This window comes from Actinomycetospora sp. TBRC 11914, from assembly GCF_012933465.1.
Lineage (GTDB): Bacteria > Actinomycetota > Actinomycetes > Mycobacteriales > Pseudonocardiaceae > Actinomycetospora.
In genome coordinates, this window is sequence record NZ_JABBND010000002.1 from 113543 (window position 1) to 168359 (window position 54817).

At 76.6% G+C, this 54817-nt stretch carries 60 protein-coding genes, 1 pseudogene and 1 riboswitch (2 of these 62 cut by a window edge); of the genes and pseudogenes, 35 read left to right on the forward strand and 26 right to left on the reverse strand.

What is annotated here, in order from left to right:
- From HH311_RS06450 to gcvP, 4 genes are all read left to right on the forward strand, one after another.
- Positions 1-757, forward strand: partial view of a MerR family transcriptional regulator gene (locus HH311_RS06450; protein WP_169182802.1) — the 3' portion only. Its footprint begins 143 nt before the window's first position; the window shows 757 of its 900 coding nt (coding positions 144-900); the start codon falls outside the window, past its left edge; its stop codon occupies positions 755-757.
- Between the two features lie 185 nt (positions 758-942).
- Positions 943-1410, forward strand: coding sequence for a bifunctional nuclease family protein (locus tag HH311_RS06455; RefSeq protein WP_026204493.1), 468 nt, complete (start codon positions 943-945; stop codon positions 1408-1410).
- Between the two features lie 273 nt (positions 1411-1683).
- Positions 1684-2226 carry a MerR family transcriptional regulator gene (locus HH311_RS06460; RefSeq protein WP_211189802.1) on the forward strand — a complete coding sequence of 181 codons (543 nt, stop codon included), beginning with the start codon at positions 1684-1686 and terminating at the stop codon, positions 2224-2226.
- 83 nt (positions 2227-2309) lie between these two features.
- A riboswitch (glycine riboswitch) is annotated at positions 2310-2414 on the forward strand.
- A 253-nt stretch (positions 2415-2667) separates the two neighbouring features.
- Positions 2668-5583, forward strand: coding sequence for an aminomethyl-transferring glycine dehydrogenase (gene gcvP, locus HH311_RS06465; protein WP_169182804.1), 2916 nt, complete (start codon positions 2668-2670; stop codon positions 5581-5583).
- A 143-nt stretch (positions 5584-5726) separates the two neighbouring features.
- Here the strand turns inward: gcvP and HH311_RS06470 are convergent, their stop codons facing one another.
- From HH311_RS06470 to HH311_RS06490, 5 genes are read right to left on the reverse strand one after another with little or no spacing between them, the layout of a single operon-like run.
- On the reverse strand, positions 5727-6509 hold the full coding sequence (locus HH311_RS06470; RefSeq protein ID WP_169182805.1) for a universal stress protein: 783 nt from the start codon (positions 6507-6509) through the stop codon (positions 5727-5729).
- A gap of 32 nt (positions 6510-6541) precedes the next feature.
- Positions 6542-7582, reverse strand: a complete 1041-nt coding sequence (locus HH311_RS06475; RefSeq protein WP_169182806.1) for an NAD(P)/FAD-dependent oxidoreductase — start codon at positions 7580-7582, stop codon at positions 6542-6544.
- Positions 7583-7627: 45 nt separating this feature from the next.
- Positions 7628-8773, reverse strand: coding sequence for a hemolysin family protein (locus HH311_RS06480; RefSeq protein WP_169182807.1), 1146 nt, complete (start codon positions 8771-8773; stop codon positions 7628-7630).
- Positions 8770-10113, reverse strand: coding sequence for a hemolysin family protein (locus HH311_RS06485; protein WP_169182808.1), 1344 nt, complete (start codon positions 10111-10113; stop codon positions 8770-8772). Before HH311_RS06485 ends, HH311_RS06480 begins: the two co-directional genes overlap by 4 nt.
- An 18-nt stretch (positions 10114-10131) precedes the next feature.
- Positions 10132-10596 (reverse strand): PPOX class F420-dependent oxidoreductase, encoded by a 465-nt coding sequence (locus tag HH311_RS06490; RefSeq protein WP_169182809.1) that lies wholly within the window; start codon positions 10594-10596, stop codon positions 10132-10134.
- Positions 10597-10766: 170 nt separating this feature from the next.
- Here HH311_RS06490 and coaA point away from each other — a divergent pair, with 170 nt between their 5' ends.
- The 3 genes from coaA to HH311_RS06505 all read left to right on the forward strand — a co-directional run bounded on the left by coaA (position 10767) and on the right by HH311_RS06505 (position 13005).
- Positions 10767-11702, forward strand: a complete 936-nt coding sequence (gene coaA / locus HH311_RS06495) for a type I pantothenate kinase (protein WP_169182810.1) — start codon at positions 10767-10769, stop codon at positions 11700-11702.
- A gap of 104 nt (positions 11703-11806) precedes the next feature.
- On the forward strand, positions 11807-12280 hold the full coding sequence (locus HH311_RS06500; RefSeq protein ID WP_169182811.1) for a MarR family winged helix-turn-helix transcriptional regulator: 474 nt from the start codon (positions 11807-11809) through the stop codon (positions 12278-12280).
- A gap of 137 nt (positions 12281-12417) precedes the next feature.
- A complete protein-coding gene (locus HH311_RS06505; protein ID WP_169182812.1) occupies positions 12418-13005 on the forward strand; it encodes a DUF664 domain-containing protein in 588 nt (195 codons plus the stop codon).
- A 50-nt stretch (positions 13006-13055) separates the two neighbouring features.
- Here the strand turns inward: HH311_RS06505 and HH311_RS06510 are convergent, their stop codons facing one another.
- Positions 13056-13856 carry a DUF427 domain-containing protein gene (locus tag HH311_RS06510; protein ID WP_169182813.1) on the reverse strand — a complete coding sequence of 267 codons (801 nt, stop codon included), beginning with the start codon at positions 13854-13856 and terminating at the stop codon, positions 13056-13058.
- 51 nt (positions 13857-13907) lie between these two features.
- Positions 13908-14537, reverse strand: a complete 630-nt coding sequence (locus HH311_RS33150) for a methyltransferase domain-containing protein (RefSeq protein WP_169182814.1) — start codon at positions 14535-14537, stop codon at positions 13908-13910.
- A 51-nt stretch (positions 14538-14588) separates the two neighbouring features.
- Here HH311_RS33150 and HH311_RS06520 point away from each other — a divergent pair, with 51 nt between their 5' ends.
- On the forward strand, positions 14589-15335 hold the full coding sequence (locus tag HH311_RS06520) for a YqjF family protein (RefSeq protein ID WP_169182815.1): 747 nt from the start codon (positions 14589-14591) through the stop codon (positions 15333-15335).
- 19 nt (positions 15336-15354) lie between these two features.
- On the opposite strand, the gene HH311_RS06525 is transcribed toward HH311_RS06520, so the two are convergent.
- Together HH311_RS06525 and HH311_RS06530 are read right to left on the reverse strand one after the other, a co-directional pair.
- Positions 15355-16152 (reverse strand): SRPBCC domain-containing protein, encoded by a 798-nt coding sequence (locus tag HH311_RS06525; RefSeq protein ID WP_169182816.1) that lies wholly within the window; start codon positions 16150-16152, stop codon positions 15355-15357.
- A gap of 2 nt (positions 16153-16154) precedes the next feature.
- Positions 16155-16883, reverse strand: coding sequence for a VIT family protein (locus tag HH311_RS06530; protein WP_169182817.1), 729 nt, complete (start codon positions 16881-16883; stop codon positions 16155-16157).
- Between the two features lie 374 nt (positions 16884-17257).
- Between HH311_RS06530 and HH311_RS06535 the strand changes: the two genes are divergently transcribed.
- From HH311_RS06535 to HH311_RS06575, 9 genes are all read left to right on the forward strand, one after another.
- Positions 17258-17467, forward strand: coding sequence for a hypothetical protein (locus tag HH311_RS06535; protein ID WP_169182818.1), 210 nt, complete (start codon positions 17258-17260; stop codon positions 17465-17467).
- Positions 17468-17497: 30 nt separating this feature from the next.
- Positions 17498-17698, forward strand: a complete 201-nt coding sequence (locus HH311_RS06540; RefSeq protein ID WP_169182819.1) for a hypothetical protein — start codon at positions 17498-17500, stop codon at positions 17696-17698.
- A gap of 111 nt (positions 17699-17809) precedes the next feature.
- Positions 17810-18280 (forward strand): hypothetical protein, encoded by a 471-nt coding sequence (locus HH311_RS06545; protein WP_169182820.1) that lies wholly within the window; start codon positions 17810-17812, stop codon positions 18278-18280.
- A 7-nt stretch (positions 18281-18287) separates the two neighbouring features.
- Positions 18288-18947: a hypothetical protein gene (locus HH311_RS06550; protein WP_169182821.1), complete on the forward strand. Its 660-nt coding sequence runs from the start codon at positions 18288-18290 to the stop codon at positions 18945-18947.
- A 136-nt stretch (positions 18948-19083) separates the two neighbouring features.
- The gene (locus HH311_RS06555; protein ID WP_169182822.1) at positions 19084-19320 is read left to right on the forward strand and encodes an FmdB family zinc ribbon protein; all 237 of its coding nucleotides are present in this window, start codon (positions 19084-19086) and stop codon (positions 19318-19320) included.
- A gap of 115 nt (positions 19321-19435) precedes the next feature.
- Positions 19436-20116, forward strand: coding sequence for an AmiS/UreI family transporter (locus HH311_RS06560; protein WP_169182823.1), 681 nt, complete (start codon positions 19436-19438; stop codon positions 20114-20116).
- 118 nt (positions 20117-20234) lie between these two features.
- Positions 20235-21488: a formamidase gene (gene fmdA / locus HH311_RS06565; protein WP_169182824.1), complete on the forward strand. Its 1254-nt coding sequence runs from the start codon at positions 20235-20237 to the stop codon at positions 21486-21488.
- Entirely contained in the window at positions 21488-21829 is a 342-nt protein-coding gene (locus HH311_RS06570; RefSeq protein ID WP_169182825.1) for a hypothetical protein, read from the forward strand. The genes fmdA and HH311_RS06570 overlap by 1 nt, the downstream gene beginning before the upstream one ends.
- 215 nt (positions 21830-22044) lie before the next feature.
- The gene (locus tag HH311_RS06575) at positions 22045-22623 is read left to right on the forward strand and encodes a MarR family winged helix-turn-helix transcriptional regulator (protein WP_211189762.1); all 579 of its coding nucleotides are present in this window, start codon (positions 22045-22047) and stop codon (positions 22621-22623) included.
- On the opposite strand, the gene HH311_RS32525 is transcribed toward HH311_RS06575, so the two are convergent.
- Positions 22605-23186 (reverse strand): MarR family winged helix-turn-helix transcriptional regulator, encoded by a 582-nt coding sequence (locus tag HH311_RS32525; protein ID WP_211189763.1) that lies wholly within the window; start codon positions 23184-23186, stop codon positions 22605-22607. The genes HH311_RS06575 and HH311_RS32525 overlap by 19 nt on opposite strands.
- A gap of 189 nt (positions 23187-23375) precedes the next feature.
- On the opposite strand from HH311_RS32525, the gene HH311_RS06585 reads away from it, so the two are divergent.
- The 4 genes from HH311_RS06585 to HH311_RS06600 all read left to right on the forward strand — a co-directional run bounded on the left by HH311_RS06585 (position 23376) and on the right by HH311_RS06600 (position 27261).
- Entirely contained in the window at positions 23376-23990 is a 615-nt protein-coding gene (locus HH311_RS06585; RefSeq protein ID WP_169182826.1) for a hypothetical protein, read from the forward strand.
- A gap of 117 nt (positions 23991-24107) precedes the next feature.
- Positions 24108-25835, forward strand: a complete 1728-nt coding sequence (locus HH311_RS06590) for a GAF domain-containing protein (protein ID WP_169182827.1) — start codon at positions 24108-24110, stop codon at positions 25833-25835.
- 32 nt (positions 25836-25867) lie between these two features.
- A complete protein-coding gene (locus HH311_RS06595) occupies positions 25868-26512 on the forward strand; it encodes a response regulator transcription factor (RefSeq protein WP_169182828.1) in 645 nt (214 codons plus the stop codon).
- A 530-nt stretch (positions 26513-27042) separates the two neighbouring features.
- Entirely contained in the window at positions 27043-27261 is a 219-nt protein-coding gene (locus HH311_RS06600) for a hypothetical protein (protein ID WP_169182829.1), read from the forward strand.
- Between the two features lie 29 nt (positions 27262-27290).
- Here HH311_RS06600 and HH311_RS06605 read toward each other — a convergent pair whose 3' ends face one another.
- The 4 genes from HH311_RS06605 to HH311_RS06620 all read right to left on the reverse strand — a co-directional run bounded on the left by HH311_RS06605 (position 27291) and on the right by HH311_RS06620 (position 32466).
- Positions 27291-30314: an FtsW/RodA/SpoVE family cell cycle protein gene (locus HH311_RS06605; RefSeq protein ID WP_169182830.1), complete on the reverse strand. Its 3024-nt coding sequence runs from the start codon at positions 30312-30314 to the stop codon at positions 27291-27293.
- The gene (locus HH311_RS06610) at positions 30308-30922 is read right to left on the reverse strand and encodes a hypothetical protein (protein WP_169182831.1); all 615 of its coding nucleotides are present in this window, start codon (positions 30920-30922) and stop codon (positions 30308-30310) included. Before HH311_RS06610 ends, HH311_RS06605 begins: the two co-directional genes overlap by 7 nt.
- Positions 30923-31012: 90 nt before the next feature.
- Positions 31013-31993 carry a rod shape-determining protein gene (locus tag HH311_RS06615; protein ID WP_169182832.1) on the reverse strand — a complete coding sequence of 327 codons (981 nt, stop codon included), beginning with the start codon at positions 31991-31993 and terminating at the stop codon, positions 31013-31015.
- A gap of 140 nt (positions 31994-32133) precedes the next feature.
- On the reverse strand, positions 32134-32466 hold the full coding sequence (locus HH311_RS06620) for a hypothetical protein (RefSeq protein WP_169182833.1): 333 nt from the start codon (positions 32464-32466) through the stop codon (positions 32134-32136).
- Between the two features lie 306 nt (positions 32467-32772).
- On the opposite strand from HH311_RS06620, the gene HH311_RS33155 reads away from it, so the two are divergent.
- The 4 genes from HH311_RS33155 (at position 32773) to HH311_RS06640 (ending at position 35801) form a co-directional block, all read left to right on the forward strand.
- Complete coding sequence (locus HH311_RS33155) at positions 32773-33555, forward strand: universal stress protein (protein WP_169182834.1); 783 nt, start codon at positions 32773-32775, stop codon at positions 33553-33555.
- 112 nt (positions 33556-33667) lie between these two features.
- Complete coding sequence (locus HH311_RS06630) at positions 33668-33868, forward strand: DUF1918 domain-containing protein (RefSeq protein WP_169182835.1); 201 nt, start codon at positions 33668-33670, stop codon at positions 33866-33868.
- A 22-nt stretch (positions 33869-33890) separates the two neighbouring features.
- On the forward strand, positions 33891-34745 hold the full coding sequence (locus HH311_RS06635; RefSeq protein WP_169182836.1) for a universal stress protein: 855 nt from the start codon (positions 33891-33893) through the stop codon (positions 34743-34745).
- A gap of 57 nt (positions 34746-34802) precedes the next feature.
- Entirely contained in the window at positions 34803-35801 is a 999-nt protein-coding gene (locus HH311_RS06640; RefSeq protein WP_169183099.1) for a zinc-binding alcohol dehydrogenase family protein, read from the forward strand.
- A 9-nt stretch (positions 35802-35810) separates the two neighbouring features.
- On the opposite strand, the gene HH311_RS06645 is transcribed toward HH311_RS06640, so the two are convergent.
- From HH311_RS06645 to HH311_RS06670, 6 genes are all read right to left on the reverse strand, one after another.
- On the reverse strand, positions 35811-36458 hold the full coding sequence (locus tag HH311_RS06645; RefSeq protein WP_169182837.1) for a PAS domain-containing protein: 648 nt from the start codon (positions 36456-36458) through the stop codon (positions 35811-35813).
- 168 nt (positions 36459-36626) lie between these two features.
- Positions 36627-37037: a hypothetical protein gene (locus HH311_RS06650; protein ID WP_169182838.1), complete on the reverse strand. Its 411-nt coding sequence runs from the start codon at positions 37035-37037 to the stop codon at positions 36627-36629.
- Between the two features lie 180 nt (positions 37038-37217).
- The gene (locus HH311_RS06655; protein WP_169182839.1) at positions 37218-38213 is read right to left on the reverse strand and encodes an Acg family FMN-binding oxidoreductase; all 996 of its coding nucleotides are present in this window, start codon (positions 38211-38213) and stop codon (positions 37218-37220) included.
- 34 nt (positions 38214-38247) lie between these two features.
- The gene (locus HH311_RS06660) at positions 38248-39906 is read right to left on the reverse strand and encodes a hypothetical protein (RefSeq protein ID WP_169182840.1); all 1659 of its coding nucleotides are present in this window, start codon (positions 39904-39906) and stop codon (positions 38248-38250) included.
- 208 nt (positions 39907-40114) lie between these two features.
- Positions 40115-41500: a GAF domain-containing protein gene (locus HH311_RS06665; RefSeq protein ID WP_169182841.1), complete on the reverse strand. Its 1386-nt coding sequence runs from the start codon at positions 41498-41500 to the stop codon at positions 40115-40117.
- Between the two features lie 60 nt (positions 41501-41560).
- Positions 41561-42550, reverse strand: a complete 990-nt coding sequence (locus tag HH311_RS06670) for an Acg family FMN-binding oxidoreductase (RefSeq protein ID WP_169182842.1) — start codon at positions 42548-42550, stop codon at positions 41561-41563.
- 231 nt (positions 42551-42781) lie between these two features.
- Between HH311_RS06670 and HH311_RS06675 the strand changes: the two genes are divergently transcribed.
- Together HH311_RS06675 and HH311_RS06680 are read left to right on the forward strand one after the other, a co-directional pair.
- Positions 42782-43552: a hypothetical protein gene (locus tag HH311_RS06675; RefSeq protein ID WP_169182843.1), complete on the forward strand. Its 771-nt coding sequence runs from the start codon at positions 42782-42784 to the stop codon at positions 43550-43552.
- 28 nt (positions 43553-43580) lie between these two features.
- Complete coding sequence (locus HH311_RS06680; RefSeq protein ID WP_169182844.1) at positions 43581-44300, forward strand: DUF6544 family protein; 720 nt, start codon at positions 43581-43583, stop codon at positions 44298-44300.
- On the opposite strand, the gene HH311_RS06685 is transcribed toward HH311_RS06680, so the two are convergent.
- Together HH311_RS06685 and HH311_RS06690 are read right to left on the reverse strand one after the other, a co-directional pair.
- Positions 44275-44685, reverse strand: coding sequence for a CBS domain-containing protein (locus tag HH311_RS06685; RefSeq protein WP_169182845.1), 411 nt, complete (start codon positions 44683-44685; stop codon positions 44275-44277). The two genes, HH311_RS06680 and HH311_RS06685, sit on opposite strands and share 26 nt — an antisense overlap.
- 101 nt (positions 44686-44786) lie before the next feature.
- Positions 44787-46010, reverse strand: a complete 1224-nt coding sequence (locus tag HH311_RS06690; protein ID WP_169182846.1) for an FAD-dependent oxidoreductase — start codon at positions 46008-46010, stop codon at positions 44787-44789.
- A gap of 81 nt (positions 46011-46091) precedes the next feature.
- Between HH311_RS06690 and HH311_RS06695 the strand changes: the two genes are divergently transcribed.
- Both HH311_RS06695 and HH311_RS06700 read left to right on the forward strand, forming a co-directional pair.
- Positions 46092-46541: a MarR family transcriptional regulator gene (locus tag HH311_RS06695; RefSeq protein WP_312029981.1), complete on the forward strand. Its 450-nt coding sequence runs from the start codon at positions 46092-46094 to the stop codon at positions 46539-46541.
- A 98-nt stretch (positions 46542-46639) separates the two neighbouring features.
- A pseudogene (locus HH311_RS06700) lies at positions 46640-47332 on the forward strand (DUF4389 domain-containing protein); the annotation flags it as partial.
- 134 nt (positions 47333-47466) lie between these two features.
- Here the strand turns inward: HH311_RS06700 and HH311_RS06705 are convergent.
- Both HH311_RS06705 and HH311_RS06710 read right to left on the reverse strand, forming a co-directional pair.
- Positions 47467-47652 (reverse strand): hypothetical protein, encoded by a 186-nt coding sequence (locus tag HH311_RS06705; protein ID WP_169182848.1) that lies wholly within the window; start codon positions 47650-47652, stop codon positions 47467-47469.
- Positions 47649-47843: a hypothetical protein gene (locus HH311_RS06710; RefSeq protein WP_169182849.1), complete on the reverse strand. Its 195-nt coding sequence runs from the start codon at positions 47841-47843 to the stop codon at positions 47649-47651. The genes HH311_RS06705 and HH311_RS06710 overlap by 4 nt, the downstream gene beginning before the upstream one ends.
- A gap of 277 nt (positions 47844-48120) precedes the next feature.
- On the opposite strand from HH311_RS06710, the gene HH311_RS06715 reads away from it, so the two are divergent.
- A complete protein-coding gene (locus HH311_RS06715) occupies positions 48121-48636 on the forward strand; it encodes a MarR family winged helix-turn-helix transcriptional regulator (protein WP_169182850.1) in 516 nt (171 codons plus the stop codon).
- A 1-nt stretch (position 48637) separates the two neighbouring features.
- Here the strand turns inward: HH311_RS06715 and HH311_RS06720 are convergent, their stop codons facing one another.
- Positions 48638-49204 carry a bifunctional nuclease family protein gene (locus tag HH311_RS06720; protein WP_169182851.1) on the reverse strand — a complete coding sequence of 189 codons (567 nt, stop codon included), beginning with the start codon at positions 49202-49204 and terminating at the stop codon, positions 48638-48640.
- Positions 49205-49328: 124 nt separating this feature from the next.
- Here HH311_RS06720 and HH311_RS06725 point away from each other — a divergent pair, with 124 nt between their 5' ends.
- Positions 49329-49934, forward strand: a complete 606-nt coding sequence (locus HH311_RS06725; RefSeq protein ID WP_169182852.1) for a hypothetical protein — start codon at positions 49329-49331, stop codon at positions 49932-49934.
- A gap of 15 nt (positions 49935-49949) precedes the next feature.
- Here HH311_RS06725 and HH311_RS06730 read toward each other — a convergent pair whose 3' ends face one another.
- Entirely contained in the window at positions 49950-51932 is a 1983-nt protein-coding gene (locus HH311_RS06730; RefSeq protein ID WP_169182853.1) for a potassium transporter Kup, read from the reverse strand.
- 282 nt (positions 51933-52214) lie between these two features.
- Between HH311_RS06730 and HH311_RS06735 the strand changes: the two genes are divergently transcribed.
- The 4 genes from HH311_RS06735 to HH311_RS33160 form a co-directional block, all read left to right on the forward strand.
- Positions 52215-52496: a hypothetical protein gene (locus HH311_RS06735; RefSeq protein ID WP_169182854.1), complete on the forward strand. Its 282-nt coding sequence runs from the start codon at positions 52215-52217 to the stop codon at positions 52494-52496.
- Between the two features lie 44 nt (positions 52497-52540).
- A complete protein-coding gene (locus HH311_RS06740; RefSeq protein WP_169182855.1) occupies positions 52541-53101 on the forward strand; it encodes a universal stress protein in 561 nt (186 codons plus the stop codon).
- Between the two features lie 213 nt (positions 53102-53314).
- Positions 53315-53962 carry a response regulator transcription factor gene (locus HH311_RS06745; RefSeq protein WP_169182856.1) on the forward strand — a complete coding sequence of 216 codons (648 nt, stop codon included), beginning with the start codon at positions 53315-53317 and terminating at the stop codon, positions 53960-53962.
- A 368-nt stretch (positions 53963-54330) separates the two neighbouring features.
- Positions 54331-54817, forward strand: the start of a protein-coding gene (locus tag HH311_RS33160) for a helix-turn-helix transcriptional regulator (protein WP_169182857.1). The gene runs 542 nt beyond the window's last position; 487 of the gene's 1029 nt are visible here — the first part of the coding sequence; its start codon is at positions 54331-54333; the stop codon falls past the right edge of the window.

The window sequence follows — 54817 nt, forward strand, 5'->3', positions numbered from 1 at the left end:
GCCGGCGCGGACGCCGTCGGGCTACCGGCAGTTCTCCCACGCCGACATCCGGCGGCTGCGCTTCGTGCTGTCGGCGCAGCGGGACCACTACCTGCCGCTCAAGGTCATCCGGGCGAAGCTCGACGAGTTCGACCGCGACCCGACCCCCGACGGCCCCGTCCTCACCGCCTCCGCGGACCCGGTCAGCCCGACCGACGCGCTGGTCGGCACCGGCGGCCCGGGCGGGGGCGGCGGCGACGGCGGGGACGGGTCGCGCGGGCAGGCCGACGCCCGGCCGACGCGGCCCCGCGGGCTCACCGCGGTGGGCCCGCCGGCGGACCCGGAGCTCGCCGACCAGGACCCGGAGCGGGCGGTGCCCGCGGACGCGGGCGCGGGTCCCGACGACGTCGAGGGCGTCGAGCGGGAGGCCGTGCTCGCCGAGGACGGCGTCGACGAGGCGCTGCTGACCTCGCTGGAGCACCACGGGATCCTGCGGCCCGACGTCACCGGGCGTTACGAGCCGGAGGCGCCGGTGATCGCGCGGACCGCGGCCGCGCTGGCCGCGCTCGGCGTCGAGCCCCGGCTGCTGCGGGGCCTGCGGGCGGGCGCCGACCGGGAGGTCGGGCTGCTCACCCAGCTCGTCACCCCGGTGGCGCGCAGCCGGGCCCCCGAGGCCTCGCGGCGTGCCCGGGAGCTGTCCGGGGAGCTGGCCGGTCTCTCGGGCCGGCTGCACGCCCTGCTCGTCGGCGCCGGGCTGCGCCACGGCCTCCGCCGCTGAGCGACCCGCCGTGCCGGGCCCCGAACCCGGCTCGCGTCACCGCCCCTGGACCCGCGTGAGCGTGTAGCGTTCCCGGGGTCGACGGGGTCGCCCCACCCACCTCGTGGGGGCGTCGGGAGCGACCGTCGTCCGACCGGGATCCGACGGTGCGGGGACGCGCCACGTGGGAAACAGGGAGGCGACGCATGAGCGAGATGCGTGTCGTGGGGGTGCGGGTCGAGCTGCCCGCGAACCAGCCGATCCTCCTGCTGCGGGAGTCCGACGGGGACCGCTACCTGCCGATCTGGATCGGGTCGGTCGAGGCCACCGCGATCGCCCTCGAGCAGCAGGGCGTCAAGCCGGCGCGGCCGCTCACCCACGACCTCCTCAAGGACGTGCTCGGCGCGCTGGACCGCCGGCTCGAGCAGGTGCGGATCACCGACCTGCAGGAGGGCACCTTCTACGCCGAGCTGGTCTTCGACGGCGACGTCCGCGTCTCGGCCCGCCCCAGCGACTCGGTGGCCCTGGCGCTGCGGGTCGGGGTGCCGATCCACGCCGAGGAGGGGGTCCTCTCCGAGGCCGGGCTGGTCATCCCGGACGAGCAGGAGGACGAGGTCGAGAAGTTCCGCGAGTTCCTCGACACGGTCTCCCCGGAGGACTTCGCGGGGACCTGATCGGTCTGACCCTGAAGTCGAGGTGCAGAGTTCGCCGCGCGTCGCGTTGACCCCCGTGGACGCCCCTCGTACGGTCGTCTGACCAGGGCCGGGAGCAGGCTCTGCAGAAGTCTCGAGGAGGCAGGTGTGGCGGGAGCCGGAGAGCGGCCCGGAGCACGGGACGCGGCTGCCCAGAACCCGTCTCCCCAGAACTCGTCTCCCTCGGCACCGTCCTCGTCGGCGCCGGACGCGGCGGTCCTCCAGCCGCTCGGGCCGGCGGGCGAGCAGGGGTCGCTGTTCCCCGACGAGCTGTTCGGGGAGAGCCCGAACGACGAGGTCCTCGGGTACCGCGGGCCGGCGGCCTGCCAGATCGTCGGGATCACCTACCGGCAGCTGGACTACTGGGCCCGGACCAAGCTCGTCGTCCCCAGCATCCGCACCGCGACCGGGTCGGGCTCGCAGCGGCTGTACTCCTTCAAGGACCTCGCGGTGCTCAAGGTGGTCAAGAACCTCCTCGACACCGGGGTCTCGCTGAACAACATCCGCACCGCCGTCGAGCAGCTGCGCCGCCACGGGGTGCGCGACCTCGCGAAGATCACGCTGTTCTCCGACGGCGTCACGGTCTACGAGTGCACCTCGCCCGAGGAGGTCGTCGACCTGCTCCAGGGCGGCCAGGGTGTCTTCGGCATCGCGGTCGGCGGGGCGATGCGCGAGCTGTCGGGCTCCATCGCGCACTTCCCGGCCGAGCGGGCCGGGGCGGGTGCCGCCGTCATGGACCACGCCCCCGAGGACGAGCTCGCCTCGCGGCGTCACCGGGGCGCGCGCTCGGCCGGGTGAGTCACGCCCGGGCGGCGTGACGTGGCCCTCGCTCGGGGCTGACACCGGATGCCGGTGCCGGTATCGTGCGCCGCGTCGGTCTACGACTCCACGCGGGAGAGACCTGCAGTCAGAAGCCTCTGGACGCAGGCGCCGAAGGAGCAACTCCTCCCCGGAATCTCTCAGGCATCGGGTACCGCGTGGGCGAGACGACCTCTGGAAAGTGGTGCGATCCCCCCGGGGCCAGGTCCCGAGGGGCGAGTACCCGCCGATGGTGCAAGCCGGCCCGAGAAGTCGGGGTTGAGGTCCGGTGAAGCTCTCAGGCGCCCGTGCAGGTGGCGGGCAGCGGCAGAGGGGGAGGGACCCGGCGCGTCCGTCGAGGCACGCGTCGGGGCGACCCTGACCGAGACCGGTCGCGGCCGGCACACCCCCGGCCCACCGGCAGCCACCGGGAGGCCCCGCGTGAGCTCTTCAGACCGCCACTCGCTCGCCGCGCTCGAGCACGGCGTGCCCTTCACCGAGCGGCACATCGGCCCGGACGCCGGCGAGCTCGCCCGCATGCTGGAGACGATCGGCGTCGGCTCGCTCGACGAGCTCGCCGACCGGGCGATGCCGACGTCGATCCGGTCGGACCCGGCCGACTGGGAGACCAGTGGTTCCCGGGACCAGGCACCGCCGCCCGCCGCCACCGAGCCCCAGGTCCTCGACGAGCTGCGCGCTCTGGCGGCCTCGAACACCGTGCTCACCCCGATGCTCGGGCTGGGCTACCACGGCACCGTCACCCCGCCGGTGATCCGGCGCAACGTGCTCGAGGCCCCGGCCTGGTACACCGCCTACACGCCCTACCAGCCCGAGATCTCCCAGGGCCGCCTCGAGGCGCTGCTGAACTTCCAGACCGTCGTCACCGACCTGACCGGCCTCGACATCGCCGGTGCCTCGATGCTCGACGAGTCCACCGCAGCCGCCGAGGCCATGCTGCTGCTGCGCCGGGTCGACAAGAGCTCGAGCGACGTCTTCCTGGTCGACTCCGACACGCTGCCGCAGACGATCGCGGTCCTGCGGACCCGGGCGGAGTCGCTGGGCATCCGGATCGAGCTCGTGGACCCCACGGCCGACCTGCCCGGGGAGGACTTCTTCGGGCTGCTGCTGGCCGCCCCCGGCGCCTCCGGGGCACTGCGCGACCACACCGCCGTCATCGACGCGGCGCACCAGCGGGGCTCGAAGGTCGTCGTCGCGTGCGACCTGCTCGCGGCCACCGTCGTCACCCCGCCCGGCGAGCAGGGCGCCGACGTCGCCGTCGGCTCCACCCAGCGCTTCGGGGTGCCGCTCGGGTTCGGGGGCCCGCACGCCGGGTTCCTCGCCGTGCGCCAGGCGCTCGCGCGCCAGCTGCCGGGACGCCTCGTCGGGACCTCCGTCGACGCCGACGGCGCGCCCGCCCACCGGCTCGCGCTGCAGACCCGCGAGCAGCACATCCGCCGCGACAAGGCCACCAGCAACATCTGCACCGCGCAGGTGCTGCTCGCCGTCATCGCCTCGATGTACGCCGTCTACCACGGCCCGGCGGGCCTGGCGGGGATCGCGCGGCGCACCCACCGCATGGCCGCGGTGCTCGCCGCCGGCCTGGTCAAGGGCGGCGTCGAGGTCGTGCACCGGGAGTTCTTCGACACCGTGCTCGCCCGCGTGCCCGGCGGCGCGGCCGACGTCGTCGCGCGGTGTCGCGAGGAGGGCCTGCTCGTCCGCGAGGTCGACGCCGACCACGTCGGCCTCTCCTGCTCGGAGGTCACCACCCGCGAGCACCTCACCGCGGCGTGGCGGGCCTTCGGCATCGACGGCCTCGGCCGCGAGACCACCGCCGACCTCGACGCCGCCACCGGGGACGCCGTCCCCGCCGCGCTCGCGCGCAGCTCGCGCTACCTGACCAACCCGGTCTTCCACACCCACCGCAGCGAGACCGGGCTGCTGCGCTACCTGCGGGTCCTGTCCGACAAGGACGTGGCGCTGGACCGGAGCATGATCCCGCTGGGGTCCTGCACGATGAAGCTCAACGCCACCGCGGAGATGGAGCCCATCACCTACCCGGGCTTCGCCGAGCTGCACCCGTTCGCGCCGGAGTCCGACGCGCCGGGGATGCTCCGGGTGATCCGGGACCTCGAGGCGTGGCTGGTCCACCTCACCGGCTACCACGCGGTCTCGCTGCAGCCGAACGCCGGCTCGCAGGGCGAGCTCGCGGGGCTGCTCGCGATCCGCGCCTACCACCACTCGCGCGGGGACACCCACCGCGACGTGTGCGTCATCCCCGCCTCGGCGCACGGCACCAACGCCGCGTCGGCGATCTCGGCGGGGATGCGGGTCAAGGTCGTCTCGACCACCGACCGCGGCGACGTCGACCTCGAGGACCTGCGGCGCGTGATCGGCGACGTCGGGGACGCCCTCTCGGCCATCATGATCACCTACCCGTCGACCCACGGCGTGTACGAGCCCGGAGTCCGCAAGGTGCTCGCGGCCGTCCACGACGCCGGCGGCCAGGTCTACGTCGACGGCGCCAACCTCAACGCGCTGGTCGGGCTCGCCCGCCCGGGCCGCTTCGGGGCCGACGTCAGCCACCTCAACCTGCACAAGACCTTCTGCATCCCGCACGGAGGGGGCGGGCCCGGCGTCGGGCCGATCGGTGTCGCCGAGCACCTCGCGCCGTTCCTGCCCAACCACCCCGCGCAGCCCTCGGCGGGGCCGTCGACCGGGGTCGGCCCGGTGGCCGGGGCGCCGTGGGGCTCGGCGTCGATCCTGCCGATCTCCTGGGCCTACATCCGGCTCATGGGCGTCGACGGGCTGCGCCGCGCGACGCTGACCGCGGTGGCGGCGGCGAACTACGTGGCCGCGCGGCTGCGCCCGTCGTACCCGGTGCTCTACGCGGGCGCGAGCGGCCTCGTCGCGCACGAGTGCATCCTCGACCTGCGGCCGCTGACGAAGTCCTCGGGCATCACCGTCGACGACGTCGCCAAGCGGCTGGCCGACTACGGCTTCCACGCACCGACGATGTCGTTCCCGGTGGCGGGCACGCTCATGGTCGAGCCGACCGAGTCCGAGGACCTCGCCGAGATCGACCGGTTCTGCGACGCGATGATCGCCATCCGTGCGGAGGCGGCCAAGGTCGAGGCGGGGGAGTGGCCGGCCGACGACAACCCGCTGGTCCACGCCCCGTTCACGGCGCGCTCGGTGACCGTGGCCGAGTGGGACCACGCGTACACCCGTGAGGAGGCGGCGTTCCCCGCGGCGGGCCGGCCGGACAAGATCTGGGTGCCGGTGCGGCGGATCGACTCGGCCCACGGCGACCGGCACCTGGTCTGCTCCTGCCCGCCCCTGGAGGAGCTGGCCTCGTAGTCGCGCCTCACCCGCACGAGGGGAACCCTCGTGCGCCTCCAGCGACCGGATCCTCCCCTCGCGTGTCGACCCGCCGACCGCGAGGGGAGGATGCCGTCGCTCTAGACGGTCGAGGGTTCCCCTCGCGCAAGGGACGGGTCACGCTACGCCCGGACGATCACCGCGGGCACCGGCGCCGCCTGCAGGATGGCGCCCACCCGGTCGCCGAGGAACCAGCGGGTGGCCGCGCCGGGGGAGCCGCCGACGACGAGCAGGTCGCCCGGGCCCCAGTCGGCGGCGTGCACGGCCTCGTCCCACGTGGCGCCCGCGTGGACGCCGGTCTCGGCCTCCCGCCCGAGCAGCGCCAGCTCCTCGGCCTGGGCCGCCGCGATCTGCTCCGACCAGGCCAGCACCACCGCGGCCCGCGGGGAGTCCGCCCGACGGACCGCGAACGACGCCACCCGCAGGGTCGCCGACGACCGCTCGGCCAGCGCCGCGGCCGCGGCCAGCACGCCCGGGGCGGCGGCGGTCCCGTCGAACGCGCAGGTCACACGGGTGATCGGCAGGCCGGGGTGGGCCACGGCCCCGCGGGCGAGCACCACGGGCACCGGGGAGCTGCGGGCGACGCGGACGGCGATCCGGCCCGAGCGGTCGGGGTCGGTGCCCAGCACGACGGCGGTGACTCCCGCGGCGCCGGCGGCCTCCAGGAGCGCCTCCGCGACCGACCGGCCGCGCACGGTCTCCCACTGCACGGTGCGCCCGGTGTCGGACAGCAGGCCCGCCACCGCCGCCCGCGCCGCGGTGCCGTCCGGGTGGCGGGAGCCCGGGGTGACGACCACCGCGACCCGCAGGTCCTCGTCCCACGCGAGCGCGAGGCGCACGGCGAGCCCGATCGCGCCGCCGGCGTCGTCCCGGGCGTCGGGGGAGAGGCCCACCAGCAGGGTCACGGCCGCACCCTAACCGGGTGCGGCCCGGATGATCAGCAGCTGACGCGCGCGGCGAGGGCCCGCCCGAGCAGCGTCCCCGACCGCCACGCGGTCTCGACCTTCGGGCTGCCCCACGCGTCGCCGACGACGGCGAGGAGGTCGTCGTCGAGGTGGTACGCCGCGTCGTGGGGCTGCGCCGGGCTCGCGTAGGTCCAGCGGTGCGCGTGGGTCCAGGCCGGTCGGCCCTCGAGCCCGAGCAGCTCGCCGACCGCGTCGACGACCGTCGGTACGACGGCGTCGGGGTCGTCGAGGTGGCGGCGCGCGAGGTCGCCGGTGGTGTGCGCGACGAGCACCGGCGCGCGGTCGCCGCGGCGGGCCCCGTCGTCGGCGATCAGGGAGAGGTCGGGGTGGCCGTTGACGAAGGCGGCGGTGAAGTCGTCGCGCCAGCCCCGCTCCCCGTAGCCCAGCGCCACCGCGATCACCGGCTCCCACTCCCGGCCCGCCAGGACCCCGGCGGCCCGCAGCGGCGGTTCCACCAGCCGCGCGGCCTGCGGGTCGGGCATCGCGAGCACCACCGCGCAGGCCGCCTCGTCGTCGACGGCGGGCCCGGGCGTCACCCGGGTGACCGTCCGGTGCGTCTCCACCCGCAGCCCCCGAGCGAGGTCGGCGACCAGCGAGCGCAGCCCGCCCGGCGCCGCCCAGCGCTGCGGGCCCCGCTTCGGCTCCCAGGTGCCGTCGCCGTCGCGGGCGGCGAGCGTGTCGGTCCACGGCCGGGCGAGGCCGCGGGCGTCCCAGTCGGAGACGAGCGCGGCGAACTCGGGCGCGCCGGGCTCGTCGGAGCCCGAGACCGTGAAGTAGGCGGCGCCGAGGTCGACCGGGCGGGCGGACCCGGCACCCTCACCGCGGGGCAGGTCGGGGCTGGCGAGCCGCCCGCCCACGTGCCCGGCCCGCTCGAGGACGCGCACCGCCACGCCGGCCTCGGTCAGGGCCCGGGCGCAGGCGATCCCGCTGATCCCGGCACCCACGACGAGGACGTCGGTGCGGTGGGGGGCACCGGAAGGATCCGCGGGGGACACACCCGAGTCGGCGACCATGCCCGACAGGTCCCCCCGCGCGCCCGATTCCATGCGGCGCCCGCGTCAGGCGCCGCCCCGGGAGCGGGCCACGTGGGTGCTGTCGCGGACGGTGCCGACGTACTCCTCGACGAGGTCCTCCAGGGCGACGACGCCGACCGTGCTCCCGTCGCCGTCCACCGCCCGCGCGAGGTGGGAGCCCTCGCGGCGCATGGTGGCGAGGGCCTCGTCGACCGGCGCGTCGACCGAGAGCCGGGGGAGCGCGCGCACCCGCTCGGCGGGCACGACGTCGTCCGGGTCGCCGTCCAGGTCGAGCACGTCCTTGATGTGCAGGTAGCCGTCGAGCTCCACGCTCGGCGCGACCCCGGTGCGGTGGGGCAGGACGGGGTCGGTGCCCGGCTCGAGCGGGTCGGTGTCGAGGCGGGGATGGGCGTCCGGCGCCTCGGGCGCCTGGACCGGGTAGCGGGAGAACCCGGTCCGGGCCACCGCCTCCTCGAGGGCGCCCACGGTGGGGTGCGCGGGGAGCACCGTGAGCCGCTCCCGGGGGATCAGGACGTCGGCGACGGTCCGCTCGGCGGTGTGCAGCGCCTGCGTGAGACGCCGGGTCTGGGAGGCGTCGAGCAGGCCCTCGCGGCGGGACTCCGAGAGCATCTCGGCGAGCTCGGACGGCGTGTACGCGGACTCCTTCTCGTCGCGGGGCTCGACGCCGAGGAGCTTCAGCACGTGGTTGGCGATCCAGTTCAGCAGCGCGATCACCGGGCGCGTGATCCGGGCGAACCACACCAGCGGCGGCACCAGCCAGACCGCGGTGCGCTCCGGCCCGGCGATCGCGATGTTCTTCGGGACCATCTCGCCGATGACGATGTGCAGGACGGTGACGGCGAGCAGGGCGATCACGAACGCGATCGGGTGCACCACGGCGTCGGGCACCCCGAGCGGGCCGAACACCTCCTCGAGCAGGTGGGCCACCGCCGGCTCGCCCAGCGCGCCGAGGGCGAGCGAGCAGATCGTGATCCCCAGCTGCGCCGCGGCGAGCATCATCGACAGGTGCTCGCTGGCCCGCAGCACGGTCCCGGCGCCGGAGGTGCCGGCGTCGACCATCGTCTCCAGCCGGTCGCGCCGGGCCGAGATCAGCGCGAACTCGCCGCCGACGAAGAACGCGTTGAGCAGCAGCAGCGCGACCATCACGAGCAGCGCGACCCCGTCGCTCACGAGCCCACCCCCGTCGGCCGGGCGTCGGCCGGGTCCGGCGCGGTGATCCGCACGTCGGCGATCCGGCGCCGGTCCATGCGGGTCACCACGAGGGTGCGGCCGTCGTGGGTCACGCGGTCCCCGACCGAGGGGATGCGGCCCAGCTCGGCGAGCAGGAACCCGGCCAGCGTCTCGTAGACCTCGGAGTCGGGGAACGACCAGCCGACGAGGTCGGCGAGCTCGTCGGGGCGCAGCGTCCCCGACACCACCCAGCTGTCCGGCCCGGCGTCGCGGAACCGCGCCGCCTCGCCGCGGTCGTGCTCGTCGCGGACGTCGCCGACGATCTCCTCCACGAGGTCCTCGAGCGTGACGATCCCGGCCGTGCCGCCGTACTCGTCGACGACGACGGCCATCTGGAAGCCCGCGCCGCGCAGCCGGTCGAGCAGCTCGTCGCCGTCGAGGGAGTCGGGGACGGTGGTGGGGGTGCGCATGAGGTTGCGGACCAGGGTGTTCCCCCGGCGCGCCCGCGGCTCGGCGAACGCCTGCTTGACGTGCACGACGCCGCGGACGTCGTCGAGGTCGCCCTCCACCACCGGGAACCGCGAGAGCCCGGTGCGCACCGCGGCGGCGAGCAGGTCGTCCACGGTGTCGTCGATCGCGAGGGTCTCCACCCGGACCCGCGGGGTCATCAGCTCGTCCGCGGTGCGCTCGCCGACCCGCAGCGAGCGGGTGAGGACGGCGGCCGTGCCCTCGTCGATCGTGCCCTGCTCGGCGCTCGTGGCCACCAGCGAGCCCAGCTCCTGGGGGGAGCGGGCCGAGCGCAGCTCCTCGGCGGGCTCCACGCCGAGCCGGCGCACGATCCAGTTGGCGGCGCCGTTGAGCCCGGAGATGAACCACGACAGCACCCGCGAGAACGCGGCCTGGAGCCCGGCGACGGCGCGCGCGGTCCGCAGCGGCACCGCGATCGCGAGGTTCTTCGGCACCAGCTCGCCGAACACCATCGACAGCGCGGTCGCGAGGACCAGCGCGATCACCGCCGCCGTCCCGGTCGCGGCGCCCTCGGACAGCCCGACGTCGGCCAGCAGCGGGGAGATGAGCGTCGCGATCGCCGGCTGCGCCATGTAGCCGGTGACCAGCGTGGTGATCGTGATCCCCAGCTGGGCCCCGGAGAGCTCGAAGGAGAGGTTGCGGTGGGCCTTCGCGACGGCCCGGGCCCGCCGGTCACCGACCTCGGCGACGTGGTGGTCGACCTGGCTGCGCTCGAGCGTGGTCAGCGAGAACTCGGCCGCGACGAACACCGCCGTGCCGAGCGTGACCGCGAGGACCCCGACGAGGCCGAGCACGGAGAGCAGGACGTCCATCGGGACCGGGGTGTCCTCTCAGTCGGACTGGAGCCGTGCCGGGAAGCCGCCGGTGGCGATCGGGCCCCAGCGCTCGACCGAGAGGCGCACCAGGCACTTGCCCTGCGACGCCATCGCCTCCTTGTACTCGTCCCAGTCCGGGTGCTCGCCGGAGATGGACCGGAAGTACTCGCACAGCGGGTCGAGGGCCTCGGGGAGGTCGAGGACCTCGGCGGTGCCCTCGACGTGCACCCACGGGCCGTCGAAGTCGTCCGAGAGCACGCACATCGCGACGGCCGGGTCGCGGCGGATGTTGTGGACCTTGGCGCGCTCCGGGTAGGTCGAGACGAGCAGCCGGCCCTGGGCGTCGATCCCCAGGGTCACCGGGGAGGTCTGCTCGCCGCCGTCCTTGCGCCGGGTCACCACGATCGCGTGGTGCCGGGTGCGCAGGAACTCCGTGAGCTCCTCGCGCTCGACCCGGTCGTTCGTCGCCGTCTTCGCCACGGCCCCAGGGTACGGGCCGGGTCCGACACCCTCCGCACCGATGATCACTCCGGGGGCGAACCGGGGCGGCGTGACCAGCGGCGCGCCGGGGTGCTGAATCGAGACCGCGACGTGACGTCCGGGACAGCCGGTGGCGGGCGGCGGGGTGGGCCCCGCCAGAATGGGACCCCATGAGCGGGTCCCCGTTCGTCGACTTCGACCGTTCCGCCTGGGCCGAGCTGCGGGACGAGTCCGGCGACCTCCCCCTGACCGCGGACGAGCTCGAGGAGCTCCGCTCCCTCGGCGACCCGGTGGACCTCGACGAGGTCCGGGACGTCTACCTGCCCGTCTCCCGGCTGCTCGACCTGCACGTGCGCGCCTCGGCCGGGCTGCTCGAGGCGTACCGGACGTTCCTGCGCCAGGACGAGGAGCGCACCCCGTTCGTCATCGGGATCGCCGGGTCGGTGTCGGTCGGCAAGTCGACCACCGCCCGGCTGCTGCGCCTGCTGCTCGCGCGCTGGGACGACCACCCGGACGTCGCGCTGGTGACCACCGACGGGTTCCTCTACCCCAACGCCGAGCTCGAGCGGCGGGGGATCATGACCCGCAAGGGGTTCCCGGAGTCCTACGACCGGCGGGCGCTGCTGCGGTTCGTCTCCGACGTCAAGGCGGGCAAGCCCGAGGTCCCGGCGCCGGTCTACTCCCACCTCGTCTACGACGTGCTCGACGAGCAGCGCCCGGTGGCGCGGCCGGACATCCTCGTGCTCGAGGGGCTCAACGTGCTGCAGCCGGCGCCGCAGACCGGGGAACGGGCGAGCGCGCTCGCGGTCAGCGACCTCATCGACTTCTCGATCTACGTCGACGCCCACCCCGCGGACGTCCGCCGCTGGTACATCGAGCGCTTCCTCGCGCTGCGCGAGACCGCGTTCCGCGACCCGGCGTCGTACTTCCGCCGCTACGCCGAGATGGACACCGAGGCGGCCCGGGCCCGCGCCGCGCAGCTCTGGGACGAGATCAACGGCCCGAACCTGCGGGAGAACATCGCGCCCACCCGGTCGCGGGCCGGGCTCGTGCTGACGAAGGGTCCTGATCACTCCGTGCGACGGATCCGGCTCCGCAAGCTCTGAGCTGCCCCCGGACGGCCGTACCGCTGGCCGGAAACAGGACGAAAGCGGCCGGAAACACCCCGCCCGGTGGTGTGTGCGGAGGCTAAGTAGTGCGACGATGAGGTATGGCCGCCTCTTCGTCCGCCACCACCACCGAGCCGGGCACGCCGACGATCGACGACCCGATGCTCCCCGCCCGCCTGCGCCTCGCGATCGGCCGGCTGAACCGCCGCATCCGCGTGGACTCCGCCGCGGTGCTGCCCCCGCTGCAGACCTCGGTGCTCGTCACGCTCGAGGAGCACGAGCCGCTGCGCCTCTCCGAGCTCGCCCGCCGCGAGGCGGTCACCCCGCCGACCATGAGCCGCGTCCTCGCCGCGCTCGACGACGCCGGGCTCCTGGTCCGCACGCCGGACCCGCAGGACGCGCGGTCGGCGCTCGTCGAGCTCTCGCCCGAGGGCCGCGCCATGATCGAGCAGCTGCGCACCGAGCGGACCGCGGTCCTCGCCGAGCGCCTGGAGCGGCTCGCCCCCGAGCACCGGGAGGCGCTCGCCGCGGCCGTGCCCGCGCTCGAGGCGCTGGTCACGATGCCCTCGGACTGAGTCCCCGTGCGGGCCCGACCCCCGATAGCGGCTTGTCGCGGACGGGTCGGGCAGGCATGCTCCCTCGTTGCCCCTTGTGGGAGGGCGCCCCGCGGGGGTGGCGCCGCGCGCCCGCACCGGCCGACCCCGGGACGAGAGTGACCTTCGACGAGCAGCACGGCCGTGACCCCGACGCACCGGGGCACGACGACGGCGACACCGGCCCCGTGGCCTTCCGCGCTCCCGTCCGACGCCGGCATCCCCCCGAGGTGGCCGACGAGCGCGAGGCCCTCGAGGGCTGGCTCGACTACTTCCGCAGCCAGGTGGTCCTGGCGCTCGACGGCCTGCCCCCGGCGGCCCTGCGCCGCCGGGTCCCGGAGACCGGCGCCAGCCTCACCGGCATCGTCCGGCACCTCACCGAGCTCGAGCGGATCTGGCTCGTCGAGCGCTGGGGCGAGCGCGGCGGCCGCGCGTCGTACTCGTTCAGCTACGTCGACGACTCCGACGAGGCCTTCCGCGTGAGCGGCCTCGAGGACCCGGCGATGTTGGTCGGCGACTACCAGGAGGTCTGCGAGAAAGGACGCGACGCGCTGGCCGGCGCCGAGTCCCTCGACGACACGGTCCGCGACGACCGGCGCGGCCACATCGAGCTCCGGTGGATCCTGCTGCACCTGATCACGGAGACGGCACGGCGCGCGGGGCAGGCGCAGGCGCTGCGCGAGGTGCTGCTGGCCGCGGAGGGCTGACGGCGGCCCGCCGCGGCGACGCCTCAGCTCGCCGCGACGACCGCCCGGCGTCAGCGTGCCGCGACGACGGAGAAGTCGTCGGTGAAGCAGACCTTGCCGGCGATGCCGCGGGACTCGTCGCGGGGCGCCTCGTAGGACCACGCGCCATCGACGATCTCGGTGCTGCCCGCCTGGACCGCCCAGTAGCTCGCGACACCCTTGTAGGGGCACACCGTCGTCGTGCCGCTGGGGCGCAGCTCGGCGTGGACGTCGGCGCGGTCGACGTAGAAGCGGACGTCGAGGCCGGTCTCGTCGAGCAGGACGGCGTGCGTGGTCCGCGCGACGACGGTGCCGTCGGGGGCGGTGACGGTGACCTCGCGGCTGGTCGGGCGCAGGTCGACGCGGTGGTAGGGGTCGGTGAGGTGCCCGAGCACCTCCTCGTCCTCGTCGAGCCAGCGGTCGGCGGCGCTCATCGGGAGGGCGACGAGCCCGGCCAGCCAGGACGCGTCGGGCTTCGGGTCGGGGTAGGACCACACGGCGTTCTCGATCGTGCGGGAACCGACGGTGAGGTGCTGGTAGCTCGCGTCGCCCTTGAACGGACAGTGCGTCGAGTGGTCGCTGGGGGACAGGAGCTCGGCCCGGACGTCCTCGGCGGGCAGGTAGAGCTGCGGGCCGAGACCGGTCTCGTGCAGCAGCGCGCCCCGGACGGTGTCGAGCACGACCACCTCGTTGCCCTCGCCGTCGTCGACCAGGGCACGGACCCGCCGCCGGAACGGCTCGAGCAGCAGCGAGTGGGCCGGGCCCTCGACGGTGAACGTCCGGGTCTCGGGCAGGGATCGGGAGAGCGGTCCGCCGAAGCGCGTCAGTGCCATGTCGGTGCGAGCGCCGGGCGCATGGCGGCGTATTCCGTCCGGGGGCGCCGTTCAGCGACGCGTGGCACTCACCCCGAAGACGGGGTCGCCGGCCGAGGGCCGCGTCTCGACCACCGGCTCGGCGAACGCGCCCGACGCGCGGAAGTAGGCGGCGACGATGCGCTGGTGCCCGGCGTCGTCGGTCGCGAGCCAGCCGCGCACGGCCTTCGTCGGGAAGCAGCGGTTCGAGAAGGCCAGCGCGAAGCGGCCGCCCGAGCGCAGCACCCGCGCGACGTCGCGGAACACCGCGACCGGGCTCGTCAGGTAGTCGACCGAGACGGTGCAGACCACGGTGTCGAAGGACGCGTCGGGGAAGGGCAGGCGCGGGTCGGCGTTGAGGTCGTGCACCACGCGCTCGTGCGCCCAGGTGTTGGAGCCCAGCTCGGCGGCGTTCATGCCGAGGACCGTGAGGTGCCGCGGCGGCGTCGAGAGGTGCGAGACCCACGACGACATGAGGTCCAGGACGTCGCCGTCGACGCCGACCTCGTCGTACCAGGCGGACACCGCGGCCACCGCCGCGTCGTCGATGTGCTGCACGAGCCGGGGCGGACCGTAGAACTCGGCGTCGTCGCGCTCGTCGGAGCGGTCGAAGAACCCCGGCGGGAAGGTGGACCCGATGGCGGGGCCGGCGGTGTCGGACACGTCCCCGGGTGCCCGCGCGTGGGACCGCGCACTCCGGGGCACGTCAGTGCGGTGAGCGCACCCGCCGTCGAACCCGTCACCGTGCACGCGCCCGGCTACTCCGGGCCGACGATGATGACGCAGTCCTGGCGCGACGCCGGGTTCCTGCACTGGGCCGTGGACCCCGCCGACGTGGCGCCGCTGCTGCCGCGCGGGGTGCACCCCGACGTCGCCGACGGCGCCACCTACGTCGGGCTCGTGCCGTTCCGCATGGTCGGCGCCGGCGTCGCCCGCGGGCCGTCGGTGCCCTGGTTCGGGACGTTCCTCGAGACCAACGTCCGGCTCTACACCGTCGACGACACCGGCCGCCGCGGCATCGTGTTCCGCAGCCTCGACGCCTCGCGGCTCGCGGTGGTCCTCGGCGCGCAGGCCGCGTTCGGGCTGCCCTACCGGTGGGCGCGGATGGCGTTCTCCCACACCGACGGCACGGTCTGCTACCGGACGGTCACGCGCACCGGCGGGCACCGCAGCGTCGTGGCCCTGCGCCTCGGGGAGCCCGTCGCGGGCGACCCGCTCGCGGACTTCCTCACCGCGCGCTGGGGGCTGCACGAGGCGCACGCGGGCGTGACCTGGTACGTCCCCAACGTCCACGAGCCGTGGCCGTTGCGTCGGGCCGAGCTCCTGACCTGCGACGACGAGCTCGTCGCGGCGGCAGGCTTCCCCGCGCTCGCCGGGCGGCCGCCGGACCTCGTGCACTTCTCGACGGGCGTGACGGTGCGGTTCGGGTTCCCGCGCCCGGCCCTGCACGCGTCGCGCTGACGCATCACAGGGTGACCGGTCAGGGGTTCGCCAGCCAGGCCGACCACTGGGCGGCGAACCGTTCCGCGACCTCCGCCGCCGTGTCGCCGTAGAGCACCGCGCGGACCTCGTGGACGGGGTCGGTCCCGGTCGTGGCGAGGGTGGCGACGCCGGGCGCGGGCGCGTCGAGCAGGAGCAGCGCGGCACTGTGGTGGTGGCCGGCCCGGCGCTCCAGGCAGGTGCCCGCGAACGGCGGGACGCCGCGGAACGCGGTGACCGGCTGTCGGGGGACGAGGACGCCGACCTGGGAGAGGAAGCGGGCGTGCGCGCGCTCGTGGCCGCTGTCGGCGGAGCGCCCCCGCGACGGCCCCCAGGCGTGGACGGCGGCGCCCGTCCCGACCCGGTCACCGAAGTGCCGGAGGTGCACGGCGAGCGCGGACAGCGCCGTCGCCGCCCGCTCGCGCAGCGCGGTGCCCGGCTCGCGGGCGGCCGCGGCGCCCAGGCCCGTCGTCGCCACCCGCACCGCGGTGGTCCCGGCGCCGTGCGGCGCGACGGTCCAGGTGGTGGTGAGCACGGCGTGCTCGCCGGCGACGACGACGTCGGCCTCGGTCACCAGCCGGTGCCCGGGCTCCCGGGCGACGACCCGCACGGCGTCCTCGCCCCCGGTGGCGACCGCGATCGTGCCGTCGGCCCGCGACTCGACGTGCGCCGGCTCCAGCCAGGCCCGCACGTCGGGGAGGGCGACGACGGCGTCCCAGGCCAGCTCCGGCGTGGCCGGGACCGCGACGGCGACCTCGACGGCGTCGGTGGTGGACGCGTCCGTGGACGGCTCGGTCATCCTCAGCCGACCGCCGTGCCCACGAGGGACCCGATGCCGTAGGTGACCGCGAGGCCGAGCGCGCCGCCGATCACCACGCGCAGCACTGCCTTGCGGACCGAGCTGCCGCCCAGGGTCGCCGAGATCCACCCGGCGAGGCCGAGCGCGACGAGCACGGCCACGAACGTCACCGGCACCCGCCAGCCCGCGGGCGGGAGCAGGATCGCGAGCATCGGCAGGATGCCGCCGAGGGTGAACGCCAGCGCCGAGGCGCCCGCCGCCTGCCACGGGCTGGAGAGCTCCTCGGGGTCGATGCCGAGCTCGGCCTCGACGTGCGCGGCGAACGCGTCGTGGTCGGTCAGCTCGCGGGCGACCTGCTCGGCGGTCTCGGGCGAGAGTCCCTTGCCCTCGTAGATCGCGGTCAGCTCGGCGAGCTCGTCCTCGGGGTCCTCGGCGAGCTCCCGGCGCTCCTTGGCGAGCATCGAGCGCTGCGAGTCGCGCTGACTGGACACCGACACGTACTCGCCGAGGGCCATCGACACCGCCCCCGCGACGAGGCCGGCGACCCCGGCGGTGAGGATCGGCGCGCGCTCGGCGGTCGCCCCGGCGACGCCGAGCACGATGCCGGCGACGGACACGATGCCGTCGTTGGCGCCGAGCACCCCGGCGCGCAGCCAGTTGAGGCGGGCGTCGCTGGCCTCGGTGTGGGGCTCGTGCTCGTGGGTGGGGAGCACCGCGCGGTCGTCGGTCACGACCGGGGAGCACACCACGAACCGGGCACGACGACCACTTCCGCGCAGCCCGCCATCACCGGTGCCCCCGCGAGGGGAGCCTTGCCTGGGCCGGGCCACGGGCACCGCGGTGGCCCCCGTCGGAGCGGGTCCGGACGGTCCCGGGCGGCCCACTGAGGTACGGCTGCCCTCGCCCGGGCACGCCGGCGGCGAGACGGACACCACCCCGACGGCCCAGTCCGGCCGAAGGGCGCCCTTGGTCGGGCCCGGCCCGCCGGGGGAGAAGGGCCGGTGGTCCCGCCGCGGCAGGACCGCCGCCCCCTCGCGTCCCGGCCGGGCGACCTCCAGCCTGGGTGCGCAGGGCGAGCCCCGCCCGGGCTCGGAAGGGGTGGAGCATGGCCGTCGAGCTGTCCGAGGCCCAGGCCGGAGCGGTCGCGGTGTTCCTGGCGGGGCACCTGGGCGACCTGTCCGCCGAGATCGCCGCCACCGAGAACCCGTCCTACCGGCGGGAGCTCCTCGAGCGCCGGGAGCTCCTGCGCGCGGCGCTGTCCGCGCTGTCGCGGTCCCCGGTGCCTCCCGAGGAGGCCGGCGGGGTCCCGGTCTGAGGCGTCACGGGCGCTCCCGAGGAGGAATCGATGACCATCGTCGGCCGCAGGATCGGCACGCGCGCGGCGCGGGAGGGCAGGCGGGTGCGCCCCGTCCGGGCCCGTGACGACGGGCGGACGGCGGCGCCGGGACCGGAGGGCCCGCCGCCGGGCTGGTGGTGGACCGGCGGCGGGACGGCCGCCGCGCCCCGGTCCCTCGGGGACGACACCCCGGTGCGCCCCCGGCCCTGAGTCGACCTCGGGTCCGGCGACTCCCCGTGACCGGGTCTTCGGACCCTCGCGGCGGCTCCCCGGCCTGCCGACGCTGGTCACGGACCGCCGGCGGACCGACGAGGAGGAGCCATGACCGACTACAGCACCGAACCGCGCACCGACACCCGGGCCGGGACGCGACCACCCGGTGCCCCGATGCCCACCGGCGTCCGCGAGCCCGCCATGAGCGGCTGGGTGCGCTTCGCCGGGATCATCATGGTCGTCGTCGGCGTCTTCGGGGTGATCGAGGGTCTCTACGCCCTGTTCACCCCCACCTACTACGTGTCCGTCAACGGCGTGCTCGTCGCCTTCGGACTCGGCACCTGGGCCTGGATCCACCTCATCGTCGGCGCCGTGACGGCCCTGGTCGGCGCCGGGATCCTCAGCGGTGACCAGCCCTGGGCCCGCGTGGCGGGGATGGTGATCGTCGGCATCCACGCGCTCGTGCAGCTGGTGTGGCTGCCGGCGGCGCCGCTGTGGTCCATCCTCCTGATCGCCCTCGACGTCGCGATCCTGGCCGCCCTGGCGGGGGCCGGGCAGCGGGACCGATCAGAGATCTGAGGGTCCGATGATCTCCCAGGAGCACGACGGGAGGACCGCGGAGGTCCCGGACGGCCTGCCGGTCCTCTCGGTCGGGAGGCACCGGGCCCCGGACCGGGGCTCGTGCGTGATGGAGTACGTCTCGGTGCTGGCGGGCGAGCCGTGGAGCGACCACCCGCGCTGCACCGACCGCGCGCTGGGCGAGCTCGCGCGCCGCGTCAACGACGACGTCCGGGCGCCCGCGCGGCCCGCGCTGGCGCTGCTCGCGCCCCGGCTGGCCGGGGCGGTGGGGCCGGGCGTCGCGACGGACGTGGTGGTGCGGGCGGTGGCGCGCGCCGGCCTGCAGCACGCACCGGAGGACCCGGTGCTGCGGCGGGTGCACCGCCGCGCGGCCCGGCGGCTCGCGCGCGACGACGGGTCGTGGTCCGGGCACCTGCGGGTCGCCCTGGTGCGCTGGGGCCGGGCGGTGACCGGGGCCGGCGTCGGCGACGTCTATCACCGGTTCTGCTGCGTGCAGCAGGGGCTCCCGCGGGCGGCGCGGGACGCGGCCCGCGTCCGCGCCCTCGCCCTCGCGACCGAGGACGTGCGCCGTTGGCTGGCGGTGCCCGAGACGCCCGATCCGTGCGACCCGGACCTGCCGGGCCGCGGGGCACGCCGGACCGGGACGACGCAGCCGGCCTCCTCCTGACGGCGGTGCCGGGCCCTCACCGGGGCGGACCCCATGTCCCGGGCCCGGAGGGACCTTCGGCCCTGATGGGCCCGGCGCCGCGCGCGGACCGTTCCCCCTCCCGGCCGACGAGGGCCGGAGCGGGAGGGAGGTCCTCATGGTCACCTACGCGTATCGCTGTCCCGAGTGCGGGTCGGTGGACCTGACCTTCCCCCTGGGGCGGGCGCCCGAGCACGCGTCGTGTCCCCGCTGCGGGACCTGGACGCGCCGCCGGTGGACGGCGCCCGCCCTGGCACGGCTGCCCCGCGGGATCCGTGAGGCCCACGCCCGCGAGGAGCGCAGCCGTGACGAGCCCGAGGTCGTCTCGCGACCCGGTCCGGGCCGTCGGCTGTAGGCCGGGCCGGCTCCGAGGGGGCTGCCGGACGCGTCCCGACGTCGCGTCCGGGTGGGGGGTCGATCCGGGCCCGGGCCGTGCCCGGGCCTCCGGCCAGTGAGAGGGGGACGTCGCCATGGCGTCCGTGGGACTGTTCTACGTCGGGGCCGTGCTGTTCATGAACGGCCTCTTGTTGCTGGGGTGGGTCGAGGCCAAGGCCGCCGCCATCCTGAACCTCTTCGTCGGCACGCTCCAGGTGGTCACGCCGACCTATCTGATCTTCACGGCGAACGGTGACACCTCGACGATCCTGCAGGCGTCGGGGCTCTACCTCTTCGGGTTCACCTATCTGTACGTGGGGATTGGCCTCCTCGCCGACCTCGACACGACCGGGGTCGGCTGGTTCTCGCTGTTCGTGGCCATCGCGGCGCTCGGTTTCTCGGCGCTGAACTTCGGCCAGCTCGCCAACCAGCCGTTCGGGGTTATCTGGCTCTACTGGTCGCTGCTGTGGGCGTTGTTCTTCGTGCTGCTCGGCCTCAAGCGGGAGCGGTTGACGAGGTACACCGGCTGGGTCGCGCTCATCGAGGGATGGGTGACGGCCGCCGTGCCCGGCTTCCTGCTGCTCGCCGGCTACTGGCAGAACCGGGGGCTCACCGCGATCGTGCTCGCCGTCGTCGGCGTGGTGATGGTCGTCGCCCTGCTGCCGACCCTGCGCGGCGCGGGTCCGCGGCACGCCGTCGAGGAGCCCGAGCCGACGCCGACCCCCACCGCGCCCGAGCCCGAGCCCAGCCCGGACCGGCCGCTCTCGCGGACCTGAGGGTCCGCCGCCGCCTGGAGGGCGGGCCGCGTGCGGCCCGCCCTCCAGGCCCCTCCGGCCCGTCGCGGGCCGGGTCCCGGCCGGCCGGTGCCGGCCCCGTCACAAAGGAGTGATCCCCGTGCCCGAGACCGTCTTCGAGGTCGACCAGTCCAAGTCCATGCGCGACCAGGCCGTGCCCGGCCACAACCGGTGGCACCCGGATATCCCGCTGGCCGCGATGGTCCGCCCCGGGTCCGAGTTCCGGGTGGAGTGCCGGGAGTGGACCGACGCGCAGCTCGGCAACAACGACTCGGCCAACGACGTCCGCGACGTCGACCTGACCCACGCGCACATGCTGTCCGGCCCCATCGGCGTCGAGGGTGCGGAGCCCGGCGACCTGCTCGTCGTCGACATCCTCGACCTCGGGCCGTGCCAGGCGCCCCAGGAGAAGGGCGACGCCCCCGGCCAGGGCTGGGGCTACACCGGGATCTTCGCCAAGACCAACGGCGGCGGGTTCCTCACCGACTTCTACCCGGACGCGGCCAAGGCGATCTGGGACTTCCGCGGGCAGGTCGCGACCTCGCGGCACCTGCCCGGCATCCGCTACACCGGCATCACCCACCCCGGCCTGTTCGGCACCGCGCCCTCGGCCGACCTGCTCGCGCGCTGGAACCGCCGGGAGCAGGCCCTCATCGACCGCGACCCGGACCGGGTGCCGGCGCTGGCGCTCCCGCCGCTGACCGAGAACTCCCTCGGCGGGCAGGCGACCGGGTCGCTCGCCGACCAGATCGCGCGGGAGGGCGCCCGGACGGTGCCGGCCCGCGAGAACGGCGGGAACCACGACATCAAGAACTTCACCCGCGGCAGCCGGGTCTACTACCCGGTGCACGTCGACGGGGCCAAGCTCTCCGGCGGCGACCTGCACTTCAGCCAGGGCGACGGCGAGATCACCTTCTGCGGCGCCATCGAGATGGGCGGCTTCATCGACTTCGGCGTCGACCTCATCAAGGGCGGGATGGAGACCTACGGGGTGACCACCAACCCGATCTTCATGCCGGGCAACGTGGAGCCGCGCTACTCGGAGTTCCTGACCTTCATCGGCATCTCGGTAGACCACGAGACCGACACCAACGAGTACCTCGACGCGACGCTGGCCTACCGGCGGGCGTGCCTCAACGCCGTCGAGTACCTCAAGAAGTTCGGGTACACGGGCGAGCAGGCCTACCTGCTGCTCGGTTCCGCGCCGATCGAGGGCCGGATCAGCGGCGTGGTGGACATCCCCAACGCCTGCTGCTCGCTCTACCTGCCCACGGCGATCTTCGACTTCGACGTCCGCCCGTCCGCCGCGGGCCCCGCCACGGCCGACCGGGGCATGTGCGCCGTGACGAGCTGATGCCCGACGGTGCCGAGCAGGACGCCCCGGGGGAGGAGCGGGAGTTCACGCCGCCGTCGAAGCACGTCGCGGCGGACCGCTTCGCCACCGGGGCGATCCGCTCGGCGCAGGCGATCACCGACGGCCTCGCCGAGGCGGGGACCCCCGACGAGGACCCGGTGGTGATCGACCGGCGCGGCCCGCGGCACTCGCTGGCGGCGCTGGACCGGTTGCTCTCCTCGGCCCTGGAGGTCGAGGCCGAGGCGGGGGCAGACGCCCGGGCCGAGGCCGGGGCCGAGGAGAGCGCCGGGACCGCCGACGGGGAGATCAGTCCGGAGGACCCACCGCCGGCCGGGCGGTGACGGTCACGCCGCGCCGCCCGCAGCTCCAGCACGCGGGGTCGGGGTCCGGGTCGCGGCCGGCGACGTCGCAGCTCACGCAGTGCCACTGGGTGAGGATGCGGGCCGTGTCCGGGGTGGGTCCGGGTCTGATCGGGGTCTCCTCGCTCGACGGTCGCCCCCGACGGTAGAGGCGAGGGTCCCGTCCTCGACCCGGTCGTCCGGAGGGGCCGCGCGGAATGATCCGGGGACGGAGTATTACGACGACCGAAACGAGCGGCCCCCGACCGGGGCGGCGGGACGCGGCGGCGCGGGCGCTGGCCGCCGCGGTCCGCGAGCTGGTCGTGGCCGAGGAGATCCACCGGCGCGCGGTCGCCGCCGCCCTGGCCGTCACCCCGGTCGAGGCGACGGCGCTCGAGTTCCTGCTGCACCACGGCGCGCGTCCGCCGAGCCTGATCGCCGCGCGCACCGGGCTCTCCCGGACGAGCACGACGGCGCTGGTCGACCGGCTCGCCGCGGCGGGCTGGGTCAGCCGCCGGCCTCATCTGCAGGACCGGCGCAGCGTGCTCGTCGAGCTGACCGACCTGGGGTTCGCGGTGGCGCTGGCCGCGCACCGGGTCTTCGTCGCCGACGTCGAGGCCGCGCTCGACCGGGCCGACCCGCGGTTGCGGGACGACCCGGGGTGGCGCCGGGCCGTGGGCGGGTTCGTCGCCCTGACGGCGGCCGCCCTGCGCCGGCGGGCGGGGGACGTGCTCGGGGTGGAGACCGCGCTGGGCCCCCACGTGGCGTCGTCCGCGGATCAGCCGGACCGACGGTGACGGTCGTCGTCGCCGACCTCCCCCGCCGCCTCGTCGTCGGGCCCGTCGGGCCGGCCGGCCTCGTCGGTCCCGGGGCCGGGTGCCTCGTGGGCCTCCGCGAGGGCCTCCTCGATGCCCCGCCGGTCGCCGCTGCGCTCGCGCAGCGCGGCGGCCATCCGCCCCAGCAGGTCGGTGAGGGCCTCGCGGAGCTCGGGCTCCTCCCGGAGCCGGGGATCGGCCTGGTCCAGGGCGGCGTCGATGTCGATGGCGAACATCGTGTACATCTCCTCCACCCCGGAGCGCCCGAGGTCGGTGAGCTCGACGAGCACGCTGCGCCGGTCGTGCGGGTTGGGCATCCGGCGGACCAGCTGGGCGCCGGCGAGCCGGTCGAGCAGCGCCGTGGTGCTCGCCGGGGTGAGTCCGACGCGCGCGGCGATGACCGACGGCGTCTGCCGCCCGTTGTGCAGCAGGTGCCCCAGCACCGCGGACTCGCTGATCCCGATGCGCAGCCCCGCGGCCATCGTCTGCCGGTAGTGGTCCGACGCGACGATGAGCTCGCGGACCTGGCGGGCGAGTCGTTCCACCGTCCACCTCCTCGGCGGGGACCGCAGCATCCGCCGATGTTGCGCTGCCCGGACAGGGCCGGAGGGCCCGCATCGTCGGCCGGGGACGAGCGACCCGGTCGATCCCGGGACCGTCGGCCCTCCTGGCGACCCTCGCCCCGCCGCCATGCTCCCCGGGGCACGCCACGACCCCGGGGAGGTGGGCCGACGATGACCGGAGCAGGGCGGCGGCGCGGGTCCGCGGCGGACCGGGCGTACACGGCGTTCGTGCCGCGGCGCAGCGCCCTGCGCCGGCCCTCGGACCGCTGGGAGACCGCGGCCCGGTGGGGCGCGCTGGCCGTGCTGCTCCTCCTGGTGCCCGTCGTGCTCACGCTCGGCGACGCGCGGGCGCGGGCCATGCGCGAGGGGGCGGCGGAGGTCCGCGCGACGGGGCACCCGGTCACGGCCACCGTGGTCACGGTGTCGCCCCGCGACGCGGGCGTGGGCGCGGGCACGACCGTCGCCCTCACCGTCGCCTGGGCCGAGCCGGACGGGTCGGTCCACACGCTGCCGCGGGTGGGCTACGACGGGGACGACGTGACCGTGGGCTCGCCCTACCCGATGTGGGTCGACCGCGGGTTCCGGGCGGTGGCGCCCCCGAGCACCGAGCAGGACGCGGTCCTGCAGGGCTGGGTCGCCGACGTCGGCGGGTTCGGCGCCGTCCTGGTCACGCTCCTCGCCGGGCTCGCGCTGCTCCGGCGCGTGCTCGACCGCCGCCGCCTGCGGCAGTGGGAGGAGGACTGGGCGGCGTTCCGGCGCCCGCCCGACCGTGGCGCCGCCGGCTGAGGCCTCCCGGGACGCGGGCCGCGGAGATCACCGGAGGACCTTCGGCCCTGGCGTTCGCCGCCGCCCCGGTCGAGGATGGCGCGCAGCGGGTGTGCGCCCGCGCGGAGCGACGACGACGTGGGGGCGACCATCCCGGAGACGACACGCGGGCTCCGGCTCGACCGGCGTGGCGGGAGCACGGACGCGTCGTCGCCGTCGGGGCCCCCGCGGGCCGACCGGCTCCTGCGGTCGATGGTGGCGGTCGCCGAGGGACTCGACCTCGAGGAGACCCTGCCGCGGATCGTCCGCGAGGCCGTCGACCTGGTCGACGCTCGGTACGGCGCGCTCGGGCTGCTCGACGACGAGGGCACCGCGCTGGCCCGCTTCGTCACCGTCGGCCTCGACGAGGCCACCCGGGCGGGCCTCGGTCCGCCGCCGACCGGCCACGGGCTGCTCGGCGAGCTCATCCGCCACCCCGTCCCCCTGCGGCTGGACGACCTGCGGAACCACCCGGCCTCGGTCGGCGTGCCCCCCGGCCACCCGCCGATGGGCTCGTTCCTCGGCGTCCCGGTGCGGGTCGGGACGCGGGCGGTCGGCAACCTCTACCTCACCGACAAGCGCGGCGGCTCCTTCACCGCGGCCGACGAGGAGGTCACGACGTCGCTCGCGGCGGCGGCGGGCATCGCCGTCCAGAACGCCCGGCTCCACACCCGCACGCGCCACCTGGTGGCGGAGACCCGGCTGCGCCAGCGCTGGCTGGAGGCCGCGGGGGAGATCACCACGACGCTGCTCGCCGGTACCGACCCCGGGGAGGCCCTCGCGCTCGTCGCGCAGCGGGCCGCGGAGCTCATCGGCGCCTCGGGGGCGCTCATCACCACACCTCCCCGCGTCACCGACGACGGCGACGAGCCGCCGGTGCGGGTCACCGTGGCGGTCGGGCTGGAGGGCCGCTTCCCGGTGGGCACCCGGTTGCCGACCCGGGGCACCGTCCTCGGCGCCGTCGCGCACACCGGCAGCCCGCAGGCCGTCGACGCGTTGGTCCTCCGCGAGGGCGACGGCGAGGGGGCGCCGGGGCTCGCCGTGCCGATGCGCAGCGGCGAGGAGATCAGCGGCGTGCTCGTGGTCGTCGGGATCGACGGGTGGGTCGACGCCGCCGGCGACGACGGCCTGTCGATCCTCGCCTCCTTCGCCGACCAGGCGGCCCTCGTGCTGCGCCACGCCGAGTCCCAGCGGGCCCGCCGCCAGCTCGACGTCGTCAGCGACCGGGAGCGCATCGCGGCCGACCTGCACGACCACGTGCTGCAGCGGCTCTTCGCCCTCGGCCTCGGCCTGCAGGCGGCGCACGCCCGGCTGCCGGAGTCGGACGCGGCGCGGCGGGTGGACGACGCCGTGGACCAGATCGACGCGATCATCCGCGACATCCGCACCTCGATCTTCGACCTCCACACGGCCCGCGGCGGCGGCGCGCTGATCACGCGGGTCCGGGCGGCGGCGCGGGAGATGGCCGCCGACACCGACGTCGACCCGGTGGTGCGGGTCTCCGGCCACGTCGAGGACCTCGCCGAGGACCTGGCGGTGGCGGTCGAGGCGGTGGTGCGCGAGGGCGTCAGCAACGCGGTGCGCCACGCCGCGCCCTCCCAGGTCACGGTCACCGTCTCGGCGGACTCCGTCCTGGCCGTGGAGGTCGTCGACGACGGGATCGGCATCCCGGAGACCGTCGCGCGCAGCGGCCTGGCCAACCTGACCGGCCGTGCCCGCGCCGCCGGTGGGGACGCCCGGGTCGCGCGGCGCCCGGTCGGCCCCGGGACCCGCCTGACCTGGTGGGTGCCCCTCGATCCCACCAAGCCCGACACGGTCGACGCCTGAGCCGGCCGACCCAGCACGGAAGAGAGCGGACCATGACGACGGTGTTCCTGGTCGACGACCACGAGGTCGTCCGGCGGGGGGTGGCCGACCTGCTCGGAGCCCACGACGACCTCCGGGTCATCGGGGACGCCGGGAGCGTGGCCGAGGCCCTCGCGCGCATCCCGGCGCTCGAGCCCGAGGTCGCGGTGCTCGACGTGCGGCTCCCCGACGGCAGCGGGGTGGAGCTGTGCCGCGACCTGCGCTCGCGGATGCCCGACCTGCGGTGCCTGATGCTGACCTCCTACACCGACGAGCAGGCGATGTTCGACGCCGTGCTCGCCGGCGCGAGCGGGTTCGTCATCAAGGACGTCCGCGGGAACGACATCGTCAACGCCGTGCGCGAGGTCGGCGCGGGCCGCTCCCTGCTCGACGGCCGGGCCGCGACCGCGCTGATGAGCCGGCTGCGGGACCGCACCGAGGCGGTCGACCCGCTCGCGGAGCTCACCGAGAAGGAGCGCGAGGTGCTCGCCTACATCGGGGAGGGGCTGACCAACCGCGAGATCGGCCAGCGCATGTTCCTCGCGGAGAAGACCGTCAAGAACTACGTGTCCGCGCTGCTCGCGAAGCTCGGGATGCAACGGCGGGTGCAGGCGGCCGTGCTCGCGAACCAGGTCAAGGGGCAGTCGCCCGGGCGCTGAGCAGGTCGGGACCTTCGGCCCTGTCGGGCGCCGCCGCCGGCGGGTCATCGTGCGCCCCGGGCCCCACGAGGCCACGGTCGACGCGGAGGAGAAGCGCCGGCTCCCCTCGGCCGGGCCCACCCGGAGCCCGGGCGGCCACGCGGAGATCGACCCGCGGGGTCGGTGCCGTGGATCTTCGTGTCCCCGCCGGACGCCGGCGTGGCACGGGGGCCCGCTCGGACGGCGCCACGCCTGGTCACCCACGGCTCCGGACGGCCGGACGGCGGTACCCGTCCGCCCCCCAAGGGCGGGACCGGCGTCCGGCTCGTCGGCGTGCCTGTTTCGAGGATCGCGCTACTCGGCCACCGGATCATCGCGACGGGTTGGCCCGTGCGGGCCCTGCGCGCCCGCCCGCGGTCCCTCTAGCGTCACAGGGGCCGTCGGGTCCGCTCCCCTTCCGCGGGACCGGGGGTCGGTCGCCGGCCGGGCCGTTGGTGGTGCGGCTGTTCTCCTCCGGCCGGCGACCCCTTCGACGCATCCCGGGAGTACCCATGTCCGACGACAGGCACGACCCCGACGGCGGGCTCGACCCGACGGTGCCCGCGCTCTGCGAACGCTGCTGGTTCCCGATCCTCCCCGGTCAGACCGCCCGGCGGACCCCGGTGCAGGTCACCGGGCCCGCCTTCAGCGCGAGCCTGATCTCGTTCGTCCACTGCGCACCGTCGTGCACGGCCCAGGAGGACGAGGACCCCGGCTCCGAGGCGGCCTGAACCGGCCCGGAAACCGGCCCGGAAGCGGCTCAGGGGCCGGCCCCGCCGTAGGTCCGCATCATGTCGGCGACGACGTCCACGGTCCGCGAGCCGCCGACGTCGGGCCTCTGGGCGAGCGCGGTGACCACGAGCCGCGGGGCGCCGGCCGGGGCGGCGGCGGTCATCCAGTCGTCGACGCCGCCGCCGGGCACCGACGGGTCCTCGGCGGTGCCGGACTTCGCCGCCACCGGGACCCCCACGCCGGCCAGGGCCGTCCCGGTCCCCGAGGTGACCATGGTCCGCATGCCGTCGCGCACCGGCCCGAGCCGGTCGGCGAAGGGCAGCGGGGCCGGTGTCGGGTGGGGGAGCGCGGTCGCTCCCGGGCCGGTGCCGACCGCCATCCCGAGGTGGGGCGTCACCAGGGCGCCGGTCTGGACCGCCGCGGTCCAGCGGGCGTCCTGCAGCGGCGTGACCTGGATGGCGCCCTGGCCGATGCCGAGGATGACCGTGGTGCCGGGGTACCAGGTGCCGCCGTCCGCGGCGACGCTCGCGGGGGTGCCGAGGTAGCCGGCGCTCTCGCCGGGCAGGTCGATCCCGGTGGCGCTCCCCACCCCGAGGGCGTGGGCGGTGTCGATCATGTTCTCCGGGCCCAGCGCGACCGCGAGCTTGTAAAAGTACACGTCGTTCGACCAGGCGATCGCGTCGACGAGGTCCTGCGGCGGCAGCACCCGCCAGTTGCCGAACGTGTGGTCGCCGTAGGTGAAGCTGCCGCCGGTCGGCACCACCAGGTCCGGCGGGACGACCGGGTGGACCATGTCGGCCGCGGCGTTGACGAGCTTGTACGTCGAGCCCGGCGGGACCGCCGAGGCGATGGCGTGGTTGATCATGGGGTCGCCGGGGCCGCTGGACACCTGCTCCAGGGCGGCGGCGTCCAGCGGGGGTCCGTAGAGCCCGTTGTCGTGGCTGGGCCAGCTCGCCAGGGCGAGCACGGAACCGTCGCGGGGATCCATCGCGACCCCGGCCCCGACGGCGCCGCGGGGGCTGCCCCCCAGTGACGCGGCCACGTCGGCGACGAGCCGCCGCTGCATGCCGAGGTCGATCGTGAGCGCCAGCGTGGCGCCGGGCACGGGGTCCCGGCGGGCCCCCGGGGCCACCGGGCGCCCGGCCGGGTCGACCCAGTAGCACTGCTCGCCCGGCACGCCGCGCAGGACCGCGTCGTAGCTCTGCTCGATCCCGGACCGCCCGGTGGTGCCCCGTGGATCCAGGTCGGCCTGCCGGGCGGTCTCGACCGGGGTCGCGGCGCCGACCCAGCCCAGCACGGGCCCGAGGACCGGGCCGGTGGGGTAGCTGCGCCGCGGGGCCGGGACGACGACGACGCCGGGCAGCGCGGCGCGGGTCACGGTGTCGCCGGTCGGGCCGGGCACCACGCCGGCGTCGAGGTCCACCGTCGTCGCGGGGGCGCGGTCGACCAGCGCGTGGACCGCGGCCGGGGGCTTCCCGAGGAGACCGGCCAGGCGGTCGACGGCGCCCGGGTCGGCGCGCAGCAGGGCGGGGGCGAGCCGGACGTCGCGGTCCCCGGCGTCGGCGGCGAGCAGCGCCCCGTGGCGGTCGACGATGGCGCCCCGCGGCGCCGGGACCACCACGCACCGGGTCATCTGGTCGACGCCGGCGGCGAGGGCCACCGGGTCCCGGACGAGGCCCACCCCGTACCCGGCGAAGACCGCCAGCACCACGGTGACGGCGACGACGGCGGTCCGGGCGAGCCGGGGGCGGGTGCGGGCCGCCGGGGCCCACAACGCCCGCCGGGCACCGTCGCGGCGGCCGCCGAGGACCAGGCCGAGCGCGGCGAGGTGGACGACGGTGGCGGTGCCGCCGGCGGAGAGGATCGGGAAGGGGACGCCCGCGACCGGCAGCAGGCCCAGGTTGCCGCCCGTCGACACGACCAGCTCCACGCCGAGCAGCACCGCGAACCCCGCGCAGAGCAGGCGGCCGATGGCGCTGCGCGGTGAGCGCGCCCCGAGCACGCACCGCCACACGATCACCAGACCGGCGACGACGGCGAGCGCGGCCGCGGCGGCCCCCCAGCCCGACGCGAGCGAGGCGAGCGCCAGGTCGGTCTCGCGCTCGGGCAGGTACCCCGCCGCCAGGGTGTGCACCGGGTCGGTGCGGTCGCCGAACCACCCGCCGCGGGCGATCGCGAGCCGGGCCTGCCGCACGGCCCAGCCGGGGCCCTCGGCCGACTGCGACCCGGTGAGGAAGGTGCCGAGGCGGGCGAGCTGGTAGTCGTGCAGGAGGCCCAGCGTCAGCGGCGCGGCGACCGCGGCGGCCGCGAGCACGGGCAGCAGGTACCGCGCCGGGACGCGGGCGACGACGACGACCGCCGCCGCGGTCAGCGTGAGCAGCGTGGCGGTGGAGAGGTCGGGCTGGTCCGCGACGAGCACGATCGGCACGCCGGCCAGCGGCAGCGCGAGCGCGAACCGGCGCCAGCTGGGTCGGCCGGTGGCGAGCACGGCGGCGAGGACGAGCGGGACGGCGAGCTTCGCCAGCTCCGAGGGCTGCAGGGTCAGGGTCCCGCCGCCCAGCCACCGGCGGGCGCCGTTGACCTCGAGGCCGGCGACGAGCACCGCGAGCAGCAGGAGCACCGTGAGGCCGTAGACGGACCAGGCCAGCGCGGGGGTCACCGGGCGGCGCCGGGCCGAGACCAGGAGCAGCAGCACCAGCCCGACGCCACCGGTGACGAGCTTGGTGACCGCCGCGTCCGGTTCCCCGGCCGCGAGCAGGTTCGCCGCGCCGAGGCCGACCAGGACCACGGCGGCGAGGATCGCGGCCGCGTCGGCGAGCGCGGCGCGCCGCGGCTCGGCGCCGCGTTCCTCGCGGGCCCGCGCCCGGGACCGGCGCCGCGCCGCGCGGTCCTCGCGCGCGGCCCCACCGAGCCCACCGCGCGCGCCGAACCGGCGGGCGGTCCTCCGGCGCAGGCGCGCGAGGGGCCGGCGCCGTCCGCCGTCCCACTCCCCGCCGGGCTCCGGCCGGCGGCGCGGGACGTCGTCCCAGCCCCCGCTCTCGCCGCTCAGCACGGTCCCGCCCCGATCAGCACCGGGGCGGCGGCGGCGCGGGACGGGGCCGCGGTGACGGCGACCAGGGCGAGGGCGCGACCCGGCGGGAGTGGCACCGTCGCGAGGCCCCAGGCCCCGGGGGCCGCCGGGGTGGTGCCCGCCCCGAGGTCCGTGGTGGTGCCGTGGCAGCGGTCGACGACGAGGGCCCGCCACGCGACCGGCGCCGCGGGCGTCCCGGCCCGGCGGTCGACCGCGACGACGACGGTGCAGGCGGCGCCCGGGGTGCACGGCGGGTCGAGGGGCCGGGCCCGGACGCCCGCGACGTCGCCGGCCGCGGCGGGCGCCGCGACGGGGACGGGCGGGAGCGGGACCGTCGGGGCGGTCGCCGGGGGCCGCGGGGCACCGCCGGCCTCGTGCAGGCGCGCGAGGTCGGCGCGGAGCCGGCCCTGCAGCAGGACCAGCTCGGTGACGACGACGAGCGCGACGACCGCGAGCGCGGCCAGCCAGGGCCACAGCCGTCGCCACGCCCGGGCCGCGGCCACGCGGCCGTCGCGGGGGCGCCGGGGCGGCGGGAAGGGAGGGGTGGGCAGGACCCGGTCGGGCCCCGGGGACGTGGGGGCGGGGTTCATCGCGGGCTCCGGACGGGCTCGAGGGCGGAGCGGGACGTGGGGTGCGGGGGCGGGACGTGCGGTGCGGGGGTCGGGGTGCGGGACCGGCGGTCAGGCGGGGCGGGCCCGCAGCTCGGGCCGTCCGCCGGCCAGCGCCAGGCCCTCGGCGATGCACGTCCGCGGGCGTTCGGGCACCTTGACCGGGAAGCCCAGGGCCGCCTCGAGCTCCTCCTGCAGGTGGAGCGCGAGGGAGGCGCCGCCGACGAGCACCACGCCGCCGGCGAGCAGGTCGGGGACCCCCGCCACCGGCAGGTCGTCGAGGCAGTCGGCCAGGGCCACCACCAGGCGCCGCACGACCGGTGCGACGGCCGCCTCGACGTCGCCGGGCTCCACGGTCGTGACCTTGGGGCGCCCCGACACGACGTCGCGGCCCTCGGCGACCACCGCCTCGCGGGACGTGCAGGAACGGACCTTGACCGCGTCGGCCGCCGGCGCCGAGAGGTGCAGGCCGTGCTCGTCGCGCAGGTGCCCGCGCAGGGCGGCGGTCATCTCGTCACCGGCGTGCCGGCAGGAGCGGTCGGTGAGCACGACGCCGCGGCAGAACATCGCGATCTCGGCGGTGCCGGCCCCGACGTCGACGACGGCCTGGACCCGGGAGTCGGTGAGGTCGAGGCCGCAGCCGAGGGCGGCCGCGAGGGGGGCGGCCAGCAGGTCGACGTGCCCGAACCCGGCCTCCTCGGCCGACTCCAGCAGCGCCCGCCGCTCGAGCGGCGTGGCGTCGACGGGGCAGGAGAGGACCGCGTGCGGCCGGCGGAGGCGCCACCGGCCGCGCGCGGTCCGGCGCTGCAGCTGGTGGAGGTAGGTGCGGACCAGGCCGAGGTCGGTGACGGCGCCGCCGCGCAGCGGGTGCCCGATGCGCGCGCCCGGGGGCGTCCGGCCCTCGATCGCCGCGGCCTCGTCGCCGAGCAGCAGCTCCCGGCCGCGGCGGGCCGGCCATTCCACGAGCAACGTCGGTTCGTCGTGCACCACGCCGTCGCGTGGGTGGCAGACCACCGTCGTCGCCGTGCCCAGATCGATGCCGATGTCCGCCATCGCCGACCCCCTCGTGCCCCGCCGACCGCCCTTGCCGGCAGCAGGAGGGTAGGAGCGCGACGGCCCGGTGCTTCAGGGTCGATCCGCCTCCCGGCGGCGTCCGAAGGTCCCGGGCCCCGCCGCCCGGGTGCGGGGACCGGTCAGGCGGCGGCGGGTGTGCCGGCGGGGGCCTCGGCGGGGGTGCCGGCGACGGCGTCGGTCTCGAGGGACAGCCCCGCGACCGTGAGGACGCCCCGGCGCACGTTGAGCCGGGCCTGCGCCTGCCCGAGGACGGGCAGCAGGTCGTCGTGCAGCCCGGTGGCGCCGCGCGCGTCCAGTCGGACGTGGCGGGCGCCTGCCACCAGGAGCGACCGCAGGTGCTCGCCGACCCGGCGGGCCGCGCCGGCCCCCTGCGCGCCCCGCACCACCAGCAGCCCCTCGTCGCCCTCCAGCAGCGACCCGACGAACCCTGCCCGTGCCCCGAAGTCCTCCATGATCCGACCCCCGGTCCTGACCCTCCGTGCTCGTGATGTCCGCGTCACAGCCTGGTGACCGCTTCGTGGCGCAGGGAGGGCCATTGGTCCCGAATCATCCGGGACGGGGGAGGCGGCGCGGGTCGATCTCGGTGTCGGGACCTCCGGCCCTGCCGGTCTGGCCGGATTGCGAGAAGCCTCGCCGCCGTGACCCAGGGACACGAGGTGGGACCGCGGACGCTCCCGGGATCGGCCGAGCGAGGTGGTGCGTCCGTCGGGCCCGCGCCGGCCGACCGGGTCGGGAGGGACCGGGCGCGCAGCGTCCGGGTGTTCGCCCCGACCGACCGTTCCCGGCGCCGGGTGCTGCGCTGGGCGACCCGGCACGCGGCGCGCACGGGGGGCTCGCTGCAGGTGCTCGTCGACCCCGCGGACCCGCCGCCGGAGCCGGGACCGGCGACGACCCTGGTGCAGCTCCTGGCGCGCACGGCGGGCGACGTGGTCTCGCGGGTCCTGTCCCCCCTGCGCCGGTCGTCGGCGTGCGCCCTCGCGCGGGAGCTCGCGGCCGCCGTGGCCGGCGCCCGCCTGCTGGTGGTGCCGCAGTCGCTCCCGCAGCTGCCGGCCCTCGTGGACATGCTCACCGAGCCCCTCGTCGCCGTCCCCGACCGCCCGCTGCCGCGGCCGGACGCGTGCGTGGTGCTCGCGCTCGCGCCCTGGACCGGGCCCGAGGTGATCGGCTCCGCCTTCGAGACGGCGGCCCGGTACGGGGTGGACCTGCGGGCCGTCCGGGCCGTCGAGGGGCTCGGCGACGCCGACGCGGCGGAGCGCAGCTGCGAGGACGACCTCGCCGTCTGGCGGATCACCCGGCCGGAGGTGGGGGTCGACGTCGAGGTCGTCGACCGGGAGCCGCTGGACGCGCTGGTGCACGGCAGCCGGGACGCCCAGCTGGTCGTGGCCGGGCGCCCGGCGCGCGGACGGGCCCGGGACCTGCTCGCGCCCTCGCCCACGGCCGACCTGCTCCGCCTCTCGGCGTGCCCGGTGCTCGTGGTGCCGCCGCCCGGGCCGCCGCGGCACGCCTGGTCGGCGCGGCCCGGCTGGGGATCCCCGCACTGACGTCCGACGGCCGCCGCAGGGTCACCGGACCCCGGGCCCGGGGGTCGGGCGGCCCTGGCCGGGGCCCGGCACCCGTCCGACGGTGCCCCGCAACCGAACCGAGGAGGGCGCCGTGCAGGCACAGGTGGGCACGTGGGTGGTGGTCGAGGGGCCCGACGAGCGGACCCCGCGCAAGGAGGGCCGGGTCGTGGCACTGACGCACGCCGACGGCTCGCCGCCCTACTGGGTGCAGTGGCTCGACCAGCACCGCAGCCTGGTGTTCCCCGGCGCCGACTGCCGCCTGCTGGACGAGGCGCCGCACGCCCGGGCGTAGAGCGGTCCGAGAGGAGACATCCGTGACCACCGCTCCCCATCCCGTCGTCGTCGGGGTCGACGGCCGCCCCGCCGCGCTGCGCGCGGTGGCCTGGGCGGCGCGCGAGGCCGACCGCCGCGCCCTCCCCGTGGACCTCGTCGCGGCCGTCCCCGACGACGCCGACCCGGTCGACGGCGCCCGCCGGGCCCACGCCGACCTCGCGGCGGCCCGGCGCGCCGCCCTGGCGAGCGCCGCGGTGGTCACCGCGACCCGGATCGTCACGGGGCGGCCGGGCCCGGCCCTCGCCGCGGCCGGCCGCGACGCGTCGCTGGTGGTCGTGGGCAGCGACGGTGAGGAGCCGGGGGAGCCCGCGGCCGTGCCGCTGAGCTCGTCCCTGGTGGTCGACTGCGCCTGCCCGGTCGTCGTCGTCCCCGCCCGGTGGGATGCCGAGCGCCACCTGGGCGAGGTCGTCGTCGCGGTCGACCCGAACGAGCCGGACGAGCTCCGGCACGCCTCGGTCGGGCTGGCCGCCGCGGTGGCGTGGTCCTGGCAGCGGCCGCTGCTGGTCGTCGTCGTGCTCCCCGGGGCGCACACCGCCCCGGCCGTCGCCGGTGCCCGTCGCGTCTTCGACGCCTGCCCCGCGGACGTGGGGTCGGGCGTGGACGTCCACGAGGTCCTCGGCCACGGCGATCCGGCCGAGCAGCTGCTCGACCTCGTCGGACCGTCCACCGGGCTGCTCGTGCTGGGCACCGGCGGTCTCGGGCCGGGGCCCTCGGACGCCGTGGGCCGGGCGGTGCTGCGGCGGGCCCGGTGCCCGGTCGCGCTCGTCCCCGGCGATCCCGCGGCCGTCCGCCCCCTCGTGGCCGCCCGGACCGGTGCCGTCGCCGCGTCGGCGTGAGGCACCGTGAGGCACCGTGACCGGCGCGGGGGGACCATGGCCGCGGTGACCACCACCATGCGGGCCTTCCGCGTGACCCGCCCCGGCCCGGCGGCGTCGTTCCCCCTCGCGCCCGTGGACACGCCGGTCCCGGAGCCGGCCGCCGACGAGGTCGCGGTCCGAGTGCTCGCCTGCGGGGTGTGCCGCACGGACCTGCACGTGGCCGAGGGCGACCTGCCGGTGCACCGGGTCGGCGTGGTGCCCGGGCACGAGGTCGTCGGGGAGGTCGAGGGCCTCGGCGCCGGGGTGACCGACCTCGCCGTCGGGGACCGCGTCGGCATCGCCTGGCTGCGCCACACCTGCGGGCGCTGCCGCTTCTGCCGCCGGGGCGCGGAGAACCTCTGCCCGGAGTCCCGGTACACCGGGTGGGACGCCGACGGCGGCTACGCCGAGCACGCGGTCGCCCCGGCCGCGTACGTGCACCGGCTGCCGACGGGCTACTCCGACGTCGAGCTCGCCCCGCTGCTCTGCGCGGGCATCATCGGGTTCCGCGCGCTGCGCCGGTCGGGTCTGCCCGAGGGCGGGCGGCTCGGCGTCTACGGGTTCGGCGGCAGCGCCCACCTCGCCGCGCAGGTGGCGCTGGCCGAGGGCGCCACGGTCCACGTGATGACCCGGAGCCGGGAGGCGCGGGAGCTCGCGCTCGCGCTCGGCGCGGCCTCCGCGCAGGGGGCCACCGACCCGCCGCCCGAGCCCCTCGACGCCGCGGTCCTCTTCGCCCCGGTCGGTGACCTCGTGCCGCCGGCCCTCGAGGCGCTCGACCGGGGCGGCACCCTCGCCGTCGCCGGAATCCACCTCTCGGACATCCCGGTGCTCGACTACCAGCGGCACCTCTTCTGGGAGCGGACGCTGCGCAGCGTCACGTCGAACACCCGCGCCGACGCCCGCGAGTTCCTGGCGGTCGCCGGACGCCACCACCTCGAGGTCACGACGATGCCCTACGCGCTCGACGACGCCGGGCGCGCGCTCGCCGACCTCGCCGCCGACCGGGTGACCGGCGCCGCGGTGCTCGTGCCCTGAGTCGCGAGGTCAGCCGACGATGGCCGCGACGCCCACCTCGGAGAGCGTGACGAGCGCGCCGATCGTGCGGCCGTCGTCGTCGAAGCGGGTGGAGACCAGCGTGTCGAACGCGCGCGGCCGGCCCGGGGCCGGGCAGGAGATCACGGTGCGGGCCGGGATCGGGAGAGCGCCACGGACCGCGGTTCGGATGGAGCGGGCCAGGTCGGCGCTGGTGGCGTCACCGGCGTCGTCGCAGATCCCGACGTAGGACCGGCCGACCCCGGCGTATCGGGGGTCGCCGCCGTTGTCCCGGCAGAAGTCGTCCCAGGCCCGGTTCGTCCAGACGATGACGCCCTTGCGGTCGAGCAGGGCGACCTCGACGCGGCCGTCCTCCTCCTCCGGCTCGGTCTCCGGCGCGGGGCAGGTCGTCGGATGGTCCCGGAAGAACATGTCGCGCACGTTCTGGACCGCGGCGTCGAGCTGCTCGACCTGGGCGAGCAGGACGTCCCGGCCGGGCGGGTCGGCGAACGAGGCGAGCGCCATCAGCCGGAGCGAGACCTTCATGACGCGGTCGAGCGACCCGGTGTGGATCTCGCGGACGAGGCCTTCGACGACGTCGATGCGGATGTCGTCGTGGCGGGCCGGCGGCGCGGACCGTCCGTTCTGCCCTTCCGCCATCGGTGCCACCTCACCCGCACCAGAACGCCACTCCGACCACTCGAGCCTACTCGGCGTGGCAATCGACGATCCGGCTCCCGCGTCGTGCGACACGTGGCCGACGGGCTGCCACAGGACCGTTCGCCGCAGCGTCAGGAGCGCCGTTCCGGGGACAGATCCCGCGAGGGTTCACGGGCCCGGTCCGGACCGGACGCGGAGCCCGGTGGCGGCCAGCAGGACGGTGGCGAGTGCCAGCACGAGGGGCTGGAGCGGGTCGTAGCGGTGCATCAGCAGCAGCTGTGCGGCGATCCAGCCCACCTGCAGGAGCCCGGCGGTGGCCGAGATCGCCGTGGCGACGGCCCAGCCCCGGACCTCGGACACGGCCGCGGTGAGCATGGGCACCGCCACGACGAGCAGCAGCGCGACGCCGGGGACGAGCCACGACCCGAACGGGGTCTCCTCCAGCCAGGTGTCGGGCACCCCGATGGTGCCGGTGAGCAGGCCGATGCCCCCGTAGACCGCGCTGAGGCCGAGCACCAGCTCGATGCCGATGGTGACGGCGCGCAGCAGGACCGGTGCGGTGCGGACGGGGGCGACCACCGGTCAGCCCGCCCGCACGGGGGAGACGGCCCGCCGGGCCGCGCGGCTGCCCGCCGGGACGTGCGGGTCACGGTCGATCACGCCCGCAGTCCAATCCGCGGCGGAGCGCGCCGGTACGGCCGAAGGGCCCCGCGTCCGGGGTCGACGGTCGACCCGGCGGCGGGACCGCCGTGTCGCGGGTCAGGGGTCCTCGGTGAGCACCGCGTGCAGGGGGCGGCGCGGGGTCGGGGGGATCGTCGCGGCGCCCGGCAGCCGCCGGCCGACCCGCAGCGCGATCACCGGGATGCGGTGCGCCCCGATCCCGAGGTGCCGGATGCGCGCCTCGACGGCCGGCTCCTCGAACGGCGCGGTGAAGGGCGTCACCGCGAGCCCGAGGGCCTCGGCCTCGAGCAGGACCGCGCTGAGGGCCTCCCCGGCCCGCACCAGCGAGACGGTGTCGGCGGACGGCGCGGCGAGCAGGAGGATCTGCGAGGCGTCCCGGGCGCCGGGGCCGGCGCGCGGCCGGTCGAGCGTGCCCGGCGGCATCCACCGCATCTCCACGTCGCCGTAGGCCACGGCGGGGGTGTCGGGCCGGGAGCTGGCCGGGATGCCGTCGTGGGCGCCGGCGTAGCGCCGGGTCCAGTGCTGCATCTCGGCGGCGTAGTCCAGGCGTGCGCGCATCGCACGGTCGGCCTCGGCGGCGGCCTCGACGATGGCCCGGCGCACCGAGCCCGTCGCGAGGAACAGCGTGCCGCCGCAGCTGCGCGCCGCCTCGGCCAGCGCCTCCACGACCTCCGGGCCCACCTCCTGGCCGGAGAACCGCCGCCGGTCGGTGCGGCGTCCCGGCATCGCGCCGAACCACCGGCGCGTGCGGGGGTCGGGGGTCGTCGGCCCGCCGAGGCGCACCCGGGCGAGGGGGTGCTCCGGGTCCTCGTCGTTCCCGCGCCGGACGTCGGCCTCCCGGCCGGCCGCGGCGAGCGCGACCCGGAGGTGGTGCAGCGCGCAGCCGCACCCGAGCAGCAGGTTGTGGGCCGCTTCGTCCGTGGCCGGCAGCCGCCGGGTGCGGTCGGCCCGCAGGTCCAGGACGGCGCCGTGCAGCCGGAAGCGCCACGGCTGGGCGTTGTGCTCGGACGGGGCCAGCAGCGCGTGCCGGGCGGCCTCGCGCAGCACCTCCCGGGCCCGGGGTTCCTGGGTCACGGGGTCCTCCTCTCTGCCCCGGGAAGGCTCGTCGTCAGCCCCCGGGGAGCTCGGTGTCCGGGTCACCGGGGACCGGCAGGACGGTGGTGGTCAGGGAGCTGGTCGGAACGGTCCGCGCGTGCGACCGGCGCGGCGCCGGGTGGCGCCGGGGCGGCACGGTGCGCTGGGAGACGGTGCGCTGGGGGACGGTGCGCTGGGGGACGGTGCGCTGGGGGACCGGGTGTGTGGTGATCCGCGGAGCGGCGTTCGCGTCCGGCGCGCTGCGCTGGTCCGCCGGCGCCACCGTTCGGCGCGTCGGTGCCGGGTCCTGCGGGCGCGGCACGGCGGAGCGGCGGGCGGCGGTCCCGGGACCCTCGAGCGAGGGGTCCGCGACGGTGCGGCGCGGGGCCGAGCGGGCGGGGGTGGTGCCGGGGTCCGCCGTCCGGCGGCCGCTGGTGTCGATGCCGGTGCCGGTGCCGGTGGTGCCGCGGCTCCCGCGCTTCGCCGAGGTGGCATGCGTGTCGTTCCCGACCTGCGGCTCCGCCACCTGCGTCTCCGTGATCCGCGGCTCCGGCGCCTGCCTCGGCGTCGCCCGCGGCTCCGTCGCCTGCGTCGGCGTCACCCGCGGCTGCGCCGACTGCGCCGAGTGCGGCACCCGCGGCTGCGCCGACTGCGCCGAGTGCGGCACCCGCGTCTCCGTGATCCGCGGCCGGGTCGCCTGCGTCCCGGTGATCCGGGGCGCCGCCACCCGGGCGTTCGACACCCGCGCCTCCGTCACGCCATCCGCCTCGCCCGGGCGGCTCCCGCCCTCGTCGCCGGACGAACCGGGGTCGGCGGGGGCATGGGCGGGTGGCCGGTCGGCCACCCGCGAGGGCGACGAGGGCCAGCCGAGGGTGGCGCCCCCCAGGAGCCCTGACGGGCCCATGTGTGCGGCGAGGCCGCCCACGGCGAGGGCGCCCGCGAGCGCGAGGGTGGAGAGCGTCCCCGCCAGGGCCCGGCCGGGCCCGGCGGGTTCGTCGTCCGCTCCCGGGCGCCTCCGGCCCCCGAGCAGGTCGATCACGGCCCGGGTGTCGGGGCGGGAGGTGGGATCACGCGCCGTCATCGCGCGGAGCACCGCACGCAACGGTTCCGACCGCGGGAGCCGCCCCGCCGCGGCGCCGAGGAGTCGGCCGAGGGCGTAGACGTCGGTCGCGGGGGAGATCGGGGAGCGCGCCGCCCGCTGCTCCGGCGCGGGATGGGGCGGGTCGCACCGCTGATGGGCCCAGCGACGTAGCCATTCCTCGACCCCGAGGCCGGCCACGGTGACGCCGGACGGCCCTCGGGTCACCAGTTGCGCCCCGAGCGCGCCGTGCGCGTACCCGTGGCGGTGGACCGGCAGCAGGACCCGCGCGATCTGCACGCCGAGCGCGCGGACCTCGGGCACCGGCAGCGGGCCCGCGGCGAGGTCGTCCGCGAGACACGCACCCTCGGCCCGCGCCACCACGAGGTAGAGGACGCCGTCCTCCCCGCCGCCGTCGTACACCTCGGCCAGGCCGGGGCCGTGCTCGGTGCGGGCGCTGATCGGCAGCGTCACGGCGTCGGGTAGCGGTTCCGGGCTGGCCGGCTCCGCGATCACCGTCGTGACCGTGCGGCGCAGGAGCTCGTCGTGCGCGCGGTGCTCGCACCGCCCGGGCCCGCACCGGAGCACCTGCTCCAGCCGGTACCGGCCTCCCACGACCGCACCGTGGCGGTGCCCGCACGTGACGACCTCGTCCATCGGGTGCCCCGTCGTGGCCGTCAGGGGTGCTCGAGTACGTGACGGCGGCCCACGGCCCCGTCCACGCCGTGATCACCGGCCCAGCCCCACCCCATGTCGTCCTCCCTCGCCGACGCCCGACGCCGAGCGTGGGCGCCCTCCGGCCCGGGGGTTCAGGGGCGAACGGTCACCGTCCCCGGGGCCGAGGGACCTGCTCGGATCGCGACGGCGTCACGGCGGCCGTGCCCCCGGCGCCCGGTGGGCTCCGCCAGACCGCCCGCCGCAGCTCCCGCACGAGGTCGTCCAGCTCGTCGACCTGGGCGAGGACCCGGTCCCGCGTCGCGCCGTCCGCGGCCGAGGCGGCGCTCGACAGCGCGGTGCCGACCTTCAGCAGCCGCTGCAGGACCCGGGTGTTGAGGTCGGCGACGAGGAGCTCCCGGTCCTCGACCCGCCGCAGCGCCTCCCGGTCGGCGCGGCTGCGGGCCACCGCGAGGGTCGTCGAGGCCTGCGCGGCGAGCCCCTCGACGAGGTCGACGTCGTCCTCCTCGAAGGACCGCCGCCCTCCGTCGCGCACCAGGAGCAGCACCGAGTGGGTCCCGTCGCCCGCGATGCCGTCGGACAGGCGCATCGCCAGCGCGCTCGCGACGCTCGGCGCCGCCTCCACCAGCTGGGAGCCCCGCCCGTCCGCGGTGACCGAGCTGACGACGATCGCCCGCCCGGACTCCAGCGCCGCCGCGGTGATGGTGTCGTCCTCGGGGTAGCGGCGGCCCTCGAGGCTCCCGAGGAGCCCCGTCGCGCAGGGGACCGTGACCGACGACGGGTCCCGGTCCTCGACCGTCGTGAGGACCGCCCCCTGGCTGTCGCTGAGCACGAGGGCCTCGTCGAGCAGGTGCCGCAGACCCTCGGTGGGGTCGAGGGACCCCGCCAGCAGACGGCGGCTCAGCTCGGCGGCCGCGGACTCCCAGCGGGCCCGCCGACGCGCGCCGTCGAGCAACCGCGCGTTCTCGATCGCGACGCCCGCCGCGCCGGCCAGCGTCGTCACCAGTTCCTCGTCGTCCCGGCTGAACTCCGTCGCGCCGCGCTTGTCGAGCAGGTGGAGGGCGCCGTACACGGCACCGCCCACGCGCAGCGGGACGCCCAGGTAGGGGTGGGCCTCGTCGCCGTCGAGGGTGGCCAGGCGCAGCGGGACCTCGTCGACGAGGAGCGGCCGGAGGACGCCGTCACCGGTGGCGAGCCGCCCCAGCTCCGCGACGTCGCCGTCGGCCGCGCCCGAGGTGACGGCGGCCGGGTGGTCGCCCCGCACCAGCGCCAGGACCGCGGCCCGGGCGTCGACGAGGCCGCGGGCGCTGTCGACCACCCGTTGGTGCAGCTCACCGACGTCGAGCCGAGGGGCGATGTGGTGGGTGGCCGCCAGCAGCTTGCGCAACCGGCCCTGCACGGTCTTCAGCTCGCTCGCGCGCTCGATCACCTGGTCGAGCAGCTCGTCGAGCTCGAGGCGGACCGCGCCGGGGAAGGCCAGCCCGGCCGGCACGTCGGGCGGCCCCGGAGGTGTTCCGGGTGCGGTGTCGTCCACCCGGACCATCGTGGACCCGGCCGGGGGAGTGTCAAGCGCACTCGGCCACGGAACGAACGCTCAGCAGGTGCCGTCGGTCCGCCGGCGGGGTGGGGGTGGTACCGCCCGGCGGCGCACGCCGAGGCGGAGCACCACCTGCGGCCAGAGGGCGCCGCCGAGCAGCCGCCGGAGCTCCGCCCGCGTCTCGCCCACCTCGACGGGCGGGGCCACGAACGAGGCCGCCAGCCCGCTGACGGTCGCGAGGAGCAGGACGTGCTGGAGCGCCTGCCCGGCGTCGAGGTGGGCGATCGGCTGGTCGAGGGTGGTGGCGAGCACCAGGAGTGCCGGGTCGTCGGGCGCGGCCGGGGGGCGCTCGTCGTCGGGGTCGGCCGAGGCGGCGAAGTCGCGGAGGCGCCAGGTGCAGTCCGGTCGCGGTGCCCGCCGCGCGAGCTCCCGGGGCAGGCCCGCCCCGTCCCCGTCGCCGCCGCCGACCCACCTGTCCCACTCCGCGCGGAACGCCGGGTCGGACTGCTGCCGCTCGTGGGCGCGGACGGTGAGCTCCCGCAGTGCGCGCCGCTCCGGCACCCCGTCGACGAAGATCGCCCACGACCGCCCGCGCTGGGCGGCTCGCCGGATCTCCTCGCGGACCCGGGGCCCGACGCCGTCGCCGGCCAGCGGGGAGCGGTCGGTCCGGCGGCGCGGGATGGCGTGCGCGAGGGCCTCCTCGGCCGAGGTGGCGGGGAGCGGGCCCCCGACGGTGATCGTGGCGAGGAACCAGGGGTCGTCGGGGTCGGGGAGGAGCCGGACGTGGGCCCGCCGCCCCTGGGCACGCAGGGCCAGCCGCACGTTCGCGGTCGCGGCGCCACAGGCCAGCCGGAGCTCGCGGTGCCCGGGATCGCACACCGGGAGCGCCCGCGCGGGGTCGGCGTGGACCTCCACGGCGCCCCCGCGCCAGCGCAGGTCCCAGGGCTGGGCGTTGTGGCTCGAGGGGGCGAGGGCGCCCGCGGCGAGCAGCGCGGCCACGTCGAGGCCGCCGAGGGCGCCGTCGAGGGTGGGTCCGCGGGTGCTCATGGGGACACCTCCTCCTGCGCGTCCGCGCCAGCGTCGATCACGGCGGCCGGTCGTCCCAGGGGCGCTGGGCCCGGCGGGCCCGGGCCGTCCGGACGTGATCGGGCGTGGAGCCGGGCCCAACGACTCCCGGCCCCGAGCCCCTCGCCCCTGCCGCCGGCCGCGGCGCGCGGCCGACGCTGTGAGGGCACCCGCAGGGGGGTCGTCGGGACCCGCGCGGGTCGGGAGGTACCCGTGACCACGACACGCGCGGCCCGCGCCGGGGTGGGGACGTGGACGCCGGCCGAGCTCGGGGTCCTGCTGCAGGCCGTGGAGCCGGTCGCCGGACCGAGCGCGCCGGCGGGGTCGGTCACCGTGCGCGGGCGGGCGGTCGAGGTGGTCCCGTGCTCCGACGGCACCGGGCCGCGTCACGGGGACCTCCTGGCCTGCGGGCGGCTCGTGGCCCGCCTGGAGACCGCGATCCGCAGTGTCGGCTGGGAGCCGCGCCGCGAGGTCGCCGAGGACGCGGCCGCCGAGCCGCTCGTGACGGTGGAGGCGGTCCGGCGCCGTCCGGCGATCCCCCTGGCGCTGGCGCGCCACCGGGTCGACCGGCGGCTGCGCGAGGGCTTCCCGGCGGGGCGGGACCGCCCGGAGCTCTCGCAGGTCGTCGACGTGGTCCGCGGCGCCTCGACCACCCGGTCGTGGCTCGTGCTGTCCAACGGCCCCACGCAGGACGGTGCGCCCGCGTGGCACGGGCCGGGCGCCCCGATCCCCGAGGCCGAAGGGGTCGACCTGCCGTGGCGGTGGGACCCGGTGCTGGCCGTGTGCACCCACGGCGACGGGGCGCGCGACCACGTCGCGGGGGGCATCGCGTCGCACCGCGCGGTCGTGACGGCGGGGCTGCGGGGGCTGCGCGCGGACGTGCACACCGCACCACTCGACGGCGCCGCCGACCGCGCGGCCTGGGGTCGCCGTCTCGACCCCCGGGCCGGGTGCGTCCAGGCCCTCGTCCACCTGTACCCGTGACCACCACCGCACCGGGGAGGAGGTCGCCGTGTCCGTCCTGATCCCGCCCGCCGCGCCGGCGGACCCCGCGGTCGACCCGCTGGTCGCGCGTTACCTCGCGGTGGCGTTGCGTCCCGGTGCGGAGCCCGCCGCCGCGGGCGAGATCCGGGTGCGCGGAACCGTTCGCGTCGGACGGACGTGGGTGCCGCTGCGCGCCGTCGCCACCGTGGCGCCGCGCGCGGGCCTCGTCCTGCGTGCCCGCGTCCTCGGGGTGCGCCGCCTGGTCGAGCAGGAGCACGGCGGGGACGCGCTGCGGCGGACGACCTCCGGGCAGGCGACCGAGGAGGACGACGGCGTCGGCGCCGCCCGGCGGGCGCACACCCACCGCGCCCTCGCCGCCCTGTGGGTCCCCGGCGCGCTGCGCCCGGAGACCGGGGCCACCTGGCAGCGCCTCGACCGGAACCGCCTGCGCGTGGTGGCCGGCGACCTCGACCTGCGGCTCCGCGTCCACCCGCACGGCCACGTCCTCGGGGTCCGCACGCAGGGGTGGGGCGACCCGTACGGCATCGGACGGTCGCGCTGGGCCGAGATCGGCTACGAGGTCCACGCGTGGCGCTCGTTCGGCGCGGTCCGCGTCCCGTCGACGGCGACCGTGGCCTGGTTCCCCGGCACCACCTACGGACGGGAGATCGCCCGCCTGCGGCTGACGTCGTGGGAGCCCCGGGCGGCGCTCCCCACCACCGTCAGGACGGCCCCGCGGCGGACGTGAGGTCCACGTCGGCCAGGCCGCCGACGACGTCGGTCGCGGTGACGATCCCGACGACCACCCCGTCGTCCACCACGAGCGCCGCGTCCATCCCGCCGTCGACGATCGCGCGGGCCGTGGCGGGGGCGTCGGCGTCGAGCCCGACGGTGGGCACCGGGTGGCGCGCGAGCGGCCCGACCTCGCCCGCGCGCCCGTCGACGGCGGCGGCGACGAGGTCGACGTCGACGAGGACCCCCACGCAGCGCCCACGCCGCACCACCGGCAGGTGTCGCAGGTGCGCGCGGTGCATGACCAGCAGTGCCTCGGCGACGGTCGTCGTGTCGTGGACGATCCGCACCGGGCGGCTCAGGTCGACCTTGTCCGGTGGGTGGCTGACGGTGACGTCCACGGTGCCCCTCCCGGTGTCGGGTGTGGTGGGTCCAGCCCAGCGTGTGGCGGGCGCGGGCGCCCGGGCCGGAGGACCCCCGTGGGCGGTGGCCTTCGGCCCGGTCAGCGTGCTCCGGCGGCGAGCCGCGGCGGCTGCGGGCCGTACGCGTTGGCGCGCGCGGCCCTCGCTCGCACCGGCGGCAGGCGGCTGAGGACGGCGAGCGCCCGCGGGGGCGTGATCGGGCGGCCCCGCTCCCGCGCCGCCGCCGTACTGCGCTCGATGCGCACCTGTTGGGCCTGCACGCGGCGGACGGCGGGCTCGCGGTCGTCCTGGACCGCGGCGAGCGTGCCGTCGGGCACGGGGCCGGGGCCGCGGAGGGCGGGGACGAGGTGGTTGGCGGCGGCGACGGCGTCCTGCAGGGCCATGAGGATGCCGTTCCCACCGACCGGGGAGATGACGTGCGCGGCGTCGCCGAGGAGGAGCAGTCCGGGGCGCCACCAGCGGTCGGCCCGCGCGATCTCCACCGAGAGCAGGGTGGTCTGCGAGAAGTCGGTCAGTTCCCCGACCCGGTCCGCCAGCCACGGGATCCGGTCGGCGACGAACCGGCGGACGGGCTCGACCCCGGCCTCGCGCGCGGCGGCGTACCCGCCCTTGGGCAGGCTGTAGCCGACCTGCCAGCCCGCGGTGCCGGCCAGCAGCCCGACGTAGTGGTCGCGGCCGAAGAACAGGTCGACGTCGGCGTCCGGCGGGTCGTCCGGGCGCGAGGGGAGCCGGAACCAGAGCAGGTCGGTGGTGGCCCCCAGCGGCCGGACCGGGACGTCGGCGAGGCGGCGCACCCGGGAGAACCGGCCGTCGGCGCCGATCACCACGCGGGCCGGGACGTCGAGGGTCCCGGTGTCGGTCCGGGCCCGGACCCCGCGGACGGCAGCGTCGGGCCCGGTGAGCAGGTCGACCACCCGCGCCCCGGTCCGGACCTCGGCGTGGGGGAGGGCCCGCACCCGCTCGGCGAGGAAGTCGAGGAACCGGGCCTGGGGCATCAGGGCGACGTACGGGTGGGGCGAGGCGAGGCGCCCGTAGTCGGCCGTCGTGACGGTGCCGCGGGGGGTGTGGAGGCGGAACCAGCGCGCCCGGTGGTGGGGGAGCTCGAGCACGTCGGAGAGCCCGAGCTCGTCGAGCAGCTCGAGGGTCCAGGGGTGCAGCGAGTCCCCGCGGAAGTCGCGGTCGAAGTCGTGGTGCGCCTCGAGCAGCGTCACCCGCAGGCCGGCCCGGCCGAGGAGGAGGGCCAGCAGCATCCCGCCGGGGCCGCCGCCCACGACCACGGCGTCCCGCTCGTCCGTCGTCGTCATCCGGGCCACCCCGATCACTAGACGTTCTACCCACCGCCGACGGTACATGTCGCTCGATTGTCTAGCCACTAGAGTGATCGCGTGGCCGGGGAGCGGGAGCGGGACGACGTCGCGACGGCGTTGCGCCGGCTGCTGCAGGCGGGTCGGGAGATGCACACCGCGATGGCCCACCGCCTCGACCTGCGCATGATCGACCTCCAGGCGATCGACCACGTCGTGACCGCCGAGGAGTCGCTCGGACCCGTCGAGCTGGCGCGCCGGCTCGGCATCCGCTCGGCGTCGGCCAGCGTGCTGGTCGACCGGCTCGTCGACGCGGGTCACCTGGCGCGGGTCCCGGACCCCGACGACGGCCGGCGCACCCGGCTCGTCGCGACCGACCACGCCCGGCGCGAGGCCCGGCGGGCCCTGACGCCCCTGCTGACCGAGCTCACCGCGCTCACCAGCGACCTCGACGCCCACGACGAGGCCGTCGTCGTGGACTTCCTGCGGCGGGCGACCGCCGCCATGCGCCGGGCGTCGGCCCCCGGCTGACCCGAATCCAGCTCCTCGCGGAACCCGGACGAACGGGACCTCCGGAGCGGGCCTCCCGGCCCTGCCCGCACCGAGGGCGGCGCCGCACCGTGCCGCGCATGACCGAGAACCCCACGCCTCCGCCCTCGCCGATCCGCGTGACGGGGCGCTTCGACCCCGAGCTCTCGCGGGGCCTCTGGCTCGTGAAGTGGCTCCTGCTGATCCCGCACCTGATCGTGCTCGCCGTGCTGGGCGTGGTCTTCTGGGTGCTCACCGTGGTCGCGTTCTTCGCGATCCTCGTCACCGGGCGCTACCCGCGCGCGCTCTTCGAGTTCGACGTGGGCGTGCTGCGCTGGGCCTGGCGGGTGGCCTTCTACGGCTACGGCGCCAACGGCACCGACCGCTATCCGCCGTTCACGCTCGCCGACGTGCCGGACTACCCGGCCCGGCTGGAGATCGACCACCCGGCGCACCTGTCCCGCGGGCTCGTGCTGGTCAAGTGGTGGCTCCTGGTCCTGCCGCACTACCTGGTGCTCGTCCTGCTCCTCGGGTCGGGCGGCACCGTGGCCGCCCAGGGTGGGCCCGGGGCGGCGTTCGCGTCCGGCGCCGGCCTGATCGCGCTGCTGGTGCTCTTCGCCGTCGTGGCGCTGCTGTTCACGCGCCGCTACCCGCGGGGGATCGCCGACCTCGTCGTCGGACTCGACCGCTGGGTCCTGCGGGTGGTGGCCTACGCCTCGCTGATGACCGACGACTACCCGCCGTTCCGCCTCGACCAGGGCGAGGACGAGCCCCGGGGCCCCGAGCCGGGGCCCGACGACCTGGCCGGGCCGGGGACCGCGGCGGTCCCGGAGCAGAGGACGGCGCCCGGGACGGAGGCGACCGCGACCGCCCAGGACCCGTCGTCGGCGGCTCCCGGGCGCTGACGCCGCGGTCGGGGATCGGCGCCTCAGGGGCTCCCCGGGGGCGCCGCGTGCATCTCGGGCTGCTGCGGGGTGCACAGCTGCCCGGCGTGCTCGAAGCCGATGAGGACGACCTCGTCGTCGGGTGTCGTCCGTTGCCGGACCGGCTCGTGGCCCTCGATGGGGAACCAGCAGCGTTCGCAGAGGGGCGGGGTCAGGTCCGGGCCGCTCACGCCGCGACCCCGAGAGGCACGGGCCGAGGGCGGGGACGGGGCGGGGCGGGGGCGGCGACGCGGGGGAGCACGGTGGGCCGGCGGTCCGCGGCGGGGGTCGGGCAGCAGCACGGCCAGGTGCGGTCGTCGGCCCAGAAGTCGACGGCCCGGCCGCAGAAGGCGCAGCCGATGCCGTACATGGCGAAGTCCATGGGGGGTCCTGTCGGGAGGTCGCGCGCTCCCGGGGAACGGTGAGCGCGGTGCCGCGGTGCCGGGTCAAGGGCCGAACGTCCCGCGACGGTTCGACGGTAGGTCCCGGCGTGGGGGACCGACAGGCGCCGACCGGCCGGTCCTCGCGGACCTTTACGCCTCCGGGATTCTGCGGTGACGCGACGATGCGGGCTCCGAGAAGTCCGTCGGTCGAAGGAAACCGGGCCCCGACCGGGTATACTTCGACGGTCTGACAGCCAGCTCTCCGAGAGAGTTCCGATGCAGCACCTCGCCGAGCAGGTCCGCGAGCTGATCGTGGCCTCCGACAGCTTCCGCCGCACCATGGCCGCCGGGATCGACCTGTCGGTGGTCGAGTCGGCCGTCCTCGGCCAGCTCCTCCACGACGGGCGCCAGACACCGACGGTCATCGCGGCGCGGGCCGGCCTCACCCCGGCGGCGGCGACCTCGATGATCGACCGGCTGGAGAGCGCGGGCCACGTGCGCCGCGGCCCCCACCCGCACGACCGCCGGAGCCTGCTCGTCGAGCTGACCGACCGCGGCCGCGCCGCCGTCGTCGCCCAGTTCGCCATGTTCTCCGACGACCTGCGGGACGCCCTCGAGCGGGCGGATCCGCGCCTGCAGGAGGACCCGACGCTGCGGCGGGCCCTGACCGACCTGCTCGCCGGCATGGCCGCCGCGCTGCGCACCCGGGCCGGCGACGCCGCCGGGGTGCGGTCGGCCCTCCAGGCCGCCGTCTCGACCATGTCCGAGAGCCGCACCACCGAGGCCGGCTGAGTCAGTCGCGGCGCTCCGGGGGCTCCTCGTCGGGGCCGGACGGGTCCGGACCGGGCCCCTCGGGCGGGTCCCCGATCGCGGCGGCCAGGGCGTCGGGGTCGAGGCGGTCGAGGTGGGTGCGGAAGTCCGCCACCACCTGGTCGATGTCCTCCTCGGCGGGCTGCTCGGCCAGGACCGTACCCGCCTCGTCGAGCACGTCCTCGCTCACGTAGAGCGGCGCACCCACGCGGACGGCCAGCGCGATGCCGTCGGAGGGCCGCGCGTCCAGGCGCCGCGGCCCGTCCGGTCCGGAGACCGCGAGCTCGGCGAGGAACGCGCCGTCGCGCAGGGCCGTCACCTCGACCCGGTCGAGCTGTGCCCCGAGGCCGGCGACGAGCGCGACCATGAGGTCGTGGGTCAGCGGTCGCGGGGGTCGCTGCCCGCTCAGGGCCACCGCGATCGAGGCGGCCTCGGCGCCCCCGACGAAGATCGGGACCACGCGGTGCGGCGCGTCGTGCTCCCGCACGATCACCACGGGCGAGCCGGACATCGCCTCGACGTGGAGGCCCACGAGGTCGACGGGTTTCACCCGGGCAGCGTGGTCCGGGTCGCGACGCCCGCCCAGGGCCGGGCGGCCCTGCCGTTCGGCCCTGCCCCCTCCCCGGGGCCGCCGGACAGGCTCGGGCCCGACCCGGACGAGAGAGGACCCGATCATGGCCGCGACGAAGGGATCGCCCACCGACCGGCTCTGGACGGCGTTCGTGCCGCGCCGCAGCACCCTGCGGCGCCGCTCGGACCGGGTGGAGACCGCGGCGCGGTGGGCGGCGCTCGCCCTGCTCGTGGTGCTCGTGCCGTTCCTGCTCGCCCTCGGCAGCGCCCGGGCCCAGCACGTCCGTGACCAGGCGGACCTCGTCCGGGCCACCGCGCACCCCGTCGCCGCGACGATCACGCGGGTGGTCCCGCACCTGACCCCGGCGGGCGGTCCGCCGACCGGCTCGCTCGACGTGACCGCCTCGTGGACCGCGCCGGACGGCACCGTCCGCCCGGTCACCGGGATCGAGCTGCACCCCGTCCACGTCGGCGACCGGTGGTCGGCCTGGGTCGACGCGGCCGGCCACCAGGTGCGGCCGCCCATGAGCGACGGCCAGGCGGCGCTCGAGGGCCTGGCGCTCGCGCTCTGGGCCTTCCTGACCACCGGGCTCGGCCTGGTCGGGCTCCTCGCCGTGCTCCACCGGGTCCTCGACCGGCGGCGGATGGCGGACTGGGACGAGGCCTGGGCGCTGTTCGAGATCGGCCGCGGCCGCGGCGTGGCCGGCTGAGCCCGCCGGTGGTCCTCAGAGCTCCAGCCGGGAGCCCATCACCACGGTCCGGTGGATCGGCAGCTTGAAGGACATCGAGGGCGAGGCCGCGTTGTGGGCCAGCCCCACGAACAGCCGTTTGCGCCACGCGCTCATGCCCGGTCCGTCGCCGCGCTCGATGGTGATGCGCGAGAGGTAGTAGGAGGCCGTCTCGGGGTCGGTGCGCTCGCTCAGCTCGGGGGAGAGCTCGCGGGCCTGGCGCAGGACGTCGGGCAGGTCCTGCGGGTCCTGGAAGCCGAAGCGGGCGCTGATGTGCACGATGCCGTCGTCGCGGTGCCCGAGGTCGTCGACCGTCAGGCGCTGCTCCCGCGGCACGTGGGGGACCGTGGTCGGCACCAGCGAGACGATCACGTTCTGCTCGTGCAGCACGTGGTTGAACTCGACGTTGGCCCGCAGCGCGAGAGGCGCGGTCTCGTCGGTGGGGTGGGGGAACACCGCCGTGCCCGGGACGCGGACCGTCCCCTCCGGCAGCGAGTCGACGAAGTCGCGCAGCGAGCCCTCCAGGGCGGTTCGCCGGCTCGTCACCAGCCGGCGCCCCCGCTGCCAGGTCGTCATCACCGTGATGACGAACGCGGCGACGAGCAGCGGCAGCCAGCCGCCGCTGACGATCTTGGTGAGGTTGGCGGCGAAGTAGACGAGCTCGGTCCCGCCGATCACCACCCCGGTGAGGACGAGCTTCCACGTCGCCCAGTGCCACGCCATCGCGGCGTACACCAGGAAGAGCGTGGTCGACAGCAGCAGGGTGCCGGTGACCGCGAGGCCGTACGCGGTCGCCAGGCTCGACGACGAGCGGAAGGTCGCGAGGAGCACGAGCACGCCGCCGAAGAGCAGCCAGTTCACGGCCGGGACGTAGACCTGCCCGCTCTCGCGCTGCGAGGTGTGCTTGACGGTCAGCCGCGGCAGGTAGCCGAGGCGCATCGCCTGCTGCGAGACCGAGAACGCCCCGGAGATCACGGCCTGCGACGCGATGACCGTCGCCGCGGTCGCCAGGACGACCAGCGGCAGCTGCGCCCACCCGGGAGCCATCAGGTAGAAGGGGCTCGACACCGCGCGCGGGTCGTGGAGGATCAGCGCCGCCTGCCCCAGGTAGTCGATGATCAGCGCGGGGAACACCAGCGCGAACCAGGACAGCCGGATCGGGCGGCGCCCGAAGTGGCCCATGTCCGCGTAGAGGGCCTCGGCGCCGGTGATCGAGAGCACCACGGCACCCATCGCGAGGAACGCGGTGTAGGGGTGGTCGACGACGAACGACCCGATGTAGGTGGGGGACAGCCCCGCCAGCACCTCCGGGTGGGCGATGAGGTGCGGCAGCCCCAGCACGGCGAGCGTGAGGAACCACAGGAGCATCACGGGCCCGAAGAGCCGCCCGACGAGGTGCGTGCCGAAGCGCTGGACGACGAAGAGCAGCGTGAGGATCACCGCACCGATCGGCAGCACCGCCTCGCTGAGCTCGGGCTGCGCGACGGTCAGGCCCTCGACGGCGGACAGCACCGAGATGGCGGGCGTGATGAGCGAGTCGCCGTAGAACAGCGCCGCCCCCAGCACCCCGAGGGCGAGCGCGAACGCCGGCAGCCGCCGGCCCCGGACGGTGCGGCGGACGAGCGCGGCCAGGGCCATCACCCCGCCCTCGCCGTCGTTGTCGGCGCGCAGCATGAACGTCACGTACTTGACCGAGACGATCAGCGTGACCGACCAGAAGATCAGGGAGACGACGCCGTAGACGTCGCCCGGTGTCGGGCTCACCGCGTGGTCGTCGATCGAGAACACCGTCTGCATCGCGTAGAGCGGGCTCGTGCCGATGTCGCCGAACACCACCCCGAGCGCCCCGAGCGCGAGGCCGGCGGCGCCCTTGCCCAGCGCCGACGGGTGCTCCCGGGGGCCGCGGGAGGTCGAGCCGTGGCGCACCGGGGTCGGCTCGGTCCCCGCGGGCGGCGCCGGCGTCGACGGCTGGTCGGGCATGACACCCAGTCTGGACCTGATCACTCCCCGGCGCCGGTGAACGCCCGCGGCCCATGATCACGGGCACGTCAGGCAGGAAACCGACCCGCGGAACCTGCCCGACGTGCCCCTTGCTGTCGGCGTCACGGCCGACGTCGCACGCCTGACTCCCGGTCACCGAAACCGGCCCGGCGCCCAGGGTCACTTGTCGACCAGGACGGCCCGAACGGCCCTGCCCGCTCGACCGTCAGGAAGGTTGTGTGATCCACCGACCCCGCCGGGAGGATCCACGAGGAGTCGCTGGTGACGTCTCCACAGCCGCAGGACCGCTACCTCTCGGCGACCACCCTGCACGAGGCGGCGGCCGTCCTGCGGGGGCTCGCCGGTCTCCTCGAGCGGGTCGACGGGGTCTTCGCCGAGGACGCCGCGGCGGACGCCGCCCACCTGCGGAACCTCGCCGACACCCTCGCGGAGTGGTGGCCCCACCCCGCGCTCGCGATGGGGAACGGCGCCGGCCCCGGCCTGCAGCCGACGTGGGACGACGTGCTCGCCGTCTACGTCACCCACGGCCTGCGGACCCCCTGATCCTCGCGAGACCCGCCCCGAGCACGACCCCGAGGAGCCGACCCATGACCACCGACACCACCGGGAACACCGGAGCCCCGACCGCCTCGCTGCCGGCTCCCCGGGTCGTCCACCGGCCCACGCCGGGCGGGGTCGTCGTCGGCATCGACGGCTCCGACGGCAGCCGCGCCGCCGTCGAGGCCGCGTGCGACGAGGCCGCGCGGCGCGGCCTGCCGCTCGCCGCCGTGGTGGCCTGGACGGCTCCCGAGGTGTGGGTGACGCCCTACCCGCTGGTCCCTTCCGCGCAGGACATGCAGGCCGCGGCGGTCGGCCTCGCGACGCGGCAGATCGGGGAGGTGCTCGCCGCGCGCGCCGCGCGGGGCGCCTCGACCCCCACGGTCGAGCTGGTGGCCGCGTCCGGCCCGGCCCCGGTCGTGCTCGAGCGGCTCTCTGCCGACGCCGCCCTGCTCGTCGTCGGGCACCGCGGCCGTGGCGCCGTCGCCAGCCGCCTCATCGGCTCGGTGGGTCTGAGCACGGTGGTGCACGCCCACTGCAGCGTCCTCGTCGTCCGCGCGCCGCAGGAGGGCCGGACCGAGGGCGACGAGCACGAGAGCCACGCGACCTGATCCCCGAGGCCGAGGGACCCGGGCCGGTCGGGTCCCGCCCGGTGGCGTCCTCGACGGGCGCGGCGAGCGAACCGGCGGGTCGGGATGCGAAGGATCTCGGTCGGGCCGCCGCCGCCGTGCACCGGGTTGGGCCGTTCGGACGGTGCCCGCCCCGCGACCCGCGGCCGGACACTCGACGGTCCGTGTCGCCACACCGCAGCGGGGGTGTCCACGGTGATCACCGTCTTCCTGGTCGACGGTCACGAGGTGATCCGGCGTGGACTCCGACGGATCTTCGCCGAGCATGACGACATCCGCGTCGTCGGCGAGGCCGAGGGCGTCGCCGCCGCCCGCGCCCGGCTCCCGACCCTGGCACCGACCGTCGTCGTCCTCGAGGCGCGCCTGCCCGACGGGACCGGCGCCGAGCTGTGCGCCGACCTGGTGGCCCGGGTCCCGGGACTGCACTGCGTGGTGTTCACCGCGATCACCGACGAGCAGGTCATGTTCGACGCGGTGCTGGCGGGCGCGCGGGGGTTCCTGATCAAGGACGCCCGCGGCGAGGAGATCGTGCAGGCGGTGCGCGATGCGGCGGTCGGGCGGTCGCTGCTCGACGGCCGGGCCGCGGCGGCGCTGATGGCACGGATGGTCCGCGAGGAGTCCCGGCCGCCCGACCCGCTCGCCTCGGTGACGCTCCGGGAACGGGACGTGCTGGCCTACGTCGGGCAGGGGCTGACGAACCGCGAGATCGGCGCGCGGATGTTCCTGGCCGAGAAGACGGTCAAGAACTACGTCTCGGAACTGCTCACCAAGTTCGGCATGAGCAGCCGGATCCAGCTGGCCGTCCTGGCGGTGGAGCAGCACCTGGACACCCCGGCCGCGTGAGCCGCGGGGCCGCCCGTCCGACGAGCGCCCACCGTCCCGAATCCGGGGTGACCTCGGGCCCTGTCGGTCGCGCCCGGCTCGGCGCACCGTGGTGGACACGGACCGCGACCGGGGGAGGTGACGATGGTCTTCGAGGACGTCGTCATGACGCGCCCGGCCGTCGACGTCGGGACGCCCGGGTGACGTCGCCGCCCCGGGACCGGGTCGCGGCCACGCCGGGGAACGCAGGACGGGACGACATCACGGTGGGCTCACCGTCGGCGTACGGCCGCTCGTCCGTCCGGGGACCGACGACCGTTGCCCGGGACGCTTCCCGGTGGGACGCTGTCCCGCTTACCGCTCTCCGTCGACGCCGAGGGGGTGTCGGGGTGACACGAGCGGCGTTCCTCGAGCCGGGGCCCCCGGTGCCCGTGGCGCGGCGGTCGGCGACGACGACGGACTTCGGCCGCGCCCAGGACGTCCTCACCGATCTGTACGGCGACCACCGGTCCCGGCTGCTCGGCAGTGGCCGGCGCTACGTCCTCGACGTCGCCTCGGTCGACCTCGGCGTCGTCACCGGCCCGACCGGGACGCTCGGGCTGGACCGGCTCTATCACGGCTCGGAGGTGGCGAGCACCTACGCCCCGCCCGACGAGCGCCTCGTGATCGGGCAGGTGGTCGCCGGTCGGCTCCAGCTCGACGACGGCGTCGACACGACCGGGTTCGGACCCGGCGGGCTGTACCTGCTCTCCCACGAGCGCGAGTACCACACCCGTTCGCTCGACCTCGCCGTCCGCGTCGTGCGGCTCGACGTCTCGGCACTGGCCCGCGTGGCGGCGGAGACGACGGGGGTCGCCCCCGAGGCGATGCGCTTCC

Coding starts and splice junctions, on each gene's coding strand:
- HH311_RS06690 (WP_169182846.1), bottom strand. CDS start 46,010: ATGACGACGACGGACGAGCGGGACGCCGTGGTCGTGGGCGGCGGCCCC.
- HH311_RS06485 (WP_169182808.1), bottom strand. CDS start 10,113: ATGGACGTCCTGCTCTCCGTGCTCGGCCTCGTCGGGGTCCTCGCGGTC.
- HH311_RS06615 (WP_169182832.1), bottom strand. CDS start 31,993: ATGGCGGACATCGGCATCGATCTGGGCACGGCGACGACGGTGGTCTGC.
- HH311_RS06595 (WP_169182828.1), top strand. CDS start 25,868: ATGACGACGGTGTTCCTGGTCGACGACCACGAGGTCGTCCGGCGGGGG.
- HH311_RS06740 (WP_169182855.1), top strand. CDS start 52,541: ATGACCACCGACACCACCGGGAACACCGGAGCCCCGACCGCCTCGCTG.
- HH311_RS06620 (WP_169182833.1), bottom strand. CDS start 32,466: ATGGAGGACTTCGGGGCACGGGCAGGGTTCGTCGGGTCGCTGCTGGAG.
- HH311_RS06555 (WP_169182822.1), top strand. CDS start 19,084: ATGGTCACCTACGCGTATCGCTGTCCCGAGTGCGGGTCGGTGGACCTG.
- HH311_RS06725 (WP_169182852.1), top strand. CDS start 49,329: ATGGCCGCGACGAAGGGATCGCCCACCGACCGGCTCTGGACGGCGTTC.
- HH311_RS06610 (WP_169182831.1), bottom strand. CDS start 30,922: ATGAACCCCGCCCCCACGTCCCCGGGGCCCGACCGGGTCCTGCCCACC.
- HH311_RS06510 (WP_169182813.1), bottom strand. CDS start 13,856: ATGGCACTGACGCGCTTCGGCGGACCGCTCTCCCGATCCCTGCCCGAG.
- HH311_RS06730 (WP_169182853.1), bottom strand. CDS start 51,932: ATGCCCGACCAGCCGTCGACGCCGGCGCCGCCCGCGGGGACCGAGCCG.
- HH311_RS06455 (WP_026204493.1), top strand. CDS start 943: ATGAGCGAGATGCGTGTCGTGGGGGTGCGGGTCGAGCTGCCCGCGAAC.
- HH311_RS06645 (WP_169182837.1), bottom strand. CDS start 36,458: ATGGCGGAAGGGCAGAACGGACGGTCCGCGCCGCCGGCCCGCCACGAC.
- HH311_RS06715 (WP_169182850.1), top strand. CDS start 48,121: ATGCAGCACCTCGCCGAGCAGGTCCGCGAGCTGATCGTGGCCTCCGAC.
- HH311_RS06550 (WP_169182821.1), top strand. CDS start 18,288: ATGATCTCCCAGGAGCACGACGGGAGGACCGCGGAGGTCCCGGACGGC.
- HH311_RS06540 (WP_169182819.1), top strand. CDS start 17,498: ATGACCATCGTCGGCCGCAGGATCGGCACGCGCGCGGCGCGGGAGGGC.
- HH311_RS06710 (WP_169182849.1), bottom strand. CDS start 47,843: ATGGACTTCGCCATGTACGGCATCGGCTGCGCCTTCTGCGGCCGGGCC.
- HH311_RS06585 (WP_169182826.1), top strand. CDS start 23,376: ATGACCGGAGCAGGGCGGCGGCGCGGGTCCGCGGCGGACCGGGCGTAC.
- HH311_RS06560 (WP_169182823.1), top strand. CDS start 19,436: ATGGCGTCCGTGGGACTGTTCTACGTCGGGGCCGTGCTGTTCATGAAC.
- HH311_RS06545 (WP_169182820.1), top strand. CDS start 17,810: ATGACCGACTACAGCACCGAACCGCGCACCGACACCCGGGCCGGGACG.
- HH311_RS06640 (WP_169183099.1), top strand. CDS start 34,803: ATGCGGGCCTTCCGCGTGACCCGCCCCGGCCCGGCGGCGTCGTTCCCC.
- HH311_RS06500 (WP_169182811.1), top strand. CDS start 11,807: ATGGCCGCCTCTTCGTCCGCCACCACCACCGAGCCGGGCACGCCGACG.
- HH311_RS06475 (WP_169182806.1), bottom strand. CDS start 7,582: ATGGTCGCCGACTCGGGTGTGTCCCCCGCGGATCCTTCCGGTGCCCCC.
- HH311_RS06535 (WP_169182818.1), top strand. CDS start 17,258: ATGGCCGTCGAGCTGTCCGAGGCCCAGGCCGGAGCGGTCGCGGTGTTC.
- HH311_RS06670 (WP_169182842.1), bottom strand. CDS start 42,550: ATGAGCACCCGCGGACCCACCCTCGACGGCGCCCTCGGCGGCCTCGAC.
- coaA (WP_169182810.1), top strand. CDS start 10,767: ATGAGCGGGTCCCCGTTCGTCGACTTCGACCGTTCCGCCTGGGCCGAG.
- HH311_RS06575 (WP_211189762.1), top strand. CDS start 22,045: ATGATCCGGGGACGGAGTATTACGACGACCGAAACGAGCGGCCCCCGA.
- HH311_RS06570 (WP_169182825.1), top strand. CDS start 21,488: ATGCCCGACGGTGCCGAGCAGGACGCCCCGGGGGAGGAGCGGGAGTTC.
- HH311_RS06525 (WP_169182816.1), bottom strand. CDS start 16,152: ATGACCGAGCCGTCCACGGACGCGTCCACCACCGACGCCGTCGAGGTC.
- HH311_RS06600 (WP_169182829.1), top strand. CDS start 27,043: ATGTCCGACGACAGGCACGACCCCGACGGCGGGCTCGACCCGACGGTG.